This window comes from Halobacteriovorax sp. RT-1-1 (genome assembly GCF_047085455.1).
In the GTDB taxonomy this organism is placed as follows: domain Bacteria; phylum Bdellovibrionota; class Bacteriovoracia; order Bacteriovoracales; family Bacteriovoracaceae; genus Halobacteriovorax_A.
Genome location: NZ_JBKIXZ010000001.1, coordinates 1,382,713 through 1,440,383, shown reverse-complemented (window position 1 = coordinate 1,440,383; position 57,671 = coordinate 1,382,713). Strand labels below are relative to the sequence as shown.

At 37.4% G+C, this 57,671-nt stretch carries 51 protein-coding genes, 1 tRNA gene and 1 pseudogene (2 of these 53 only partly in view); 23 read left to right on the top strand and 30 right to left on the bottom strand.

Annotation, left to right across the window (positions count from 1 at the left end):
• Nucleotides 1-435: the 5' portion of an asparaginase domain-containing protein gene (locus ACMAWV_RS07090; RefSeq protein WP_392991584.1), read on the bottom strand. The gene continues 99 nt to the left of window position 1, outside the view; only the first 435 of its 534 coding nucleotides appear in the window; it begins with the start codon at nt 433-435; the stop codon falls past the left edge of the window.
• Between the two features lie 167 nt (nt 436-602).
• Here ACMAWV_RS07090 and htpG point away from each other — a divergent pair, with 167 nt between their 5' ends.
• The 3 genes from htpG (at nt 603) to ACMAWV_RS07075 (ending at nt 3,485) form a co-directional block, all read left to right on the top strand.
• On the top strand, nt 603-2,498 hold the full coding sequence (gene htpG, locus ACMAWV_RS07085; RefSeq protein WP_412469671.1) for a molecular chaperone HtpG: 1,896 nt from the start codon (nt 603-605) through the stop codon (nt 2,496-2,498).
• 152 nt (nt 2,499-2,650) lie between these two features.
• Nucleotides 2,651-3,079 carry a hypothetical protein gene (locus ACMAWV_RS07080; RefSeq protein WP_103217540.1) on the top strand — a complete coding sequence of 143 codons (429 nt, stop codon included), beginning with the start codon at nt 2,651-2,653 and terminating at the stop codon, nt 3,077-3,079.
• A gap of 13 nt (nt 3,080-3,092) precedes the next feature.
• Entirely contained in the window at nt 3,093-3,485 is a 393-nt protein-coding gene (locus ACMAWV_RS07075; protein WP_103217541.1) for a hypothetical protein, read from the top strand.
• Nucleotides 3,486-3,555: 70 nt separating this feature from the next.
• On the opposite strand, the gene ACMAWV_RS07070 is transcribed toward ACMAWV_RS07075, so the two are convergent.
• The 5 genes from ACMAWV_RS07070 to tatC form a co-directional block, all read right to left on the bottom strand.
• On the bottom strand, nt 3,556-4,059 hold the full coding sequence (locus ACMAWV_RS07070; protein ID WP_103217542.1) for a TraR/DksA family transcriptional regulator: 504 nt from the start codon (nt 4,057-4,059) through the stop codon (nt 3,556-3,558).
• A gap of 245 nt (nt 4,060-4,304) precedes the next feature.
• Nucleotides 4,305-4,733, bottom strand: a complete 429-nt coding sequence (locus tag ACMAWV_RS07065; protein ID WP_412462730.1) for a FliG C-terminal domain-containing protein — start codon at nt 4,731-4,733, stop codon at nt 4,305-4,307.
• On the bottom strand, nt 4,717-5,703 hold the full coding sequence (gene rfaD / locus ACMAWV_RS07060) for an ADP-glyceromanno-heptose 6-epimerase (RefSeq protein WP_103217544.1): 987 nt from the start codon (nt 5,701-5,703) through the stop codon (nt 4,717-4,719). Before rfaD ends, ACMAWV_RS07065 begins: the two co-directional genes overlap by 17 nt.
• On the bottom strand, nt 5,700-6,212 hold the full coding sequence (locus ACMAWV_RS07055) for a DUF4149 domain-containing protein (RefSeq protein WP_412469672.1): 513 nt from the start codon (nt 6,210-6,212) through the stop codon (nt 5,700-5,702). The genes rfaD and ACMAWV_RS07055 overlap by 4 nt, the downstream gene beginning before the upstream one ends.
• A gap of 16 nt (nt 6,213-6,228) precedes the next feature.
• Entirely contained in the window at nt 6,229-6,960 is a 732-nt protein-coding gene (gene tatC / locus ACMAWV_RS07050) for a twin-arginine translocase subunit TatC (protein ID WP_233189707.1), read from the bottom strand.
• 82 nt (nt 6,961-7,042) lie between these two features.
• On the opposite strand from tatC, the gene ACMAWV_RS07045 reads away from it, so the two are divergent.
• Nucleotides 7,043-7,642: a hypothetical protein gene (locus ACMAWV_RS07045; protein ID WP_412462731.1), complete on the top strand. Its 600-nt coding sequence runs from the start codon at nt 7,043-7,045 to the stop codon at nt 7,640-7,642.
• Here ACMAWV_RS07045 and ACMAWV_RS07040 read toward each other — a convergent pair.
• Entirely contained in the window at nt 7,635-8,333 is a 699-nt protein-coding gene (locus ACMAWV_RS07040) for a (2Fe-2S)-binding protein (RefSeq protein ID WP_103217548.1), read from the bottom strand. The genes ACMAWV_RS07045 and ACMAWV_RS07040 overlap by 8 nt on opposite strands.
• A gap of 2 nt (nt 8,334-8,335) precedes the next feature.
• Entirely contained in the window at nt 8,336-9,103 is a 768-nt protein-coding gene (gene map / locus ACMAWV_RS07035) for a type I methionyl aminopeptidase (protein ID WP_103217549.1), read from the bottom strand.
• A gap of 162 nt (nt 9,104-9,265) precedes the next feature.
• On the opposite strand from map, the gene ACMAWV_RS07030 reads away from it, so the two are divergent.
• The 4 genes from ACMAWV_RS07030 to aat are packed head-to-tail and all read left to right on the top strand — an operon-like array spanning nt 9,266 to nt 13,685.
• Nucleotides 9,266-10,894, top strand: coding sequence for a YiiX/YebB-like N1pC/P60 family cysteine hydrolase (locus ACMAWV_RS07030; RefSeq protein WP_412469673.1), 1,629 nt, complete (start codon nt 9,266-9,268; stop codon nt 10,892-10,894).
• Nucleotides 10,895-10,926: 32 nt separating this feature from the next.
• Complete coding sequence (locus tag ACMAWV_RS07025) at nt 10,927-11,880, top strand: NAD(P)-dependent oxidoreductase (RefSeq protein ID WP_412462732.1); 954 nt, start codon at nt 10,927-10,929, stop codon at nt 11,878-11,880.
• A gap of 16 nt (nt 11,881-11,896) precedes the next feature.
• Nucleotides 11,897-13,000, top strand: a complete 1,104-nt coding sequence (locus tag ACMAWV_RS07020) for an arginase family protein (RefSeq protein WP_392991567.1) — start codon at nt 11,897-11,899, stop codon at nt 12,998-13,000.
• The gene (gene aat / locus ACMAWV_RS07015; protein WP_412469674.1) at nt 12,987-13,685 is read left to right on the top strand and encodes a leucyl/phenylalanyl-tRNA--protein transferase; all 699 of its coding nucleotides are present in this window, start codon (nt 12,987-12,989) and stop codon (nt 13,683-13,685) included. The genes ACMAWV_RS07020 and aat overlap by 14 nt, the downstream gene beginning before the upstream one ends.
• 74 nt (nt 13,686-13,759) lie before the next feature.
• Here the strand turns inward: aat and ACMAWV_RS07010 are convergent, their stop codons facing one another.
• Together ACMAWV_RS07010 and ACMAWV_RS07005 are read right to left on the bottom strand one after the other, a co-directional pair.
• Nucleotides 13,760-15,292 carry a hypothetical protein gene (locus tag ACMAWV_RS07010; RefSeq protein ID WP_412469675.1) on the bottom strand — a complete coding sequence of 511 codons (1,533 nt, stop codon included), beginning with the start codon at nt 15,290-15,292 and terminating at the stop codon, nt 13,760-13,762.
• Nucleotides 15,293-15,308: 16 nt separating this feature from the next.
• Nucleotides 15,309-16,658 (bottom strand): hypothetical protein, encoded by a 1,350-nt coding sequence (locus ACMAWV_RS07005; RefSeq protein ID WP_103217555.1) that lies wholly within the window; start codon nt 16,656-16,658, stop codon nt 15,309-15,311.
• Nucleotides 16,659-16,690: 32 nt separating this feature from the next.
• On the opposite strand from ACMAWV_RS07005, the gene ACMAWV_RS07000 reads away from it, so the two are divergent.
• Nucleotides 16,691-16,777 (top strand) — tRNA-Leu (locus ACMAWV_RS07000).
• Nucleotides 16,778-16,871: 94 nt separating this feature from the next.
• Here the strand turns inward: ACMAWV_RS07000 and ACMAWV_RS06995 are convergent.
• Complete coding sequence (locus ACMAWV_RS06995; RefSeq protein WP_412469676.1) at nt 16,872-18,455, bottom strand: PilZ domain-containing protein; 1,584 nt, start codon at nt 18,453-18,455, stop codon at nt 16,872-16,874.
• Between the two features lie 166 nt (nt 18,456-18,621).
• Here ACMAWV_RS06995 and ACMAWV_RS06990 point away from each other — a divergent pair, with 166 nt between their 5' ends.
• Entirely contained in the window at nt 18,622-19,536 is a 915-nt protein-coding gene (locus ACMAWV_RS06990; protein WP_412469677.1) for a hypothetical protein, read from the top strand.
• 20 nt (nt 19,537-19,556) lie between these two features.
• Here ACMAWV_RS06990 and lpdA read toward each other — a convergent pair whose 3' ends face one another.
• From lpdA to ACMAWV_RS06975, 3 genes are read right to left on the bottom strand one after another with little or no spacing between them, the layout of a single operon-like run.
• Nucleotides 19,557-20,960 (bottom strand): dihydrolipoyl dehydrogenase, encoded by a 1,404-nt coding sequence (gene lpdA / locus ACMAWV_RS06985; protein WP_103216934.1) that lies wholly within the window; start codon nt 20,958-20,960, stop codon nt 19,557-19,559.
• A gap of 31 nt (nt 20,961-20,991) precedes the next feature.
• Complete coding sequence (gene odhB / locus ACMAWV_RS06980) at nt 20,992-22,224, bottom strand: 2-oxoglutarate dehydrogenase complex dihydrolipoyllysine-residue succinyltransferase (protein ID WP_103216933.1); 1,233 nt, start codon at nt 22,222-22,224, stop codon at nt 20,992-20,994.
• 14 nt (nt 22,225-22,238) lie between these two features.
• On the bottom strand, nt 22,239-24,983 hold the full coding sequence (locus ACMAWV_RS06975; RefSeq protein ID WP_233189685.1) for a 2-oxoglutarate dehydrogenase E1 component: 2,745 nt from the start codon (nt 24,981-24,983) through the stop codon (nt 22,239-22,241).
• 163 nt (nt 24,984-25,146) lie between these two features.
• On the opposite strand from ACMAWV_RS06975, the gene ACMAWV_RS06970 reads away from it, so the two are divergent.
• The 4 genes from ACMAWV_RS06970 (at nt 25,147) to ACMAWV_RS06955 (ending at nt 27,400) form a co-directional block, all read left to right on the top strand.
• Entirely contained in the window at nt 25,147-25,539 is a 393-nt protein-coding gene (locus ACMAWV_RS06970; protein ID WP_103216932.1) for a nucleoside triphosphate pyrophosphohydrolase family protein, read from the top strand.
• Nucleotides 25,539-26,558: an FAD:protein FMN transferase gene (locus ACMAWV_RS06965; RefSeq protein ID WP_412469678.1), complete on the top strand. Its 1,020-nt coding sequence runs from the start codon at nt 25,539-25,541 to the stop codon at nt 26,556-26,558. Before ACMAWV_RS06970 ends, ACMAWV_RS06965 begins: the two co-directional genes overlap by 1 nt.
• A gap of 32 nt (nt 26,559-26,590) precedes the next feature.
• A complete protein-coding gene (gene nqrM, locus ACMAWV_RS06960) occupies nt 26,591-26,803 on the top strand; it encodes a (Na+)-NQR maturation NqrM (protein WP_103216930.1) in 213 nt (70 codons plus the stop codon).
• 237 nt (nt 26,804-27,040) lie between these two features.
• Entirely contained in the window at nt 27,041-27,400 is a 360-nt protein-coding gene (locus ACMAWV_RS06955) for a hypothetical protein (protein ID WP_146037773.1), read from the top strand.
• A gap of 25 nt (nt 27,401-27,425) precedes the next feature.
• On the opposite strand, the gene ACMAWV_RS06950 is transcribed toward ACMAWV_RS06955, so the two are convergent.
• Nucleotides 27,426-28,049: a class I SAM-dependent methyltransferase gene (locus tag ACMAWV_RS06950; RefSeq protein WP_412469679.1), complete on the bottom strand. Its 624-nt coding sequence runs from the start codon at nt 28,047-28,049 to the stop codon at nt 27,426-27,428.
• A 3-nt stretch (nt 28,050-28,052) separates the two neighbouring features.
• Nucleotides 28,053-28,658, bottom strand: a complete 606-nt coding sequence (locus ACMAWV_RS06945) for a YiiX/YebB-like N1pC/P60 family cysteine hydrolase (RefSeq protein WP_158246788.1) — start codon at nt 28,656-28,658, stop codon at nt 28,053-28,055.
• Between the two features lie 130 nt (nt 28,659-28,788).
• On the opposite strand from ACMAWV_RS06945, the gene ACMAWV_RS06940 reads away from it, so the two are divergent.
• Nucleotides 28,789-30,732, top strand: coding sequence for a hypothetical protein (locus ACMAWV_RS06940; protein WP_412469680.1), 1,944 nt, complete (start codon nt 28,789-28,791; stop codon nt 30,730-30,732).
• 14 nt (nt 30,733-30,746) lie between these two features.
• Complete coding sequence (locus tag ACMAWV_RS06935) at nt 30,747-31,442, top strand: M15 family metallopeptidase (protein ID WP_412469681.1); 696 nt, start codon at nt 30,747-30,749, stop codon at nt 31,440-31,442.
• Here ACMAWV_RS06935 and ACMAWV_RS06930 read toward each other — a convergent pair.
• Nucleotides 31,426-31,878: an acyl-CoA thioesterase gene (locus tag ACMAWV_RS06930; protein ID WP_103216924.1), complete on the bottom strand. Its 453-nt coding sequence runs from the start codon at nt 31,876-31,878 to the stop codon at nt 31,426-31,428. The genes ACMAWV_RS06935 and ACMAWV_RS06930 overlap by 17 nt on opposite strands.
• Nucleotides 31,879-32,116: 238 nt before the next feature.
• On the opposite strand from ACMAWV_RS06930, the gene ACMAWV_RS06925 reads away from it, so the two are divergent.
• The 3 genes from ACMAWV_RS06925 to ACMAWV_RS06915 all read left to right on the top strand — a co-directional run bounded on the left by ACMAWV_RS06925 (nt 32,117) and on the right by ACMAWV_RS06915 (nt 36,437).
• Nucleotides 32,117-34,204, top strand: coding sequence for a hypothetical protein (locus ACMAWV_RS06925; RefSeq protein WP_103216923.1), 2,088 nt, complete (start codon nt 32,117-32,119; stop codon nt 34,202-34,204).
• Between the two features lie 241 nt (nt 34,205-34,445).
• Nucleotides 34,446-35,645, top strand: a complete 1,200-nt coding sequence (locus ACMAWV_RS06920; RefSeq protein WP_158246787.1) for a tetratricopeptide repeat protein — start codon at nt 34,446-34,448, stop codon at nt 35,643-35,645.
• 24 nt (nt 35,646-35,669) lie between these two features.
• On the top strand, nt 35,670-36,437 hold the full coding sequence (locus ACMAWV_RS06915; protein ID WP_412469682.1) for a Nif3-like dinuclear metal center hexameric protein: 768 nt from the start codon (nt 35,670-35,672) through the stop codon (nt 36,435-36,437).
• Nucleotides 36,438-36,558: 121 nt separating this feature from the next.
• Here ACMAWV_RS06915 and ACMAWV_RS06910 read toward each other — a convergent pair whose 3' ends face one another.
• Genes ACMAWV_RS06910 through ACMAWV_RS06900 form a run of 3 tightly spaced genes read right to left on the bottom strand, consistent with a single transcriptional unit; the run spans nt 36,559 to nt 41,962 of the window.
• Nucleotides 36,559-37,050 (bottom strand): PaaI family thioesterase, encoded by a 492-nt coding sequence (locus ACMAWV_RS06910; protein ID WP_103216920.1) that lies wholly within the window; start codon nt 37,048-37,050, stop codon nt 36,559-36,561.
• On the bottom strand, nt 37,050-37,856 hold the full coding sequence (locus ACMAWV_RS06905; protein WP_103216919.1) for a pyrroline-5-carboxylate reductase family protein: 807 nt from the start codon (nt 37,854-37,856) through the stop codon (nt 37,050-37,052). The genes ACMAWV_RS06910 and ACMAWV_RS06905 overlap by 1 nt, the downstream gene beginning before the upstream one ends.
• The gene (locus tag ACMAWV_RS06900; RefSeq protein WP_392991542.1) at nt 37,856-41,962 is read right to left on the bottom strand and encodes a proline dehydrogenase family protein; all 4,107 of its coding nucleotides are present in this window, start codon (nt 41,960-41,962) and stop codon (nt 37,856-37,858) included. Before ACMAWV_RS06900 ends, ACMAWV_RS06905 begins: the two co-directional genes overlap by 1 nt.
• A gap of 180 nt (nt 41,963-42,142) precedes the next feature.
• Here ACMAWV_RS06900 and ACMAWV_RS06895 point away from each other — a divergent pair, with 180 nt between their 5' ends.
• From ACMAWV_RS06895 to ACMAWV_RS06885, 3 genes are all read left to right on the top strand, one after another.
• Entirely contained in the window at nt 42,143-42,502 is a 360-nt protein-coding gene (locus tag ACMAWV_RS06895) for a response regulator (RefSeq protein WP_103216917.1), read from the top strand.
• The gene (locus ACMAWV_RS06890) at nt 42,503-43,630 is read left to right on the top strand and encodes a hypothetical protein (protein WP_103216916.1); all 1,128 of its coding nucleotides are present in this window, start codon (nt 42,503-42,505) and stop codon (nt 43,628-43,630) included.
• A 103-nt stretch (nt 43,631-43,733) separates the two neighbouring features.
• Nucleotides 43,734-44,315 carry a hypothetical protein gene (locus tag ACMAWV_RS06885; RefSeq protein WP_412469683.1) on the top strand — a complete coding sequence of 194 codons (582 nt, stop codon included), beginning with the start codon at nt 43,734-43,736 and terminating at the stop codon, nt 44,313-44,315.
• Between the two features lie 63 nt (nt 44,316-44,378).
• On the opposite strand, the gene ACMAWV_RS06880 is transcribed toward ACMAWV_RS06885, so the two are convergent.
• From ACMAWV_RS06880 to ACMAWV_RS06850, 6 genes and pseudogenes are all read right to left on the bottom strand, one after another.
• A complete protein-coding gene (locus tag ACMAWV_RS06880; protein ID WP_412462743.1) occupies nt 44,379-46,517 on the bottom strand; it encodes a hypothetical protein in 2,139 nt (712 codons plus the stop codon).
• Nucleotides 46,518-46,525: 8 nt separating this feature from the next.
• Complete coding sequence (locus ACMAWV_RS06875; RefSeq protein WP_103216912.1) at nt 46,526-47,239, bottom strand: hypothetical protein; 714 nt, start codon at nt 47,237-47,239, stop codon at nt 46,526-46,528.
• A gap of 249 nt (nt 47,240-47,488) precedes the next feature.
• On the bottom strand, nt 47,489-48,211 hold the full coding sequence (locus ACMAWV_RS06870; RefSeq protein WP_412469684.1) for a hypothetical protein: 723 nt from the start codon (nt 48,209-48,211) through the stop codon (nt 47,489-47,491).
• A gap of 99 nt (nt 48,212-48,310) precedes the next feature.
• Nucleotides 48,311-50,242 (bottom strand): acetoacetate--CoA ligase, encoded by a 1,932-nt coding sequence (locus ACMAWV_RS06865; RefSeq protein ID WP_412469685.1) that lies wholly within the window; start codon nt 50,240-50,242, stop codon nt 48,311-48,313.
• 31 nt (nt 50,243-50,273) lie between these two features.
• Nucleotides 50,274-51,703, bottom strand: a pseudogene (locus ACMAWV_RS15625) (FumA C-terminus/TtdB family hydratase beta subunit).
• Nucleotides 51,704-52,079: 376 nt separating this feature from the next.
• Nucleotides 52,080-53,102, bottom strand: coding sequence for a C1 family peptidase (locus ACMAWV_RS06850; RefSeq protein ID WP_392991533.1), 1,023 nt, complete (start codon nt 53,100-53,102; stop codon nt 52,080-52,082).
• A gap of 202 nt (nt 53,103-53,304) precedes the next feature.
• On the opposite strand from ACMAWV_RS06850, the gene ACMAWV_RS06845 reads away from it, so the two are divergent.
• A complete protein-coding gene (locus ACMAWV_RS06845) occupies nt 53,305-55,350 on the top strand; it encodes an ATP-dependent helicase (protein ID WP_103216909.1) in 2,046 nt (681 codons plus the stop codon).
• Here the strand turns inward: ACMAWV_RS06845 and ACMAWV_RS06840 are convergent.
• From ACMAWV_RS06840 to ACMAWV_RS06825, 4 genes are all read right to left on the bottom strand, one after another.
• Nucleotides 55,331-55,669, bottom strand: a complete 339-nt coding sequence (locus ACMAWV_RS06840) for a hypothetical protein (RefSeq protein ID WP_412462746.1) — start codon at nt 55,667-55,669, stop codon at nt 55,331-55,333. The genes ACMAWV_RS06845 and ACMAWV_RS06840 overlap by 20 nt on opposite strands.
• Nucleotides 55,656-55,937, bottom strand: a complete 282-nt coding sequence (locus ACMAWV_RS06835; RefSeq protein WP_146037772.1) for a hypothetical protein — start codon at nt 55,935-55,937, stop codon at nt 55,656-55,658. The genes ACMAWV_RS06840 and ACMAWV_RS06835 overlap by 14 nt, the downstream gene beginning before the upstream one ends.
• Nucleotides 55,938-56,022: 85 nt before the next feature.
• Nucleotides 56,023-56,838, bottom strand: a complete 816-nt coding sequence (locus ACMAWV_RS06830) for an enoyl-CoA hydratase-related protein (protein WP_103216906.1) — start codon at nt 56,836-56,838, stop codon at nt 56,023-56,025.
• Nucleotides 56,838-57,671, bottom strand: the 3' portion of a protein-coding gene (locus ACMAWV_RS06825; RefSeq protein WP_103216905.1) for a hydroxymethylglutaryl-CoA lyase. The gene runs 72 nt beyond the window's last position; only the last 834 of its 906 coding nucleotides appear in the window; the start codon falls outside the window, past its right edge — the gene reads right to left on this strand; the stop codon is at nt 56,838-56,840. The genes ACMAWV_RS06830 and ACMAWV_RS06825 overlap by 1 nt, the downstream gene beginning before the upstream one ends.

The following is a 57,671-nucleotide window of genomic DNA, read 5'->3' as shown; positions in this document are numbered from 1 at the left end:
TACTATTTTAGCAGCATATAGACTTTCTGTAACATTTTGAAAGGCATCACTATCAACAAAGCCCATAGGCTTCATCGCTCCAGTGAAAATGATTGGAACTTGCAAGTCTTTTGCGCCGTCAAGAGCGTCATAAACAAATTGTGCAGACTTTGCCATGGTATCAGTTCCATGCAACACGATTAGAGGAATATTTTTCTCCAACTGCGCCTTTATTGTCTTAAGCAAAACCTGACGATCATAATCAGTGAAATACAGCGAGTCTTTATTGATAATATTCATTATGTGAAGCTTCGTATAAGGAAGCCTTAGACGGTCAATGATAGTCTGGCGAATAAAAGAATCTCGATTCTTTAATGAACCATCGCTCTCGCTATAGGACTTCTCTATTGTTCCACCTGTTGAAATTAATTGAATATCTTGAACATGGTTTTCCATGTACTTCCCTCGCTATAAAAATGAATTCCTATCTTATACCTAATTTTTTCAATGATTTTAAGAATTTAAGTAATTTTTTTACTCTTAACCCTTGACGCTCATCATTTTGCTCCCATCTTTGGGTCGTAAGAACAATTATCTACTTGATTATATATGAAGGAGTATCAATGACTAATCGCACAGGACAAATCTCTGTTGCAACAAGCGACATTTTTCCAATTATTAAGAAATGGCTTTATTCAGAACACGATATCTTCATCCGCGAGCTGATTGCCAACGCAAGTGATGCCATCACAAAGCGCGCCACACTTGCACGTCAAACGGGAGATGAGCTTCCTACTGGAAGAATTTCTGTAAAAGTAAATAAAGACGCTAAAACAATCACGGTTACTGATAACGGGATTGGAATGAGCGAAGAAGAAGTTGAAAAATACATTGCTCAACTTGCTTTTTCTGGAGCTGAAGAGTTCGTAAAGAAAATGGAAGAAGTTGGCGGCGAATCAGATAATGATATTATCGGTAAATTCGGACTTGGTTTCTATTCAGCATTTATGGTTGCAAAAAAAGTTGAAGTTGACTCTCTTTCAATGACTAAAGGCTCAACAGCAACAAAATGGTCTTGCGAAGGTGATACAGAATACACTTTCTCTGACTCTGATAAAAAAGAAGTTGGTACAACGATTACACTTCACATTGCTGAAGACTCTGAAGAGTTTCTAAACAAGTGGAAACTAAATGAGACTCTATCTAACCACTGTGATTTTATGCCATATGAAATTGCATTATTAGATGAAGCAAATAAAGAAGATACTGAAACAATTATAAATGACACAAAACCTATCTGGAAGCGTGATCCTAAGGAATTAACTGATGAGGACTACAAAGGTCTCTATCGTAAATTATTTCCAATGGACGGAGAGCCCCTATTTTGGATTCACCTAAATGTTGATCACCCATTTACATTAAACGGGATTTTATTCTTCCCAAAATACAACCCAATGAAGCCAGTTGGTGATAAGAATATTCGTCTATACTGTCGCCAAGTATTCGTTTCTGATAACGTAAAAAATATTATTCCAGAGTTCTTAGGACTTCTTAAAGGTGCTATTGACTCTCATGACATCCCACTTAACGTATCAAGATCATCTCTACAAGGTGATCCAAATATTAGAAAGATTTCAAATTATATTGTTAAGAAAGTTGCAGAGGCCCTAAAACTTCTTAATAAGAAAGATAGAGCAAAGTATGAAAGCATCTGGAATGATATTGGGCTATTTGTAAAATACGGTTGTGTTTCTGATGAGAAATTTGATGATTTAATGCGTGAGCGAGTACTATTTAAAACTAATGAAGGACAATTTGTTACACTAAACGAATACCTTGAATCAGTACCTGCTGACTACGCTGAGAAAATGGCCGGAAAAATTCTCTACTTTGAAAAAGATGCGGCCAACCAATCTCTTCTAGCTCAACTTAAAGAAGCTGGAATTAAGGCCTTAGAGACAGATAATCATATCGATCCACACTTCATCCAACACTCGGAAATGAAGAAATTCAAAAAGAGTGAAGAAGAAGTTGAAATCAAATTTGTAAGTGTTGATTCTGAAATAGAAAACCTACTTGCAAGTGAAGCAACTTCTGAAAACGACATTAAAGTCAAAGAGATGTTTGCGAAATTCCTTGGTATTAAACTAGAAGAAAAAGAAGGTGAAGCACCGGCAAGTAAGGGACTTGAGATTGGCCGCATGGCAAATGCTCAAACTCCTGCATATTTTAAAGTTGATGAGTCGATGAAACGCTTTGCTCAAATGACTCAGTCAATGGGTGGCGATCACCAATTCCCTATTAAGAAAACACTTGTCGTTAATACGACAAATCCACTAGTTCAAAGTGCATTCAAGATCCACACAAGTGGTAAGAATGAAGACCTAGCAAAGAAACTTTGTCAGCATGTTGAAGACCTAGCGGGTATCTCAAGTGAAGGACTAAAACCAGAAGAGCGCGATCTATTCGTAAAGCGTTCTCAAGATCTTATTAGCGAATTATCAAATCACATAAACTAAAAGTACACGCCACCTTTTCGAGATATTAAGAAGTTAAGAGCTTAATATTTAGAAAAGGTGGCCTTTCGCTCTATATAATTTTCAAAACTTGCCCTATCCAGACTCTTTTCGTTTATAGTCGGCCAGACAAAATAATAAAAGAGGATGACGAAATGAAGAGATTACTTCTTACAACGATCACTTTTGCAACAATTGTAAATAGTGCACAAGCAATGCCAAGTCTAATGAATGAAGATATGCCATCAACATCTGTTGCGACAGCTTTCACAGTGGCGCCAATCGGACTAGCAATTCAAGCAGTAGGTTCAGTAACTCATGCTACATTTTTAGCATCACTTGCGGTTTTTAATCCGTCAGAAGCAGTACAAATGACTAAAGAATCTTTAGGAATTTATAACAGAGAAGAAATCGAGCGTGCTATTGAAAGAAATGACCTCGATATCATCGACTCTTTGAGAGAGATGGTAAGAGAGGACCTAAAAGCTGGTGGACAAATTGAAAGCCTTGATCAACTTTCAGATAGAGATGTTGATCAACTTATTAATGTAGCACTATATATACCAAACGAATCTGAAGAATAATTTGAGGAAAGCAATGAAGAAACTAACTTTATCAATTCTAATGGCATTAACAATCTCTAATCCGGCCAATGCCCTGGAAACAACAAGAGATTTTCTAGACACAAGCTCAATGGTAACAACTGGTTGGGTTTATGCAGCAGGTTTATATACTGAAATGACTGCAACATTAGGTTTTCAAACTTCTTTTGCAGCAAGTGTATCTTCTCTACAGGTTACAGCAAGAGCGATTAATAATCTTAATCGTGAAGAAGTTGAAAGAGCAATTGAAAGAGATGATCAAGATACGCTTGATTCAATTAGAGATCTAATTAGATATGAATTAGAAGAAGCTGGTGAAATCTCTTCTGGAGATGAACTAAGTAATGAAGAAGCAGACATTCTTCTTTATGTTGTTTTAACAAAATAAAATTTCAAATAAAAAAAGGCCAGTTCAAAACTGGCCTTTTTTCTATCTATCCTCTGCTTTAAGTTATCTTTTAAAATGCTGCATTCTTCTCATCAAAGCTTCTTGCAAAAGTTTCAATTGAAACAACATTTGTACTTTCATCCATACCGTCTGCATGTTTAAATGCTACGTTCTTATTATGTGCACTCATTGCATTTCCGTTTGTATGTGATCTCTTTTCATATGTACGAGAATTTTCTTCTCTTTCAAGCTCTTCTTTACAAGAGATACAACAAGTAGCGATTGGTCTAGCATGTAATCTTTTGATAGAGATTTCTTCTCCACACTCTTCACACTCTCCAAAAGTACCGCTTGCAATTTTTTCTAGAGCACGATTAACTTTGTTAAGTAGAAATTTATCTCTTCCCATAAGCTTTAGCTTTAGTTGAGCATCTCTCTCATTAGAAGTTTGGTCGATAATGTCACCGCTAGTCTCGTTAGTTAATACTTGCTCGACACTTCCTGTAGTACTGACCAGCTGATTTTTAAGATTAATGAATAAGTTTTTGAAGTGTTCTTTTTGTTCAATGTTCATAGTATCTCCATTCAATCTAAAAATAAGTAGTCCATTACGTCTTACCTAAAGTTTTCTTCCTGATAACTTTAGAGAGATTCCTTTCTCTGCTTATTATAAAGCAATGAGCGTGCCAATTTTGAAGGCCTTAATTCGGATAAATTTTATGGAATTCGTGGTGTAAAAATGAATTTTGGGGCCAGACTGACTTTTTAAGGCCAGTATTGGCATCGTCAGAACGCACCAGTCCTCAATTTTAGTTGAGTTTAAACGAGTTTATCGTCTCGAGAGATAATCAAGCGTTCATCATCGATCATCTTTGAATAGATTATCATGACTTCCTGGTGCGCCTCTAGGGCCTGAGACTTTGGAACTTTTTTTTGGATAAAGAAAAGAATATCTTCTCGAATGCTTTTAGGAAGTTTTGCAAGAATCCCCTGTCGGTCTTCTTCCCTTTCTAGCTTTAAGGCATTTCCTAAGCTTTCAACTTTTACTTCTCTTAAGAACTCGCTCATCATCTGTGGTGTGATAAATTGCAGATCTTTTAAACGATACATACTCGCACGTAATTTATCTGCTAATTCAAAGTCCATCTTTGTGATATTAGAAATAAGAGTTTCCTTCTCTTCTTTATTCATTAAAGAGATGGCCTCAAGAATTGCTTCAAAGCCCGACTCTTTAGAACCTTTCGACATATGGATTATCCTTCATTAAATGATTCTTTACATAGTCGGCTACACCATCATCTACGATACGAAATTCGAAGTTTGGAAGTATTCTTCTAAACTTATCCATATCTGCTTGAGTGTAGTATTGATATTGATTACGAAGATGCATAGGCATATCGATAAATTCAACGTTTGGCTCACGTCCCATTGCAATGAACGTTTGATTCACGAGATTAAGAAAGCTATCGGCTCGACCTGTTCCAATATTATAAATACCAGAGTGCTTCGCCATCTCCTTCTCAGATAGCTCAATCATGGCATTAACAACATCTTTAACATAAACAAAGTCACGAAGCTGCTTACCATCCTCATACCCTTCTTTGTGCGACTTAAAGAGCTTAACCTTTCCAACTTCATTTATCTGTTCGTATGCTTTATGGACAAGAGAGCGCATCTCTTCCTTATGATACTCGTTAGGGCCATAGACATTAAAAAATTTAAGGCCAAACCAATGTTTTGGACGATCAGTTTGATTTAGAACCCACTCATCAAATAATTGCTTAGAGTAACCATAAGGATTTAGAGGGCGAAGCTTTCCAAGCTCCTCCTCTTTGTCTTCATAGCCAAGCTCACCGTCACCATAAGTGGCCGCAGAAGATGCATAGATATATGGAATATTTAAATCACATGCCAGGTCAAAATAGAACTTTGAATGACCAACATTATTAGTCATCAGATAATCCATATCCATCTCAGTTGTGGATGAGCAAGCACCCATGTGATAGATACAAGAAATCTGCTTATGAACTTCTTCTAATTGAATGTCGATAAACTCATCAGCATGAAAATATTCAGCATATTTAACGCCTTTTAAATTCTTCCACTTCTGATCATGATCAAAGCGGTCGACAATAATGATATCATCACGTCCGAGCTCGTTAAGCTTTGCAACAAGAACACTTCCAATAAATCCAGCGCCACCTGTAACTAAGATCACGCCTCACCTTCTTTGCTCTCTAAACGCATTAGACTCGTTAGTGAAATTCCGCACATTGTAAGAAGAGCTAGAAGTTTATAACTATCAAGTCGTACATAGAGTTTATGATAACCTCTAAGCTTCTCTTCAAACACCTGATACTCTTCATCAGTGTGAGTGTAATTTGATTTTGCAATCTGAGAGTCGCGAATACCTGGTGATAGTTTAGTTGTATAAACGATGGCCAAGACAAGTGTTGTTAGGGCAATAAACTTCATCACCATTGAAGCCTTCCCTTTTTTCTTATAAAGAAAAGCTACGATGATCAAAAGAATAGCAAAAATCATTTCAATAATATTGAACGATGTGAAGATAATTCCACCAAGAGTTCCTGCTTCTTTTAGAGAGCTAACATTTCTAAAAATACTTGGAGCTGCAATGAAGTCGATAAAGACGGTTGCAAAAAACCATGAAAGGCAGACACCAAAAATTAAACTTAATAATACGTGTTTCTTTAGTAGTGATTTCATAAAGAAATCATACCGTCTATTTCATGTGATGACGAGAAAGATATGGGTGAACAATTAACGCAACAGCTAAAATACCCAGTTCAAAAAGTACGACTAACGGCAGCCAAAGTCCCATCATTGTAATGACATCAGGAGGAGTTAACATAGCAGAAACGACAGCGAAGCCAACATAAACATAACGTCTCATATTAGCTAGGGACTGCTTTGTTACTAGGCCCATAAAGCCTAAAATAAGAAGTACATTTGGTAGTTGAAAAATAAGGCCAAGGAAAACAAGGACCTTACTTGAAAGAACGAGGTAATCTTTTAGACCGATTGTTGCTTCAACATTTTGTACACCAAAGCCCATGAGGGTTTGAAATGTTAGTGGAAAAACGATGAAGTAACCAAAGCTTACGCCTATAGCAAACAGGAAGAGCCCAATAATAAGAAATGGCCTAACGGCCTTTTTTTCATGATCATAGAGACCTGGAGAGATAAATTTCCAAACCTGATAAAACCAAAGAGGACAAGAAAGAATAACACTTGAGTAAAATGCTACTTGAAATTGAGAAAGAACCTTATCAAGTAGTCCAAGATAGACAACCTTTCCCCCTCCAAAATCACCAAGAGCATCTCGCAGAGGCTTCAAAAGAACTTCCTGGATGAGGTCACCATAGGCGTAGCAGGCCACGAAAGATATCAAAATTATGATTAATATCTTTATAAGTGCAGAGCGTAACTCTTCTAAATGGTCAATTAAACCCATCTCTTTCAAAACTTACCCTAGTTTTCCATCCATACTTAAAGTAAAATAAATTAATACTAATAATTTAACACAGTTAGAACGAATGAAATACCCATTATTAATTTTTATTGTTAATTTTATGATAGCTCTTCCAACACAGGCAAAGACGATCTTGCTCTGTCTTGGACAAGAAGAAAGTTACTATGCCAAAAGGTTTGAGACAGGGCCCCGCTATCACTTAAATCAAATTATGATTAATGAGATTTCATCAGTTGGTAATCCGCAATTTTCTAAAGGTTACTACAATAAGTTTTGTTCTGATCCGAGTAAATCACCGACGCTTAAATTACTTAAGGCCATGACAACTGGCCAAAGAAATATTTTCGACTTCAAAGAAGAAGACGGTGGAATTGGTGTTAAGTATTCGATGTCGACTTATAATGAGTTTCGTCTAAAGTCGATTAAGATCCTAATGGATTATCTCGCAAAGATTCAAATCCAAGCAAGTAGTGCCGATTGCCTTGAGTCTAATATTCCTGGCCTAAAAGAGTTCTATGCTCGCTATCGCTATCTTGAAGGAGAAGTAAGCTTAGAGACTTTAAAAGGATCTAAAGAATCTCTTTTAAAGATTTATGATGCTTTAGAGAATGTCGATGCTATCTTAAAGAAATGCCAAAAACCTAAGCAAACTCAAACTAAATAAAGAATACACTAAGCTGAGAATCTAGCGAAGAGACTTTACTAATGAAATCTTGCGCCTCAGGAGTTTGTTCATCACCAATGACATAGAGGTGGTGACCAATTAGGCCTTCGACAGATATCTTTCCGAGTTTTTCAACCATTGGATAAATATCCTCTAAAAGAAATTGATATGGTCTTTTTCCAGCAATCTTATCTTTTTTGAAACCATTAAAGGTAACTGCAGGAATAACCTTTTCCTCACGATTTGATTTAAACATCGGAACAATATCGGCCAGGCACGAACCACAGCCACCAGCGGCCTTTGACAGGTTTGTAATCGTAAGAGGATCACTTGCTCCCCTTTCAATTAAAGCTGCGACTTCTTGGCGACTAACACCAAAACAGCGACAAAGTGTATTGGTCGTATCAATGGCCATAAGTTGATTAGGAGAGAAATAATTTAAAACTTCTTTGAAGAAGCTAAATAGCTCAAGAGAATGACTCGAATTTTCACTTAGAGCTTTTTCGATTTCAAGTATTAGTTGTGACTTTGTATTCTTCGTCTTTTCAAGAATCGTCATGATGACATCTTTTAGTGCACTATCATCACTTTCAACAAAGTACTCTCTTACTTCATTGAGCTTAGAAAACCTAAGCTCAACTCGACAAGGATCATTAATTTTTAAATCTGGTGCAATTAGGCTTGTATTCACAATTAAGGATGAACCTCGTAACTTCTAAGAGTAAGAATCTCAAAGCCACCTTCAGTAACTAAGATTGTGTGTTCAAATTGGGCAGACCATTTCTTATCTCTAGTCAGAACTGTCCAACCATCTTTAAGAACTTTACAATCCTTTGTTCCAAGGTTGATCATTGGCTCAATTGTAAAAGTCATACCAGGCTTCATTTCTGCGCCCTTACCTCTTTTTCCAACGTGAACAACTTGTGGATCTTCATGGAATTCTCGTCCAATACCGTGTCCACAATAATCTTCAACAATACCGTATCCATGATCGTGTGCGATCTCCATAATTGAAGCACCGATATCACCAATATGGCCACCTGGACGAACTTGCTTAATTCCTTCCATCATACATTGGTAAGTTACATCAACAAGTTTCTTCACTTCATCAGAAACATTACCAACTAAGAAAGTCTTATTAGTATCACCGTGGAATTTATTTAAGTATGTTGTCACGTCGATATTTAATATATCACCGTCTTTTAAAACATCTTTTGTACTTGGAATTCCGTGGCAAACGACTTCATTAAGTGAAGTACATACCGACTTTGGAAAACCGTGATAATTTAATGGCGAAGGATACGCACCATTTTTAATAATATACTCGTGACAAAGATTATTAAGCTCTTCAGTGCTTACACCTGGCTTTACGAATGGTTCAATATACTCAAGAGTAGAAGCCGCTAATTTCGACGTTGCTCTCATTAATTCAATTTCGCGTTTCGACTTGATCGATATCATGGTTTTTCCTTTCGCTTATTCTAAGTACTTAAATATACATTCCTTTTAACATAGTTTGACCCACTAAAGAATAGACAAAGTTAAAAATTTTACAATTTACAACACGCTAAGTACCTAAAATGGCATAATGACGCGAAAGAATTCAGAAATTAGGACTAATAAATGAAACAAATTATCGCCATTTTCCTCTTAACTGTGAACGTATTCTACGCTCATGCCCAGAGCAAAGAAGACAATAGGTTGTTCCATTCTACAATGACTCAAATCAATGAGATTCAAGAAAGAATAAACGATACTGACTATGACCCACAAAAGCTTGGGTACAATATTCGTGAACTAGAAAAATTAATCAATGCAAGTAGTGATCTCGTAAATGTGACTATCGATTATAGCAAACTCATTTATCGACAATCAATTGATCATAAGCCAATAAAAGGTTCTGATTTATCAATCATTGGTAATCTAATGAATACAGTCGCACTCATTATGGAGAAATCGAGTCTTTATACTGTAAAAGACCTTTCTAATAAACGCTCGTATTCTGAACTTGAGTATGCACAAATCAAGGTAACAAACCTACTTGCAAAACTAAACTACGTGAACCTCTACTTAGTAACTCACAATATTTTTTATGAAATCAAAACAATCAAAAAAGTTACGAAAGAGATTATTAAGATTCTCGACAATGAAAAACAAGTTGAGATTCTTAAGCAATTTACAAAAATTGCAAAGAGTGAGAAATTCCATGAGGAGTTACAAGAAGACCTTAGAAACTTTCTTGATTATCACTACTACTATCTAAAACTTTTAAATCCTGACCTAACAAGAGGTGTTGTTCTTGTAGAGAAGTTTGAGATCGAAAAACATTTACTTGGAAAGAGACTCCCTGCAATTGAATTTAGCAGTATTGGCGATTGGTTTATTGAAATCTTTAATCGTACGACAAACTTTATCTCAGGGCTATTTGGTAACCTTGTTGGAAAACTGCGTTTTCGCCATGGTCATATGTATGCTAACGAACGAGCACTTGATTACCTAGAGACGGTACTAAAGCCGCTAGATATTATTGCAGAAAAAACACCTTTTGCTGCAACAGACTTTTTTATTCCAGGACACTTTGGTCATATTGCCATTTATCTTGGTACAGAACAAAAGCTTAAACTAGCAGGACTATGGAATACACCATTTATTAAAAAGTATCATAATGATATTCGCAGAGGAAAAACAATTGTTGAGTCGATTCGACCAGGAAGTCGCCTTGTTTCCCTTGAAGACTTTTTAGAAATTGATGAAATCACAATTATTCGTGAAAAAGGAATTCTAGAAAATAAGTGGGCAAGAGAGATGGTGTCAAAGGTTGCACTAGAGCAACTTAATAAGAAGTATGATTTTAATTTCGATGTCACAACTCTTGATAAGGTCGTATGCTCAGAGGTTCCATACCATGCTTATGGACACAAGAGATGGCCAACAAGTTATATCTTAGGAAGAAATACTATTTCTCCAGATGAAATTATCGAAAATGCTTATCGTAAAGGATCGGGTATTGAATTTGTTGCCTCAATTAAGGCCAATAAGAAACATCAGCTATTTAGCATTACTAAAAAAGAAATGGGAGATAATCTTGGTTTTATCTACGATGAATCAAGAGATATGTTCAGAAAGAAGATAAAGTCATGTCAGTTAATTAAAGTTGTTGATCATGATCAGCGCTCAACGATAAATGGCCGTTATCGCACTTATAAGAAGTGTAAAACGATCAAGAAAGACTTAATTTACAGCGGATTCTAGCAAAGCAAAGAAAAAGTTGATAGATTAAGGGTATGAACTATTACTTTTATCGACCAGAAATTTCGAGCTATCAAGGTGAGGCCTTTCGCGTTAAAGAAAGGCAGTCACTAGGCCAACTTGGTATCAAGTGCGTGGACACACCTATTGAGATCCCAGAGGGCGAAAGCGTCATTGTTATCTCAACGAGCTATACGAATAATGAGAGTATTGTTAAATCACTAGAGCACGCCAATATTGTCCTCTGGATTCATCCAAACTCGGGCTATGATAACTTCTCACTTGAGTTTGTGAAAAGAGCAAAATTCCCAATTGTTTTAGGAAATGAGATTAGAGCAAATGCAGTTGCGCAATTCTACCTTCAAGCATTACTCAATCATCAAGGACAAATTCCTTACAGACGCCAATGGGATGAAGCACGAAGCTATAATCGAGAACTCTTGCACACAAAGAAAACTCTAATCATCGGACGTGGACCAATTGGTGCAAGACTTGGCAATGCTCTTGAAACATTGAATGTAAAAGTTAGCTATTACGATCCATACCAAAATAAGCAGCAAAATAACAAATACCTAAAAGAAGAACTGACAAAGTCAGATATCATCATCATGGCATGTTCATTGAATAAGACTTCTTACCATATTCTTAATGAAGAGATGTTTGCTTTATTAAAAAAAGACACTCTCATTATGAATGCGGCCAGAGGAAAATTAATTGAGCAACAGGCCTTAATAAACTTTCTAAGTAATAATAAAGATGCTCATGCAATTATCGACGTCTTTGAGAAAGAGCCAATAGACTTTAATCAATTTAAGCAACTTTCTAATATAACTCTAAGTTCCCATATTGCAGGAGTGTACAAGGGAATTAACGATGCTATTATAAAGTTTGAAAAGCGTGTGATTCGTGATTACCTACACGATCAAGACCTTGACCTTTACAAGACAGCACTACTAAGCTCTCGTGTTAAAGGCGATTTTTTAATTTAAATTTAAGGGAATATATATGAGTGACAAGAATGAAACATTATTAAATGACTACCTTTGCCCTCCAGGCTTTGGTGTATTCACAGTTAACACAGCAAAAGAGAGAAAAGATAAGCTAACTCAAGTGCTTTATAAAACGACTGAAGATGCCGCAATCAGATCGGCATGGAGTAATGAACTTAACAAACTTTCTAACGTAAAAGGTTGTGCAATTCTTGGTGTCGCATCCGACTGTGGAGGAGGAATCCAAAGAGGTGCAAACTGGGGACCTTTATTCTTAAGAAACACATTAATCGAAGACCATTTAGATACTTATAAGCAATGTTTTGACCTAGGTGATATTAGAGTTATTCCTCACCTTCTGCATGACAAGTACTTAAATGATGAAACAATAAAGAGTGCACAAAATGCATTGTACGGTGGAAAGAACTTAAGTGTCTCTCCACTAAGTATTGCCAAAGCAAGTGTTGATGAAGTCTTTAAACATAATAAGGATTTAAAAATCTTCAGTATCGGTGGAGATCACTCAGTAAGTTTTCCACTAGTAAAATCATGGATCAACAATAGAAGATCACTTGGAAAGAAAGTAGGCCTTATTCACTTTGATGCGCATACTGACCTGTTAAGAGAAAGACTTGGTATTGATTATTGTTTTGGTTCTTGGCTAACTCATGTTCTGGATGATCTTGAAACACCAAAGCATTGCTATCAATTTGGCATTCGTTCAACTGGAAAATCAAAAGAACACTGGGAAAGTGAATTTGGACTCAATCAGTATTGGGCAAAAGACGTTAAGGAAATAGGAGCAAAAGAATTAGCACTTAAAACAGTAGCAGAACTTAAGGCCCAAGGAATTGAAGAAATTTATATTAGCTTTGATATTGATGCCCTCGATGAAAGTGTTGCCAGCGCAACAGGCACACCTGAACCAGAGGGACTGATGCCACACGAATGTGCTATAATGATAAAAGAGTTTACTAATGCCTTTAACCTAACTGGTGCAGACATGGTTGAAATTGCTCCACTTGTAGGCTTAAGCGAAGAAGGCTCTCGAACAACACTTGAAGTAGGGGCCGCAATGAGTGCTCTTATGATGGAGGCCATGATTAGTGCCAATAATTGAATTCCCACCAGTCGAAGTCGCAGATGAGCAAGGGCTACTAGCTATTGGTGGAGATCTCCACCATGACTCCCTTTTATTGGCGTATCAAAATGGAATCTTTCCATGGCCAATATCTCAAGAGTATCCCCTAGCTTGGTTTTCCCCTCCACAAAGAGGAGTTATTCGCCTTGAAGACATTCAAATAAGTCGTTCTCTTATTAAGTTTATAAAAAAGTGTGACTGGACTGTTACCTTTAACAAAGACTTTCTATCTGTGATCAGAAACTGTCAGCAGATTCACTCAGACTCCATTGAAGGAACTTGGATTACTGATGAAATCGTCGAAGGCTACTTTAATCTTTTTCATCAAAACCTTGCTTATAGTGTCGAGGTATGGAATCAAGAAAAAGGCCTAATTGGAGGACTCTACGGCGTAAGCATGGGACACTTCTTAAGTGGTGAATCAATGTTCTACAAGGAATCAAATGCTTCAAAGATCGCATTATTAGCAATTCTTCATGTCGTCAAACAATACACTATTACATTCTTAGATACGCAAATGGTGACTCCAATTACAAAGTCCTTTGGTGCAATCGAACAAGACCGAAGTCTATTTATCAATCAAATAGCTCCGCTATTTGCACAAACACCACTTGTCTTTTCAGAAAATGAAATTTTAGTACGTGATCTACTGAAGTCTTTTTAACTTTATATACAGAGCAACTCTTTTGATAAAAATTGCAAGGCGCCATCTATTTCTATAAATATTTTTTGAAAGAATCATTTTATAATTTCCTCTTCACTAATTCCTAAAGCATTCCACTCACAAGCAATTTGTGAAAGTGCAAATTTCTTCAATCTTTTAGAGAAGTATTTTAAGTTTGCCATTGTTGGTGACATTAAGTGAAATCGATCTAACATACCATCTTCTTTAATATACGATAGGATTGAAACTTCACCAGATGAAACCTGAGTTGTAGCAAGAAAAATTCCAGATTTAGTTATATTTGTATCAGTATCACTTTCATTTCTAATAATAGGATACTCTTCACAAATTTTTATAATATTTGAATATGTATTTTTTAGTTCTTTTAATCGAATTAAAAGTAATTCGTAAGTTGTTCCCTTTAGGGCCAAGAATTCCGCTTTTGCCAGATCATTGTACTCATAAAAAGGCTCATACTTTTTGATATTGTATTGATAACCATAACTTTGTAGTGGCATAGACTTAAGAGAGAAGCCTAAAGCAGCAAGATTAGAATTAAAATAATTATCTAAATTGAGAAAGAATTTATTCCCCTCAACTGTCGCTAAAATATCAGTAACGACATCTTGATAGTCATGAATACGATCTCTAACATCATAAACCCATTTGCGATCTTCAGTATTAATAAGTTTTACAAGATCATCTTTCGTTTTAATATCAGTTATATTAATTAAGCCTGAAAGAGTTTCAACTTGATGATTTAGGATCTGATAAACTTCATTGAAAGAAGATCGATTAAATACTCTTTCTAAACATTTTAAGTTTTCAAGTGCACAAAAAATTTCATAAATAAACATGCGATGAATTTTCACAGCACTACTATTAACTTTGCTTGTAATGTACTCGCTGAGTTCGAGAACAAGAAGAGATGTAATATTCTTTAGAGGAAGATCAGAATCTAATAAAAGCGAAATAGCCTCATCAACTCCCTTACCTTCGATATTCTTTTCTATTGATTTTGATTTATTAAAATCAAAGTCAAACGCAACATCATCGATATGATCTTCATCTATATTAAAACGAATTTTAGAATCTGAAATTGACGAGTCAAATTTTCGAATAGGAACTTCAATTTCTTCCCCTGTAACACTTAAAGGCGCAAAGTAATCAGAGCAAAGTTCGACCTGAGATTCATCTAGAAGATGATTATCCTTCTCTAAATAGTACTTTGCTTTAGGAGAGACAATCTCATATTGTATGCGATCTGTTTTGCGATAAAAATGTACACCATAGTTACGACTAACTTCTGCTTCAAACCAAGTCATTGACTCAAATAAGTGTCCAAAAGATTGTGCCGTTTGCCCATAACTTAAAGCTAGTGCATAAAAAATTCGTTTATGATCATTTAGATTTTGAAATTGATAAATTAACAAGAAACGAGAATTTAAAAGATTATATTTATCCTTTAAGTCGTTAGCATTTAGAAGATCAATACAAGATAGGCCAGTAAAGACAATATGCTGATCATCAAAGTGTGCCAGCATTAACATTGAAAGCTCGGCCTTTGACTTAACTTGAACTATATCTGTTACTTCAAAAATATTCATCTATTTAGTTTTCCAATTACTCTAAAGTGAATCTTACATCATAAGGAAAAATCGGCGCTGAATTCTCTTCTTTAGGAGCACAGCTTTGTTTCTTTCCATTTGACCACACCCAATTATATATCTTTTGATTGAATGTGTCTGCCCCACTATCATATTCAATATAACGATAATATGGTGCTCCCGAATTGGATGCACTAGATAATAATGTTATCGCTGCAGGAAATGAAGCAGCAATTTCATTATCTCGACAACCTCCAATTAATTTTCTTTGATCCACAACGAATTTACCTTTACTATTTCTCACGTTGCGAACCCATGTCTTTAAGCGACAATCAAAATAGTAACCTGTATGAACAGCATTTTCAAAAGCAGTTAAGAACTCAAGTTTCCAATGCTTATCTTTCTCTTTTTGTATATTGAAAGGTCGAACATATTTACGACATAGACTGAATCGATCAAGGTGATTACGATAAAAGTCGATAAAGCGTTTCGAAAGCCCTTCTTCTTTTTGAAAAATATCAAGAGCATCATCATAAACTTTTCGGCAAGATGTTTTTAGTGTTTGAAGTTCATCATTAGAAAATAGATGACCAGAGTTTATAACATACTTCAGCGCGCGATTTGGAAGAATTGGAGACTCAAGACGATAAGCACCCTTTAATTTTCGGCCGACATCATTTCTTCCCATTGAGTTTTCAATAAATGCTTTGGCATATCCCCAATCCACATATTTTTTTAGAGTATTTAGGCCCTGTACTTCTTGAAGAGACTCATCAAGCATACTTTTTGCAACAAGAATAACTTCAGACTCCCAGTCATCATTTAGATCGCATAGTCCTGTTAAACAAGACTTTAAGATATACCCTCCGATTATTTGTACCTGAACAGTTTCTTCTCGTGGAAAACTTCCATCAACAAGGTATTTTAGATCACCAAAAACAGCTACACGTTGAGGTTTTCCATTACGCCCAAGAAGTCTTGGAATCACGGCCCAAGAAAAATTTGGAGTATGAACTTTAGAAGTATAATCATTCCAGATGTCTTTTTCTTTACATAATTTTCTTTCTTTAAAAATTCGTCCACTAACTAAATCGAGCTCAAAGTTAACTTCACTATCACGGGGCGTCGTAATAAAAACGTCTACGAGTTTAGTACGCATATCCATACGAGGTGCAAAGTCGAAGAATAAGTGAGGAACAACTCTACCTTCATAAGTTAGATAATTAAAATTCCCCTCTCCTGCAAACCAAGTAGGCTTAACTTGCGATGTGGGAAGGACAATTTTTTTTGTTGCACAACCTACAATAAAAATTGCAAGTAAAAGAAAAATGAATTTAGTAGTTTTTTTGAATTGACAAATATACACGTTATAGTCCAAAATCGTTAAACACAAATAGCGGTTCGGTGTTGGAATTGGTAGACAATCTGGATTTAAAATCCAGTGGGGGCAACCCCGTGCGGGTTCAAGTCCCGCCCGAACCACCATTTCCTTTTCTTAATTATCAACGGATACATTTATTTTTTCAAGAACTTAGACTGATCTAGTCTGTTTTTTTAATATGCATTGCGAAATAGTTGATTAAGCTGCTTTTTTTGCTTCTTCATTATCGTTGAGAATATCAATCATACACTCTCCGATAACTTCCATAATTGCGTCTGAAACAGACTCAAAACGAAGACCAAAGCCTCTTGGACGATTCTTAGATGCCCTCATGATTGTGAAGTCAATAGCGACAGCGCGGCCAAAAATCCCCTCTGAGATATAAATCGTTCCACGAGTATTTTTGTCAAATTCTTTCTCAAACTTAGTCACTTCAACAAAGCCACCACTTAGTGATAAGTTAGTAAGGTATCCCTTATACTCTTTTTGAACACCAACAAGCGAGAATGAAACTAGTTCTTGTAATTCGACACGATACTCAGTTCTTTCGATTTGATACTTATTATTTTCAGGATTTTCTTTATCTTCAAATATTAGTTGTGCTTGTGTATTAAGCTCAAGACAGTCTTTTGCTGCAACCCAAGGTGCACCTGCCTTCTTTTTAACAAGAGTGGAAGACGTAACAATCTTCTTTTCAAAATCAACAAGCATTTCATCAAAACGTAAAGGACCGACAACGCCAGCTCCTGTATCGTATTGCCATGTTTTCTTATTTGAAATTTCAAACGACTTACCGTTCTTAAGGCCTTCTATATTCAAGCGATCAAGTTCTTCATCATCAGCTTGTGCACGTGTTGCAATTTCAAGCCCTCCACTAGAGATATCAAACTCACCAGTGGCCTCTTCACTAAGATCAATTTCAACCGTACGATCTTCGTCTTCTAGTACAAGAGAGTCACGAGGAATGAGGTTAATCTTTGGAGTACTTGGAGTGTTATCTTCGCTAACAACTTCTTCAATTTCAACTGAATCATTTACGGCCGAAATTCCAATCTTGCTATCTGTGTATGATTTAAAATTTGCTAACTCTTGTTCAGCGACTTCTAACTTAGCATTTAAGGCCTTGGCCTTAGCAATAACCTTTGAAAGATTCTTTCTTGCTAATTTATTTTCAACTGCAAGATTTTTATATTTTATTTTAAGAGCATTAAACTTTGATTGATATTCTTGAGTATTAGTATTTCCATCCTCAAGTTCACGCGTTGTTGATAGAACTTTTGTAATCTTACGATTTACATCGCTAATTAAACTTGTTTCATCTAACACAGACTCTAATTTTGTAAGAATGGCCTCACTACGATCACCACTTGAAGAGCCAACAAGTTGCGTGATATCACCGATTCTCTCTTCTACAGAGGAAATTTTCTCACTAAACTCTTCTCGAAGTTGTACACCAATTGCAGAAACTTCTTCTTTTACAATTTTTGAAATTGCATCTAATAGATCATTATTATGATTATTCTTAATTTCTAATTCTTCCAATTTAATACTGTATCCATTTGGTGCCGAAGCTGGTTTTTCAAATGTCTCAGGAGCTTGCTTAAGAGCATCTGTAATTACACGAGGTAAACTCATCTTAGACAACTCAACCCATTGAGACTTTTTAACGTCAAAACCAAATTGGTTTGAAAAAACGATTCCAGAAAGCGCTTCAATATAGAGATCATTAAGATCGATCTCTCTAAAAGTTGTGAATGTGTCTGCAATGAAAAGTTTCTTCAATACTTCCTCTACTATTCTTTCTAGTATATCGGTAAGATTTAAACTAAAATTTAATAATATTAGCTATTTACTCTGTTTTTGTTTACAAACTTCTATTTGAAACCAAATAAGGTATTGATTTTTGGATAATTACAATAAAAACCACTTACAAAAAAAAGAAGAAAAATTGGCCGATTTAATAGGCTTTCAAACAGAAGTTATTGAAATCATCGAAGAACTTTTAAATAAGAATAATTTAAAATCTTCCGAAGAACTCTACCTATGTGGCCTAAAAGAAGAGGCCATTAATACCTCACTCTTAGACTTTTATGAAATTCTACAAAAGCTAAATGAATTAGAGAATTATAAAGAATTCACAGTATGTGATATTGGCGCATCCTATGCAAAGATGGCATTCGTGGCCAATCACTTCTTTCCAAATATTAAAGTCATTAGTATTGAACCAGTCAAAGAGCGCATCGAATATGGCCTCGACAAACTCAAAGACACAAAACATATTTTTATCAACGATGTCTTTAAAGAGGAATTAATTAAAAACCATAAAATTGATTACTTCTTTCTCTATTTTCCAGTTGGTAAAATTCTTGATGATATTATCACCCAACTTAATGCTCCTGTCGTTGCTATTGAGTCGCATGGCGAACTTCTAAACCGTTTAGGACATAGCTTTTCTCAAAAAGAAGTCCTAACAAAACTAAACTTTGCCCGTCACAATCCTCATAGCTATCTTTTTACAAGGCCATCAGAATCAAGCTTATATAAGGCATTTAAAGCGTTTCAAAAAAAAGAAGATGAAGTTATCATCATCAACGATCAAAGGCCATGGTTAGCAGACTCAGAAGGCCTAGCCCACTACTTTGATGAGAAAGATAAAATTACCCTTGAACTTAAGTGTCCACCTCGAACAATTTTCTTTAATGAAGATTTAGAGACGGCCAACTCTTGTAACTTCTCAAAACCGATACAACTTCTCATTCAAAAGCGTCGAGCAAATGAAAAAGTTGATGGTTATTTAATTCGAAAAATATTTTTGGATGGGAGTTTTGAGCTGTCTTCAGGTGAAATAAAAAAGGCACCCTAAGGTGCCTTTTAAATATTTGCTTAGATGTTAAGTGGTTTTTTATCAAAAGCATCAAGAGCAGCTTCTTTGAATGCTTCAGAGTAAGTTGGGTGCGCATGACAAATACGTCCAATATCCTCAGCAGCAGCTCTAAATTCCATTGCCACAACTGCTTCTGCAATTAAATCAGCAGCACGAGGACCGACAATGTGTACTCCTAAAATCTCATCTGTTTCTTTACAAGCAAGTACTTTTACAAAACCAGCTGATTCGTTTGAAGCACGAGCACGTCCACTTGCTTTAAATGGAAACTTCCCTGCTTTATATGGAGTCTTATTAGCTTTTAGCTCTTGTTCTGTTACACCAACTGAAGCAACCTCTGGCCAAGTATAAACAACACCTGGAATTAGATTGTAGTTAATATGTGGTTTTTGACCAGCAATGATTTCAGCACAAACAACACCTTCTTCCTCAGCTTTGTGAGCAAGCATAGCACCTGTTGTAACATCACCAATTGCATAGATATGAGAAACGTTAGTTCTTAAATGATCGTCAGTGATAACACGCCCACGCTCATCAAGATTTACACCAGCATTTTCAAGACCAAGATTGTCAGTATATGGACGACGCCCAACTGCCATTAGACAGTAGTCACCGTCTAATTTGATTTCTTCATCGTTCTTCTTATTCTTAGCTTTTACGATTACTTTTTCGCCCTTTCTAACAACTTCAGTTACACCGTGACCAGTATAGAATTCCATACCTTGTTTCTTAAGAACTTTAGTCATCTCTTTTGCACAGTCTTTATCCATTGTCGCAAGAATTGAATCTGCATACTCGACAACAGAAACTTTAGAACCAAGTCTTAAAAATACTGAACCAAGCTCTAGACCAATAACACCACCACCAATTACGATGAAGTGCTTTGGAAGTGTTTCAAGCTTTAGGGCCTCAGTTGAAGTGATAATTCTTTCTTTATCAATTTCAATCCCAGGAATTGTCGCTGGCTTTGAACCAGTTGCAATAATGAAGTGTTTGGCCTTAAGAGTTTCCTCTTTCTCACCTGAAACTTTAAGAGTGTGAGCATCAACGAAAGATCCAAACCCATGGAAAGTCTCAACTTTATTCTTACCCATTAAGTAAGTAATACCACCAGAAGTATCTGCAACAACACCAGCTACACGCTCTGCCATCTTCTTAATATCGGCCTTTACTTTACCTGTTGTGATTCCGTGTGCTTCAAATTCATGAGTTGCTTCATGAAATTTCTCACTTGAATCAAGCCATGCTTTCGATGGAATACATCCAACGTTTAAGCATGTTCCACCAAGTGTATTATATTTTTCTACGATTGCTGTCTTCATACCAAGTTGCGCGCAACGTACGGCACTGATATATCCACCAGGGCCTGAACCAATAACAACAACATCAAATTCTTTACTCATATATAATCCTTAATCTTCTTTAATATACTTATTAGATGTCCAGTAGCATTCTGGCCGGATCCTCAATCATCTCTTTAACCATCTTAAGGAATGTTACTGATTCCTTACCATCGATGATTCTGTGGTCATAAGAAAGTGCTAAGTACATTACAGGGTGAATAACAACCTGACCGTTTACAGCTACTGGTCTTTCAACAATATTGTGCATTCCTAGAATCGCTGATTGTGGAACGTTAATAATTGGAGTTGAAAGCATTGAACCGAAAACACCACCATTTGTGATAGTGAATGTACCACCAGTCATTTCATCTACTGTAAGCTTTCCATCACGCCCTTTAAGAGCAAGTCTTCTTACTTCTTTTTCAATTTGAGCAAGGCTTAAGCTTTCTGCGTTTCTAATTACTGGAACAACAAGACCTTTTGGAGTTGATACCGCGATACCAACATCTGCATAGTCGTGATAGATGATATTTTCACCATCAATTTGTGCATTAACACCTTTGATTTCCATAAGTGCTTTTGTACATGCTTTTGTGAAGAAAGACATGAAACCTAGTCCGATGTCGTGCTTGTCTTTGAAAGCATCTTTATATTTCTTACGAAGCTCCATTACATTGAACATATCAACTTCGTTGAAAGTCGTAAGCATTGCAGTCGTATTCTTTGCTTCCACAAGACGCTTAGCAATTGTCTTACGAATACGCTTCATTTTTACTTCTTCTTTTGCTCTACTTGCACCACCCATTGGAGCTTGAACAGCAATTTCCTGTGCAGGAGCAGGCTTTGCAGCGGCAGCAGGAGCAGCTTTTGGAGCAGCACTTGCGTTCATTGCATCAGCCTTAGTGATACGGCCATCTTTACCTGAACCAGCAACTGAACCAGCACTAACGCCTTTTTCTGCAAGAATTTTAGCAGCAGCTGGAGATGGATAATTCTTATCCCCACCCGAAACTGGAGCACTTGCCGGTGTATTTGGAGTTTCAACTGTTGTAGGAGCATCATCACTTGAAGCTTGTGTCGGAGCTGCAGATGTATCTAACTCAGCTACAACAGCACCAATTTCAAGTTCAGCACCTTCTTCTGCGATAATTCTAATGATACCACTTTCTTCCGCAGGAAGAGGAAGTGTTGCTTTATCTGATTCAACTTCAACTAGTTCATCACCTTCACTAACATAGTCACCGTCAGCTACTAGCCACTCACCTAGAGCAACTTCTGTAATTGATTCACCAATTGGTGGAATAGTAATTTTTACGATTGCCATTTTCTTTTCCTTATTTATTTAAATGCATTCTCTACAATTGTTTCTTGTTCTTTCATGTGTACTGAAGCGTATCCTGTCGCAGGAGATGCCGAAGCTTTTCTTGAGATACAATCAATATCTCTAAAAGTATCGCGCCAGCGATTTAAGTGCATCCATGCTCCCATATTTGAAGGCTCTTCTTGTACCCAACGATGTGTTGCGTTTGGATACTTATCAAGGATCGCCTTAATTTTTTCAGTTGGAAGAGGATATAATTGTTCAAGACGAACAACTGCAACATCTTTACGATCATTTTCTTGTTGGTACTTAAGTAGATCGTAGTAAATCTTACCTGTACAAAGAACGACCTTCTTAACGTCTTTTGGGTTCACCCAAGTATCATCAAATACTTCTTCAAACTTACCAGTTGTGAAGTCTTCAACTTTTGACTGACATAGAGGATGTCTTAAAAGTGACTTCGGAGTGAAAACAACAAGAGGCTTTCTAAACTCCCACTTAAGCTGACGTCTAAGAGCATGGAACATATTTGCTGGAGTTGTAATATTACAAACAACCATATTCTCTTCAGCACATTGCTGTAAGAACCTTTCTGGACGACAAGAAGAGTGTTCAGGTCCTGCTCCTTCATAACCGTGAGGCAGAAGCATTACTAAGTTACACATTCTTCTCCACTTACTTTCTGCTGCTGAAATGAACTGATCAATTACGATTTGAGCACCGTTAGTGAAGTCACCAAATTGTGCTTCCCAGATATTAAGAGCGTGAGGTGTTGCTTGCGAGTAACCATATTCAAATGCAAGTACCGCATACTCAGAAAGAAGTGAGTTATAGATATAGAAGTTTCCTTGACCTGTCGTTAGGTGCTCAAGGCCACAGTATGCTTTATTTGTTTTCTCATCAAAAACTTTTGCGTGACGGTGTGAGAATGTCCCACGAATAACGTCTTCACCAGAGAAGCGTACATCGTTACCTTCAGTTAGGATCGAGCCGTACGCAAATAACTCAGCAAGTGCCCAATCAATTTGACCATTTTCAAAAGAAGCCTTTCTTTGATCAAGAAGCTTTTGTGCTTTTCTTAGAGTTTTAAATCCTTCAGGAGTCTGCGTGATTGATGAAATAATATTCTCAAGTGTCTTCTTATCAACACTTGTATCAGGTGAATTAGTAAAATCCTCTAGAGTTGAAAAACGAACGTTCTTCCACTGCTGGTGAGGCCCTGGAACTTTCTTAGGAATTACATTTTGCTTAACATTGTTAAAACGATCCGAAAGAAGGTTTTTGTATTCTTCTTGCATTTCTTTTGCCACGGCCTTATCAACTGCACCGTGACTAGCAAGCTCTTCAATATACATTTCGCGAGGATTCTTATGCTTTGAAATCATCCCGTATAATTCTGGTTGAGTATACTTCGGCTCATCACCTTCGTTGTGTCCGTGCTTACGGTAACAAACCATATCAACGAAAACATCGCGCTTAAATTTTTGTCTGAACTTAACTGCAAGCTCACATGCGTAAACAACGTCTTCTGGACAATCACCATTTACGTGAATAACTGGAATATTTAGCATCTTAGCAACAGATGTTGAGTAGTGTGATGAACGGGCATCTGTAAAGTCAGTAGTAAAACCAATTTGGTTATTAATAACAAAGTGAAGAGATCCACCAGTGCGGTAACCTGGAAGCTCAGACATTTGAAGTGTTTCGTAAACAATCCCTTGTCCCGCAACGGCCGCATCACCGTGAATAACAATTGGGATAATCTTGCTCTCATCTCCATCGTAAGCAATATCAATCTGAGCACGAGCATAACCAGTTGCTACTGGTGAAACTGTTTCTAAGTGTGATGGGTTTGGAAGAAGCTTTAAGTAAACTTCGTTATTATCTTCAGTCTTAGTTACTGAAGTGAAGCCCATGTGATACTTAACATCACCATCACCTTGACCAGCAAGTTGCTCAAGAGAGTTTCCTTCAAATTCAGAAAAGATATACTCATAAGTTTTCCCTAGAGTATTAGCTAGAACGTTTAGACGTCCACGGTGTGCCATACCAATAATAAATTCTTTAGCACCTAGTCTTGCACCTTCGTTAATAAATGCATCAAGCCCTGGGATTGTCGACTCTCCACCTTCAAGTGAAAATCTTTTTTGTCCCGTATATTTTGTTTGAAGAAAGTTTTCAAAAACATTTGCTTCATTCAATTTGTGTAGGATTCTTTTTTTCTTATCAACATCGAAATTTTTGTTCAGGTAAGTTGTTTCAAACTCTTCTCTAAACCAACGTCTCATCTCAGTATCAGTTGAGTGCATATACTCAACACCGATCTTTCCACAGTAAAGCTTCATCATGTGGTCCATGATATTTTTTAGAGTCGTAGCACCAAGGCCAACAAACTCACCACAAGTGAATACTTCGTTTAAATCAGCATCTGTTAGATCATAGTCTTGAAGAGAGATACGTGCATGACGATCTAGTCTTGGACGAATTGGATTTGTATCCGAAAGAAGATGTCCTCTTGATCTAAAAGATTGAATTAGTCTGAATACGTTGAATTCTTTACGTAACTTCTCATCACTTACTTCACCACCGGCACTTGTGCTACCTTTACCGGCACCGAATTCAAAACCTAGAAAAAAGTTGCGCCAACTTTCTTCTACTTCCATCGGGTTTGATTCGTATTGTTCGTAGAGAGAGTCAATGTAAGAAATGTCTGAACTTGATAGTGTTGAAAAGTCGAATTTATCCATTTGATTTAAATCCATTTTACCGCTTTGCGGCTATTACAAAATTAATAATTTAGGCACGTTAATATACCTTATATCTTAACAGTTCGTGAAGTTTTCTTTTTGCACAGGCAAGCTTTGACTAGATAAAAATCAAAGTGATAAAGTTCGATCAACTACCCAACTTTTCACAGGAGAAATTATGGACTCACAAAAATATATGAGTGATGCAATTAGAACAGAATCAAGAGATTTTGATGCGATGAACACACGTCTAAATGACGATGGAATTAAGAGACTTCTTCACGCTGGAATTGGTCTTTCGACGGAAGCTGGAGAATTCCTCGATGCTCTAAAGAAGCATATATTCTATGGTAAGGAGCTTGACCGAGTAAATCTAGCAGAAGAGCTTGGTGATCTTTTCTGGTACATGGCCATCGTTGGTGATGAACTTGGGATTAAATTTGAAGATGTAATGGAGCGCAATATCACAAAGCTTAAGGCGCGCTACGGCGAAAAATTTAGTGAAGAAAAGGCCGACAATAGAGACCTAGATAGCGAAAGAAAAATTCTTGAGGAACAGGCGTTTAATTAATGAGAATTAACAAAATCTTTATATTTGGAATGGGCCTTTTATTAGGCCTGTTAACTTCATGTCAAAGTGAAAAACTGCAAATTTATAGTGCCACTGGCCCGACCATGGGTACGACATACCATATCAAGTATCTTGCACCTAATGGATTCGACGAGGATTCGGTAAAAAAAGATATTGAGATAAGATTAGATGAAGTCAACAAGGCCATGAGTACTTACATCAATGACTCAGAAATTTCACTCTTTAATAAAATGGCCAAGAGTGAAAAATTCTATCCAGGCCCAGACTTTAGCAGAACTCTAAAGCACGCCCTAGACGTTGCAAAGAAGACTGATGGTACATTTGATCCAACAATCGGAACGCTTGTAAACCTTTGGGGATTTGGTCCAACTGGAAAACGCAAGATTCCTTCAAAAGAAGATATTGAAGAGGCCAAGAAGAAAGTTGGTTACGAAAAGATAATCTTTAATGATGGCGTCTTAACAAAAAGTATTGATGGTGTGTATCTTGATTTATCTGCTTCGGCCAAGGGTTACGGTGTTGATGCACTTGTTGAACTTCTACAGGCCAAAGGAATTAAGAATGCTCTTGTCGAAGTTGGCGGTGAAGTTAGAACAATGGGCGAATCTCTAACACGCCCGTGGCGTATTGGTGTTGAGTCCCCTAGTAATAAAGATGGTAATCCAGTTGTGAAGGTTGTGAAAATCAAGAATGTTGCCTTAGCAACATCTGGCGACTATCGAAATTTTTTCAAAGAAGGTGGCAAGCGCTACCAGCATACAATAAATTTCAAATCAGGTTCACCTGTTGAATCTCAACTTGCTTCGGTTAGTGTTATCTCTGAGACTTGTATGGATGCGGATGCTTGGGCAACGGCCCTTATGGCCATGGGTGCAAAGAAAGCAATTGCTTACGCTAAAGAAAATAACTTGAAGGCGTTCTTCATCTATCGTTCTGACGATGGTTCAGCAAAGTATTTAGAGACATCAACGCCAGGATTTGATAAGGTGACAGAGTAATCTAATCGGATATTTTTCTATTGGAGAATTTTATGGATGCTAACATTAAACTATTCCTAATTACTTTCGCTGTTCTTGCTCTATCAATTACAGGAATGGCCGTTGGTGTAATTATTTCTAACCGTAAGCTACAAGGCTCATGTGGTGGACTTGGAAAGCTGATTGGTGAAGATTGCCAATTCTGCGACAAGAAGGATGAGTGTACAGAAAATCCAGAGCAAGCCGAAGACTGTCTAAAAGCTTAATCTAAAATACAAATCAAATATGCATAAAGGCCCCATTTTGGGGCCTTTGTTGTTCATAGATAGGGCCAAAAAGCGCCCCTTTCCCATTCGACACCACCCATAAATCTCTAAGTAGCTGATTGTACGTGTTCAATTTTTGGCACAGTTCATGCTTTTACTATAGCAACAAAGCTCTTAAACAGGATGTTTAAAGCTGAAGGCTTCAGGAAGAACGAACTTAGCGGAAAAGAGGCCATTATGAAAAGTACATTAAGGAGAGCACTTTACATCACTTTAGGATTAGTTATGTTATCGATAACAATCCAAGAGAAAGTTCACGCAAGAACTATGAAGAGAATCACGCCAGAGCAGATCCAAAAACTAGATCGCGCTATGGCAATTGAGACCTTCAATGGTGAATTCCTCGACATCACAAGTGTTGCAAAAATTAAAAAGACTTTTGGGAATCTTGAAGGATTTAAAGATGGTGCACAAATCCAATTAGCAAATGGAGATGTACTAACTGCAAGAGATATTCGTTTTCTATATGTAGAAAGACTCAAGCAACAAAAGGAGAAAAGATTAGAAGTGGGGCGTACTCCACACGACGAAGAATAGTCGGAAATATTTTGGGAATCTGTAACTAATTTGCTACGTCTTCCTTAGTAGCAATGACCAGTAAGACATCCGGGTCGCTCGAAAGAGCGGCCCTTCTTTTTTTATCTGCAATAATTTTACGCCCATTTGGCAGCATCAAATAGATAATGCGAAACCCTGCTTCAGTCACGATCTTCTCATATTCAAGGTAGTCGAGAACTGTAACTGATAGGTTAGTAAGAAGCATCTCTTTGCTCTTAACCATCGCTTCAAAACAAAAAACTCCCCCACTATTCAAACGCTTAAAGACATTTCTTATATACTGAGAAATTTCATCTTTAGATTGTAAGTAATGAATTTGGTGAGCATCTAAAATAAGATCAAATGAGCGCTCGATCTGATCTAACTTGAGACTAGATAAACACTGAAATTCGAAATTGTTAAAATTTTGGCGGGCCTTATAAATGGCCTCTTCAGAAATATCGATGCCTAATAATTGAGAGAAATTGAAATTAGCCAAATTTAGACCTTGCCCACATCCAACTTCAAGGACTTCAATTTTATCGCTCTCAAACTTTACAAGAGTGAGGGCCTTTTGAACTAAGTCAATAAGAGTCTGAGATTTGAGAAAGTGATCGCTTTCTTTATGGGCCTGATTAAATTGATTCACAATTTAATATAGCGGCCCCATGTCTTTAAAGTCACCATCAAAACCAGTTGAGAAAAAGAAATCATTAGGAGAAAGCCCTAACTTTCCACTAGGAGGAAGTTTTCCACCGAAATAGATTTGCCATCCCTTAGGATTCTTATCATAGGTCATTGGAGCTGGTTTAAACTTCTCAATAGCATAAACGCTTTTAAGAAGCTTGTAGATGAACTCCGAACAATAAAGCTTGTCATCATCCCAAAGATAATCGTGATCAAAGTCCATTCCAAGAAAGATTGACTTGTAATTTTCAATTAATTTTCTTTTCTTTGAGAAATTAATATGCTTTGGACGAATAACGTGTGGGACCTTATTCGAGTATGCTAGAAATGATTTTAGTGGCAGGTGGTGAACGCTTCCAAGAGATTGAGCAACATAAACTTGAGAACCTAGTTTTAGAACAATTCCAGAGTGAGAAAATGGGCCACCAGTTTCATTTTCGATCAGCTCACAACTGAAACAGTCCATATCTAACAAGATCACATCACCTGTTTGCAGATCACTTAATGGCAGTGCCACAGTTTTAAGGCTTACAAAAATAGAAATTAACACCAACAAACGTCTAAAATTCACAACCAAACCCCTGTAATAACAGAAACTTAAACGATAAAACAGCAATTGCCCTACTATTAAAAACTTAGGCTTTGCTGTTATACTAAGTAAGTAACTAGATTGATAGCCTAAAAAAGCAGGAAAAGTAAAAATGAAAGGCATTATTTTAACACTCATATTTTTAAGTTTTGCACTTGGACACTTCGAAGTCTTTGCGACGACAAACTGCCCAACAGGACAGGTTTTCAACGCTAGTTTGAATCGTTGTATGTATACAGAGGGTTCAATAAAGAATCGAGATGAGTATCAGGATTGTGACTCTAAATCGAGTGAGAGTGAACGCAATGCTTGTATGAAAGCAGCGGCCGATGCCAGACAACAAAAAACAATTAATGAGCTAAATGCTGGACGAGTTTCCGATAGTGATGTTGAAAGTAAAGGTAAGGGTAATTTAATAACTGGCTTTGCAGAAGCTTGGGGGATCGTTACAGGAGTTACGGCCCTAGTAGTTCCTAAGTTCTTTAACGGAGAAGATGCTGCCAAATCAACAACAAATGAGTCGGCTCCAGTAGACCCAAAGGTAGAGCCGAAAGTAGATGCAAAGGTAGAACAATCAAGTGGCGCTGATACAAATTCATCAGAAGTATCAAAAGATGAAAACCGTTCAAGCTGTAAGTCTTGTATGCTGGTTGGTGCGATCTCGGCCTATAGCTTCTATCAAACAAAAATCAACAAAGAAGACGTAAAGAAGAAAACAAAAGAGTTTAAAGAAGAATACGAAGAAATCTCAAAAGACCCTGAAACAATGAAGAATGCTCAAATTGCGGCATTTGATATGCTAGAAAAAGAACAAGAATATTTAGCAGATGTTTCTTCAAAACAGGCAAAACAATATAAAACACTGGCCCTAGGATATACAGCGGCAGCAGCTGTTGCAGTTTATGAGACATTTTCATCATTTGGGACAAGCTGTATGAACCAATCCCCAGGTGAAGCTGGTGGCGCTTCGAAGTGGAATTTCAGCGATATGGCAAATGGCTTTCGCTCGATCACTAATAATCCATGTACAGTTATTGTGGCCTCAGCAGTAACAGTCCCTGCGGCACTTACTGTTTCAAATCAAGCAAAGAAGAATAATAAAGATGCCAAATCGAATGTTGAGCAGATTAAGATTTTAAAAGAGAAGTATGTAAAGAGTGTTGCTTCATTTTGTCCAGATGGAAGAGATAGCTTAAGCAACCCTGCTTGTTACTGTTATACAGCACAAGGAAATAAGAATCCTAACCGCGAGAAATCTAAGACATGTCAGGACTACTGGAATAAGTATTCTGGATCATATGTAGCATCAGCTGACTCATCACGAGCAGCTCAAAGTACGAATCCACAAGGCTGTTTCTATGTTGATGGAAAGTTTGATCGCGAGTGTAATTGTCGTAAGCTAAAAAATAATAAGGGAGAAAATGCTTGTAAGAAGATTACGGTATCCCCTACTGCTTTAAGTTCACTTGGTGGACTTGATGTTACGGAAGCAATCAAAGCGGCCAATGCAACAACTCAGGGTAATGGTGGAACTTACAATGCTTCAACGACTGATGCACAAGCTGCCATGGCGGCCAAGGCGATGGATGCAATCAAAAAGAAGCTAGAAAATCCATTTAAGAAAAGTACAGGACTTGGACTTAGTAAGATTAGTGATGAGCTTGCAAAACAAGCGGGCCGCTATGGTGATAACAACAATGTATCAATCTTTAATGGTAACGGTGCAAGTGAAGCATTCGCTCGCTTAAGACCAACAGAGCCTTCATTTCAAGACGCAGTTGAAAATGTCTCGGCCAAGCTTCCTGCCAAGGGACTTGCAGCACCAGCAAAGAAAACTGTTAGAAAAACAACAAATAATAATACTAATCGATGGAAGTTCGATGACAACTCTAGCTCACAAGTTTTAAGTTTTGGTGCGGGAGCTGGTAACGGAGAATCGAACAAAAAATATGACTATGGTGATAACGATATTATCAAAGATAAGTCTGTTTCAATCTTTAAAGTTATCTCACATCGCTATGTTCAGTCAGGACTAAAGAAATTATTCTCTGAATAATAATTGGAAAATATATGAGCAAGGTAGACAAGGAAGTCTTATTCGGAATGACAAAAGAACATCTCATTTATGATGAGAGCATCAATCGCTACTTCCACAAAGATTCATTTGAAGACTTTAAACGTTTCAAAGAAGATGCGCTAAAAGATGGTGTCGATTTCTATGTCACAAGCTCTTTTCGATCTTTCGATGACCAACTCAGAATCTGGAATGAAAAGTGCGCCGGCAAACGCCCAATCTATGATCGCACGGGAAATGAACTAGATCACACAAAACTCTCCCCTTCAGAAATTGTAAACGCTATTATCAACTGGTCGGCACTTCCAGGAACTTCTCGTCATCACTGGGGAACAGAGCTTGATGTTGTGGATGGCAATAGCTGGCCAGAAGGTTATCACATTCAATTAATTCCAGAAGAGTTTACACAGGGTGGACCATTTGCTGATTTTAGTAAGTGGCTAAATACAAAAATTGAAAATAACGAGAGTTATTCTTATTATAGGCCATATGTAGAAGATCTTGGTGGAGTTGCTCCAGAGGCATGGCATATAAGCTACAGTAAGGTTTCATCCGAGTATCATCAAGAATACACTTACGAGCTATTTTGCGAATTATTAGAGCATGAAAAAATGAAAGAGCTTACTTTCTTAGATGAAGTAAAAGCAAGCTCTGAAAAAATTTATCATCATTTCTTTAAGCTTTTAAACTAAGCCCTACCGCTTTTAACCAATCAGGATCATGGCCCATAAGTTTTCTTTCTTTTAGATCAAACAGTCCTGCGGTCATTTTAAATTTTGTATACACCTTACCTGTATCATCAAACATCTCTTGCTCGAAAGTTAGAACCTTACTATTAACAAAGCTTGTGGCCTTTGAGCGAATCTTTACATTTTGTCTTAGACGAAGTTCAGACTTAAAAGTGATGTTGATATCTAAAACGACAGGACCTCTTTTTTCACGCATAATGCGATCCATACCCCATCCATTCTTTGTAATCATGTCCCAACGGGCCTGCTCAAAGATAGTCAAATAGGTTGCATTATTCATATGACCAAAAGTATCGAGATGCGTCTCTTGTACTTGAAATTCGTAAATTCCCTCTTCGATATTAAAGTCTTCGATTGTATGTGCTCGTTGTGAAGTCATTTATTACACCCCTTATATACTGCTAAGTTGTTAATTTCTTTTTAATGGCCACAATCATGGGCGATCGTAAAATATGATTTTACATGGCCGGCCCCTAAAAATGAACATATTTTTAAGCACTTATCTTGTGCAACACCCCTCAAATCCCTAAATCATGCTTAAATACTCAACTTTTCGAAGAATTTAACCGATTAGAACTTATAATTTAAGTAAGGCAAACCTAACTTTCGAGTCACTTATGAGCAAGAAAACAACTATTTTAAATACTTTTACCTTAACTCTTCTAGCGGCTGCGCCACTTAATATGAGCTACGCAGGCACTGTGAATGTTGATTGTCCTGATCCAAGCACTGGTCAAATGGTGCCATTTGATATGCCATCGGATGGGCGACAAGAGATACCACAGGAAGAGATTGATAACTTTTGTGGCCAAAAGCTAGCAGAGTTTCAAAAAGATAAAGAACTTGCAAATGGTTTGGCCAATGACGGTTCTGAACCAAATCAGCCAACTTCTCCTCCACAAGATGAAGGTGACGTAGCAAGTGATAGCGCAAAACATAAAGACTGGAATGGCTGTTTACAAGAAATGATGGCCAAAGAAAATAAATCTAAGATCGAGGCTTTCAAAGCTTGTTCTAAATCTGTAACAACTCTTGATTTTAAAAATGTTGAACCTGACTTTATTGGTAGTAGTGGTGCAATTAAGTGTCAAAGGGCCTTTAAGGTTTCAGGAACAAATGGAAATGCGAATTGGCAAGATGTTGCTCAAGAGGTTTACCGAAGTGGTAAAGCAAATTCAATTGACTATACAAAGGCCGTAGCTGTTTTCATCTATGCTAATAATTCATCTGAGGTTGATGGCAATGTTATTTCTGCCGCAGTTAAAAATGTTACAGCATGTAACCAAATTGCCGCTGCATTTGGAGAGAACCTTGAAGAGGATCGTCAATCAGAAGATCAATACTCAAATCCGGAGAAACTTACTTCAATTGATGGACGTATCACTTGTCGCCTATCAGGACTTGAAACCATTGACTATGACGAGTGTTCTAACTTAGTTCTTGCTCATAATGCTGCACAACTTGGAAAGACTGCAAATGCAACTTTCCAACAATTTCAAGCGCAAGACTTTAGTACAAAACAGCAAAATAAACTAATGAATATGGATGCGTCGGAAAACGTGACAACAACTGCCCTTAAGTCACAAAAAGATGGTCTGGCCAAGCAACAAACAATGGCCGAAACACGTCGTACAATTGAAGTTGCAAGACTAGGAACGATCTTAACGATGACTTCTAGTATTCCGACTAGTGAAACATATTTTGAAACAAATGAACTTTGTAAGAGACCAGTTGAACAGGCACTTTCAGGAATTGCAGAATATATAATTAATGACGGTGGTGCAGGATCAATGGGCTCACCAGAACAGATTTGTAAGCTAAACTTTGGTAGTAAGAAGTTTTCAATTCTAAGAAACGGTGAAGCGAAAAGAGCTGGTAACCAAATCGCAGCTGAAGCTGGGGTTGATGTGGCGAAAGAACAAATGGCCGTAAGTCAGCTTGGTAAACAACAAAAAATGATTTCAAGTGCTATTGGTAAAATTGAAGGAATGGAGACAATGGAGCTTCCAGAGGACTTCTTTGAAAACCAAGATGTCTATATGGAGTTTTGTCAGGCCAACCCTGCACATGCACAATGTCAGTCAGGTTGGGCAAATACAGTTAATGTCCCATCATTTGGTGACTACTCGGTAGGTGGATTTGGTACAAATCAGGCATACCAACACACAGAACAAGATCAAGCGGTAGCTGCAACTGCCGCAAGTACAGATGACCCAACATCAGCAGGTGTGGATACATCAACTGTTGTGAATAAAGCGAAAACAGGCGGAGGACTAAAAGGTAATTTTGGGCCTGTTGCAACCGTATCAGAAGGTGGTCAAATCGCTCAAGGTGCCGGTGGTGGAGGTAGTTCACCAGGCGGTGGAGGCGGTGGCGGAGGTTCATCTGCTGGAGGTGCTGCGCAACCAGAAGCTCTATCTGGAGCTGGCGGAAGCGGGCTTAAAGGTATCAGCTATGTTGGAGGTCGTGGACCAAGCTTTGTTGGTGGAAGAGGAACGGCTTCAGTTAAGAAAAAGAATAATGGTAATCCATTTAGTAATATGTTTAAGAAGAACCAAGACCGTAATCTAAGTTCACTAAACTTTAAAGGTAAGTCGGCAATTGGTGCAAAGACAGATGATATCTTCCAGAGAATTTCGACGGCATACGACAAGGCCAACGATGCTGGAAATCTTCTGAAGTATGAAACAAAAACTCTTGAATAAAGAACACTTAGAAAACTCATAAAGTTACATATTCTAGACACTGGGGCCAATTTTTTGGCCCCATCTTATTTTCCTCTATTAGATTTCAGTCATTTAGAAACAATAAATTTGGCACGAAATGTGTATATGTATAAAGTAACCGGTCGACGAGATGTTGATGCGTCACAACGTAGACAAGATGAATTATAGAGTGCATATTTCAGGGACGAGATATGATTATTCAAGGGAAGAAACCACTAAAATGAATACAATTCAAGAAATTCTATTAAGCGAACTTACTCAATCAAGAAGCTACTTAGAAAGGATTCTACATGCTGTATGTGAATTGAGTGAAACACACCTCGATGCTAAGGCACGCCTTATTATTGAAGAGTTTAGTACTGAATACGATAAATTAGTAAGCGAATTACTGATTCCATCTCACTTTGGAGACCTTAGTCTTCTCCACCAGAATAATTTTCGCCAAGGTCGAGAAAACCTAAGGCTTATGAATAATTTGATCGAAAGCTTCATTGCTCTCGCTCCAAAAAATGACGATGAAGTTGTTGGTGTGATCACTCGCCTAATCAATCTTTCATATAAATACACTAGAGAACTACACCTTATCTTAATTGAGCGCTCGTCACTTGATGTCGCCACACCTCGTATGGGGCTTTTAAAAGCAATTGATATAAAAGAGAAGAAAGAAATCATTGTTGCAAAAGAGATTATTAAAAAAGGTCCTTTCACACTTATTGAAGGTGGAAGAATCGATGAAGATGATGATGAAATGGAGCTTGAAGAAGACTTCACTCCACCACTATACTTTCTAGAATCACTTGAGATTCTAAATCTTGCCCACTCTAAAACTGCACCAATTCTTGGAATGAATGCTAAAAGAGAAGAGAAATACGAACAGTATATTACTGAAGCACATGTCTTAGTTTCTAAAAAAGATCTCGCTGGTGCTCTTGAGTTATTCGATAAGGCCCGTGGTCACAAAGAAACTGCGGAAGTACTGACTCTTATGGGTTGGGTAACATCTCAAATGGGAAATATTGAAGATGCGAAATCACTTTGTCTAAAAGCAATTGAAATCGATCCAGAATATGGTGCTCCTTATAACGATCTAGGAACACTTCTATTAAATGAAGGTCATATCAATGAATCAATCAAATGGTATGAACTTGCAAAAAAAGCACCAAAGTACACTAATCGCGAATATCCATATATCAATGCAGGGCGCGCTTACATGCAGCTAAATAACTTTGATAAGGCAATGGAAGAATTTGAGGTTGCTCTAAAGCTAGTTCCAGAAAATCAGGAACTGCGTCATACAGTAAGCAAAATTCGCTCTAGTGTAACGAAACAAGAAAATGTCGAAAAGAGTCACGGTTTTGAAAAGTTCAAAGTTGATTTCTCTGGCCGCCAAGGGGATAATGATAACCAACCAACACAATAATTTTTAACGGTATGGATATCACTTATGGCAACAGTTTCAGCAAAAGAGCTTGGAAAATTCTTAGAAAAACACCTTAATACTTATGAGTATAACGACTATGGCCCAAATGGCCTACAAATCGAAGGTCGCTCAGAGATTTCCAAAATAGCATTTGCTGTTTCGGCCCAAAGAGATTCAATTGCAAAGGCCTGTGAATTTGGTGCAGATGCAATGATTGTTCACCATGGATTATTTTGGAAATTTCATGGCGTCAGAACTATTACAGGAAGTTTCGCAAAAAGAGTAAAGCCTCTTATTCAAAACGATATCAATCTATTTGGCTACCACTTACCTCTTGATGCTCATCTCGAAGATGGAAATGCAGCAGGTATCGCCAAAGCAATCGGACTTAAAGAATTAGGTCCATACGGTGACTACAAAGGCATGCCTACAGGTGTTCAAGGTAAATTCGAAAAACCATTAAAACCAAACGAACTAAAAGAACTATTAAAGAAAGTTCTTAATCACGATATCATTCACAGTGAGCCTAATGATGATGAGATTTCATCAATGGGAATAATTACAGGTGGAGCAAACTCTGACTGGCGCTACTGCGTGCGCGAAGGGCTTGATGCTTATCTTACAGGAGAGATGAGCGAGCACGACTGGCACGAGTCGCGTGAAGAAGGAATTCACTTCTTCGCTGGAGGCCATAATGCGACAGAAAGATTTGGTGTAATTGCTCTTAAGAAATTAATTGAAGAAACATATGGGCTAGAGTGTATCTTTATTGACTCCCCTAACCCTGCTTAAGCATCCGCGAAATTGTTTGCCCAAAGGCAAACTATAGTTCGCGGTGCTAGCTCCCCACTCTTTAGCTGAAAAACTAATCGAGAGCGAGGGTCCACGCCCGAGCGGTTCGCCTCAGGAGCAATTATTTTCTTTTTAAAGAAAGAGTAATCGTAAACTTTGCAACTGGCTCATCACCTGAAACATCAGGACAAGTTGCAATAATATCTAGTGGTAGATTGTGACGCTCTTCACTTGCTAATACTTTTTCAACAAAAGCATCAATTTCTTTTCCCTGAGAACAAGTAAAGACCGTATCCCCTTCTGCTCTTTTTAAGAACTCTGCATGGAACTCTTTGAAAGCAAGTGACACTCTCTTTCCCTTATCCATCGTCTTCTTCATTGCTGCAAAACCGCCAGCAAGGTCTGCCCCACAAGCAAGGGCACCAAAGTACATACTATTTAAATGATTCTTAGAGCGACGAGAAAGAGGAATCTTGATTGCTGTAACTTCATCACTAAGCTCAAGTACTGTTGGTCTTAGCCAAAAAATCATTGGTACTTTTGTTAAACCAAAGAGTCTAACAAATGCAGTATTTCTTAAACCTTCAGGTAATTTATCTAAAACCTTTTTCATTACTTATTTCCTTTTAATTCAAGTGTTCTCTGGTAAGCACGCTCTATTGCACGATTAAACATCTCCTCCATTCCCGATTCTTTAAAAGATTCAAGGGCCTCATAAGTCACACCATTTTTTGATGTGACATTATTGCGAAGAGTTTGCGCATCATTGTTTTGTGAAAGCATTCGACCAGCACCTTCTATTGTACCCGCAATCATTCTATGTGCAAGCTCGCCGTCAATTCCACGTGCCTTCATATCCTCAATTAAGATACGTGCAATTTCAAAGAAGTATGCAGGGCCAGAGCCAGAAAAAGGAGTAATCGTATCGATATCGTCTTCATTGTCGAAAACGGTGTTAATCCCACTAGAGTTAAAGGCCTGCCAGAAAGCATTCCACTTATCTTGATGAACACTCTTTGACTTATAAAGAGCATTTACCCCAAGACCCACTTGGGCAGGAGTATTTGGCATAATTCGAATAATTTGATCAGATAACAAATTTTCAGTAAGGGCCTGAGAATCACTTCCCGCTAGGAGTGAGACAATCGTTAGATACGGATGTGTTAAGAAGTCAATTTCAAGGGCCACTTGCTTAAGTTGTTGAGGCTTAAAACAGGCCCAAAGATAATCAATATGAGTATTTCGTAACTCCTCTAGGTCTTTTATCCAAGTAGCACCAAAATCCAGTGCAAAGCTCTTTGCCTTATCACCACTTGGTGTAAAAACAAGGAATTCACAATCATCAGAATTCTCGATGAAACCAGGGATTAGAGCGCGGGCCATATTACCCGCTCCTAAAATTAAGTGACGATACTTCATTACGAGTCTAACTCCATCGGTGCTCCATGCCTCATGATATTTACAGCGTAGCTTCTTTCACATGAGAATAGATGGAAAAGATCAAAATATGATCCATTAACATAATCCTCAAGTGGTGAAATAAAAGATGTCATAACAAATTGACCATTTTTTTCACCAACAGCAGAGTTAAACTCTTTAATTGATTCAAGATCACCGTCACAAATAACAACATCAAAATTTTCATTTAGAAGAGTGTGCATCTTTTCTTTGCTAACGTGATAACAATCAATATTCTTTTTAGAGAAACGATTCTTCTTAAGAATATCTATTAGATAATTCCACCAACGATAAGCTTCAGCATTTGAACAAAGAATTGTTACACCTGTACCAGTTGTTAAAGACATAAGAACAGCAAAGAATGTTTGCATATTAATTTCTTCATTTAAACTCAAATAAAGTGCACGGTCTTTATTACAATCAAATACAGAGTAATTGATTTGTCCTGGAATATAACGGTTATCGCGTCCCTTATTTAAGAAATCAAGATAGTCAACTTCAAGCCATTTCTTAAGATCTTTAAGAGCATGTCTCTGTTCTCCAAACGTCCCAGGAAATAATGGACCAAAATTACTAATGATTTCGTCTAGTGCTGAAAGCATTTTTTCACGTCTAACAAAGTGGTCAGAAGAAGAGCTACGAGATACAACTGGTTCGTAATCACTTCCGTTATCAAAAGTAGAAGTCTTAAGTTCTTCAGAGTTACTTCTTACAAAAAGACTTCTTAGGTAATCAACACCACCGGCCTTTGGCCCTGTCCCCGACATCTTGAAACCACCAAAAGGCTCAATAGCAACGCGAGCACCTGTAATAGGTCTATTAATATAATTATTTCCGATAAGCATTCGCTTTGTTAGGAAATCAATGTCATCTTGCGATTGAGAGAAAACACCACCTGTTAGGCCATACTCAACACTATTAAAGATATTTAACGCGTCTTCGTAATCATCGTATGCAACGACATGGATAACTGGAGCAAATAATTCACGAGAAGCAAAACTATCTTTTTCTAAAGCACGTGACTTTGGAAGTTCGATAATTGTTGGGCCTACACAGTAACCTGGAAGATTTTCTTCTGAGCGGTTAACGTGGACAACTCCACCGTATTTATTTGCCTCTTCACTTGCTTCTTTGACTTGAGCAATGAGACGATCTTTTTCTTCTTGGCTCACTAGTGGATTAATGAAACTTGCAAAGTCCGTTGCTGGCCCAACGTAAATATCGTTAGCAGCTTGCTTAAGTCGAGCAACTAATTTGTCTTTTACTTCTTTATGAACAAGAACACGTGAAGCTGCAGAACATTTCTGACCAGCGTGTGCAAAGGCAGAATAAAGAATACCTGATACTGTCTCATCGAGTTCAGCATTATTTGTTACAATAACAGCGTTCTTACCACCCATTTCAGTGATAACACGAACTGGATAGCTCTTGCCTGTGTTGCGATTCTCATAAAGTCTTTTTGCACAAGTCTTTGCAATATGAACACCGACAGGTTTTGAACCAGTAAAGATAACACCTGCAATACGCTTATCCTCAATTAGTTTCTGACCAACAGTCTCACCAACTCCAGGAAGATGAATTAGGGCATCTTTAGGAACACCCGCTTCATGAAATAGCGCCACAAGCTCACAAGTGATAAGAGGAGTTTGCTCTGCTGGTTTTAGGATAACAGTTGATCCAGTAAGCAAGGCCGAAGCTGTCATCCCACACGGAATTGCTAGAGGGAAGTTCCATGGAGCAATAATGGCAAATGGGCCACGGGCCTTAAACTCTTCATTATCTCCTACTTCAGCTAGCCTTCTAATATAGAAGTTTAAGAAGTCGATTGCTTCATCGACGTCAGCTAATGCTTCACCGATGGCCTTACCTGATTCATGCATAATTAGTGCAGAATAGTAATTGCGACGCAGATACATCATCTCTGCAGCTCTTGCCATGACGGCCGCTCTTTCTTGCCAAGAGGCCTTTGACCACTCACCTTCGTAGAAAGAATTATCAATTGTATCGATTGCTCTTTCAGTATCGTCTAAATTGGCAAAAGTAATTTTACCAACGACACTCTTTCCATCAGATGGAGAAAGAACAGATTCAGACTCTCCACTTAGAGCAAAGTCTGTTGCATAGTCTTTACCTAGTTCAAACTTTTCAAATTCACTTCTAAAATACTTCAGTTCTTTTTCAAGGTAAGTTTTTAGAGGTGGACAGTTACTAAATTGCCCATGAACCTGAGTTAGAGTTGAGTCTAAGTTTAGAAGACCTTCATTCTGGTGCTTTTTAAAGATATCATTTGGCGCCATAAGCTTTGCATTCTTCTTATGACTTCTCATGATTGTTAAAACTCCTACTTGTGAAGAGTTTTCCATAATACGACGAACAAGGTAGGCCATCCCTACGATAAGTGAACCAATTGGAACATAATTTCTTACGGCCCATCCCATCTTTGCCATAGCTGTCGAAAGTGCTTCATAAGTCATGTGAAGACATTGGTGCTCAATTTCATCAATTTCTTTAAACTTAATTTCTCTTAAAGCTTCAGCGTATGAGTGATCCGCAAAGTTGTGAGAAGCAATACAAAGCTTGATATGTGGGAAAGCTTTGTAAATCTCATAAATCATCTGTCTAAAATTAATATCTGTTTCTTCTTTGTTTAAGAACTCTGGAGCATTATGTCCATGGGCCTCGGCCTCTACAGTTTCAGCATCCCAGTATGCACCCTTAACAAGGCGGATTGGCATAATCATGCCACGCTCTTTTGCAAGCTCAACAACGTCTTGAAGATGGTCATAACAATCACGAAGATACGCTTGAACAACAATTCCTGTATCTGCATAATCTTTAAGCTCTTCTGTCTCTAGGAGAGCTTTCTTATAAATTTCAAAAACGATATCACGATAGTGATAATGTTCAGCATCGATATTAATAAATACCTGTTGCTCTTTAGCCGTCTTTAAAATTTTAATAAGCCTTGGGGCAACTAAGTTATAAGTGTAATCAAAAGCTTCAGGTTTGAAGTCTGAGCAAAGGGCAGAAACCTTAATTGAAACGTGTGCTCTTAAGATACCTGCTTTATTGCGACTACCTGGAGTAATATGCATGCTAAAACCATTAACAAGATTTAAAACCTCATTCATATAGTTATCAGCTTCTGATTCAGAAACAACTAACTCTCCGAGTTGGTCTAGAGTTACATCTCTTCCCGTATTAAAGATTGCTGCAAAATTCTTTTGTGCGCTTTCAATTGTCTCACCAGCAATAAATCTCTTTGCCATAAAGCGAACTTTGAAACGTACAATATTGGCCAGCGCCTTGGCCGGAAAAATGCGAACGGCCAGAAGAACAAAATAAAATAGAACCACTAACTGTGGAGGAAGAGGTTGGCGATCCCCCTTCAAGTCTAATCTTTTTGCTTTCTTAGAATCAAGAATAAGTCTTCTCAGAGACTCTCTTAGAATTCGCTTTACCTCTTTTCCTTCTTTATCATGATCTAGAGAAGGAAGAATTGCTAAGAACTTAAGCAGGTGAATTCTAAGAAGTGCATAATTTGCAGTAAGACCAAGAGCGAAGTCAGAGATCTTTTCAAAGAAAACGGGTTTGTAATCATTAAGAAAAGAAAGAAGCTTCTTAGTGATCGTATCTGACATTTCAGAAACAGGCTTATCTTCAATCTCACTTAGTTTAGTTAGTCCATAACGGTGAGTTATAATATTACTTACACCTGGAAAATCAGCAATTTTAACACTCATCACTTTTGTAACGTGTGCTTTAAACTTTTTATACTCCTCACTCTCTTCACCAACAAAGTTATCGAGTAAAAATATCTCATTTGCTAATTTAATATTACATAGACGAAGTACTTTTTCGTCCTTATCAATTCCCAATAAGAATTGAACTCCTTCAAGACCAATTTGAAACTTGAATGAAGAATCAAACTCTGTCCAAAATAGTAAATCTTTCTTAATCGATTCTTTGATTTGTTGGCCATCCAGTATAAGAGGCCCAAAATGATCATAATAGTCTAAGCGAAATGTATCATTTAATTGTGTGCTTTTAACCACAGGTAGCTTCACATTAACTCCAAATTAAAGTGTGTTTCTTAACGAAAAGTTGATTTCTTTTGTCATTTAATTATCAGCGGGTATAATAAACTAAAGTAAAGGTTTAAAAAACAAAATTCACACATTTAACCCATAGCAATAAATTACTAAAAATTACTTTTGAAATGACCTTAAATTTGGGAAAATAAATATATGAATGAAGAGATCTTATTTATCGATGACGATGAGAATATTGCTGAGCTCTTTGCTCTTACCCTAAGCCAAGGTGGCCATGAAACTTTAGCACTAAGCGGCGAAGTTGACGTAGAGCACTACTTTGAAAATATTAGCGACAATCTTAAAATCGTCATTGCAGACAAGAATATGCCAGTAATTAATGGTGCAGAAGTTGTGCGTCGTTTTGAAAGCAGTCCGAAGGCCGGTACTTTAAAGTATATTATCATCTCTGGTGATGAAGAACTGGATAATGACGAGCTTCAAGGTAAGGTTCACTTCATTAAAAAGCCCTTTAAAAAAGAAACTCTATTCTCAGTAATCGAGGACATTATTTAAATGCGCAATTTGATTTGTTTATTAATCACACTTCTTTCTGTAAAGGTATCTGCCGTCACTTATACGATGGATGACCTACGTGTGCTTTATAAAGACAAGTCTCACCGTGAATACATGAAGCACTTCTTAGACGTAAGGCCGTCTCAAAGAGATTTTGAGTGGAAGAAGATGACACGTGAAATGGCAACTTCTTACGTTGAAGACTTAATAACAAAGAATGAAGTTAATAGTACTCAGTTCAAAATTATTACTAAATATATCGAGAATAAAAACTTAAAGGCCTATGCCTTTTTCACTCTGGCCTATTCAAAGTATGCCAGACTTTATTTTCAAAAGTGTAATGACTGCCAAAAGGATTTAGATACATATATATCTCACTCTGCACGTTATCCTGATATTGATTTTGATATCTATAAAACACTCTCAAACTCTTTACAGAGTAAATACGATAACCTCGTTAAGGCACCCTTAAAAAGTAACGATTCAATTTATTACTGTCGAGAGGAGCAAGGTCAAAAGGCATTCTTACAAATTATTGTTAAAGAGATTTCACGAACAGATACAAAGGCTTCAATTATTGAGAAGGCAAAGGATATCTTTAATCCGGACTGCTTGAATGGATTCGCAAAGAGTGATTTAGAATCTCTACTTAAACCTAGTGACTACAATAGTGAAATCATATTTCTTACATTCAATGCATTCGACAAAATTGATGAGCAGCTAAAATCTGTTTTTCTAACAAACTATCTTCTAACAAATCCAATTCCTGGCCCGGTGATGAATATGGCCTGGAACAAAATGGAAGAGCTATCGGCCAATTACGACAGCAGAAAGAAGGTTTTAACAGATCTTCTAAAATACCACCCCCTAAGAGGTGAAATTTTTCATCGCAGAAATGGGAAGGCCAGCACCAAAACGAAAGTTATCATCAAGAGATTCGCAAAGAATTTTCCAGAGTACATTGAAAACTATGCTCAGATCTGCCTCAGTTTTTACGACGGTAAAAAGAAATTTCCTCGTGGAAATCCTGCTAGATACTGTGATGACTTCATGAATGAGGACGTTGCAGGCCAGTGGCTAAGCGATGAAGTCCGACTTCAATACTCTGGTGCGAAGAAAATCAAGTAGTTATATCCAGTACATTCTACAACTCGCCGCACAAAGGCTTGCCTGATAGGGCCAATTATGGGAGGATGCCCATATCAACAAATAATATTAGGGAATTAGGGAAATGAAAAAAACAATACTAGCACTACTACTTGCATTGCCGATATTTGCAAATACTGGTGAGCAAGACCAACAACCTGCTCCTCAGCCATGCCTTGAGTTAACTCAAGAAAAGCTTATTGGGCTAGAGAGTAAGCCAGGAAATGAACTAGTGTTTATCTCTAATAAATGTTCATATGCAGACTTCTCAAAAGAGCTAAAAGAGAAGCTACAAAGTGCTATTGTTGGTGATAGTGAAACTAGACTTCAACTTCTTTTAAAAGACGAAAAAATCAATATCATCATGGACACACTTGCCACAGATCATGTTGGTTCAACTCGTTTCTCATATGAAGACACAAAGAAGATCGAAGATTTCTATTCTTCGACAAAAGCTGACTCATTAAAGCAGTCTGGAAATCTAGAATCTTTTAGAGAAGAACAATCTGACGACTTTTACTTAGTGTTATTTTTTAATGCCGAAAAAGATCGCCTAATTGTTATCTACAAGAGACTTACAGAGGCATCAGTTAAGCCAGGGCCGACAGAGCCTTCTGAACCAAATGATGGTTCATCAGACGATCTTCCTTCTGAAGAAGTTCAATAAATCAAAAGGCCCTTGAAGTCATTTTCAAGGGCGCAAAATTTCATAATATAAATTTAAATAGAATTATAGAATTAAAAATTTCTTGGCATAGAGACTTGCGGCCAAGTCTGCATTATTACGATTTCGATTTTCAACTCGGTAGCCGATAAAGACACGCTTTCCAGCTTGAAAGCGATAAGCTGGAGTAAGCCTTACAAACTTATCCATATCACCTTTGTAGACAATAAATTCTTCACCAGGCTTTAGGTCCTTGGCATTGATAAGAAGTGATCCGAGATCGATACTCTCAGCACCCCAAGAAACCTTGATCTTTTTAACCTCACCTTTTTCACTTGCAATACTTCTACCCTTTTCATCTTTCTCATAGGCAAGGCCATTGAACATTTTTGAAATCTCAGATGCATCTGGGTGATTTGTAATCGAAGCCGGCAGAGTTGCTCCAGAACTTTGAAGATTATTTAAATCAATATTAGGCGCTGAACGTCCAGTGATATCAACAACTGTTGCTTTTGCTTCAGGTTGTGTAAAAGTAGAACTACCTGTTGAAGAAGTTCCTGCGCCACCTGTGGCAAAGTTTGATCCACCACCAGATCCGGCACTTGCAACATTTGCGATCGGATAATTAGCTGCTCCGTTTGTACCTCTTCCTCTTCTATTTCTTTCAATTGGCTCTAGAGTTTCAGCATCATAACGTTGGTACTTATCTTGATTTTCACGCGCTATCTTTTCTCTCTCTCTTTTTAGTCTTTTCTTTTGTGCTTCTAGAGCACTTGCAAGAGAGCTCCCCGCTTCTCTTAACGCCTTAACTGAAGCAACGATATCTTTTGTTGCCTTTGAAGCATTATTAGACTTTCCACGACGTCCAAAAGTTAGAGCACGATTTTGACTCGGCCCTATGGGCTGAGTTGAGCTATTCATGGCCGCCTGTTGTTCAGGTACGGCATCCATCATTTGTTGTTGAATTTGCTGCACTGACTGCTCTTGTGGAGCAGCTGTAGGTTGAGCAGGAGCTGGTTTTGACTTGTCATTAGAGGCAAGACTTGTTGACACAGCTTCGGATTTTTCCGTTGCAAAGAATTGAGAAACTAGTGAGTCTTGTTGATTCACAGATGCCTGATTTCTTCCCGTTTTTACAATTTGAACGATATTATTGTAATCATCGTCATCAAGATTTTTCTTAAAATACGCTAGATCATCGTCATTGATTTTACCTTCAATAACATCATTGGAAACTTGGTTTCCAATAATTTCTTTTAAAAAAGTTATTTCCTCATTATTAACATTTTCACTAGCGATCAATCTTTTAAGGGCCACAATCGCTTTTTGAGTATCAACTTGGCAGCCTCTAACAGAGTATGGTGCTTCATCAATACAGACTTCTTTACATAAAGGAGACACTTCTTCGTCTTTCTTCTCATATGCTAAGAATAGATTTGATAATGTATTATTATCGGTATTGATATCTTTTATTGGACGATCTTTTATTTTACAAAAGTAATTAAAAGAATCGACATTTTCTAATGTTGGTAAATCGAAATCAAAATTATCATATTCAACACCAGTTAATGATTCATTTTGACATAGGCCAATAACTTGGCTCGTAAACTGTTCACACGATTTATCTAGTTCGGCCTGAACACTTGCTGTATTACCTTCAATTGAGCTCTTTCGAACAAAAGTGGACGAACATGAATTTGAGCGGAAGTGATCAATTGTTTTCTTTCCACCACCTGAGTTTGTATTAAAGATTTCTAAATAATCCGCAAACATTTCTTGTGAAAAATTTGTTCCCTCATATTCAGGAAACATTTCACTAATCATTTGCGCATCACAATTATTGACTAAGGTGTCATGAAGTTTACAATTAAGAGTAAGATCTGGATTATCATTTACCGCGATAGTTTCAGCAAGATCAAAAATAATACTTTTTAAAGCTTTCCCATTTTTTTGGCGAAACATCTTACGACTAACATCAAAGTCAGTGTCTTGATTTTTTGAAATACATTCACAATACGAATCAGAGTTTAATTCTAATCCAATTGAGCTCTTACAAGACTCACCTACCTTTGCCTTCACTCCGCCAATGCTTTGTGAAATTTCCTCAATAGTGCTTGATTTAAAAATTGCGACAATTCCACTTCTACACTCACTGTGAGCATTAAGAGTAAATAAGAATATTAAAAGAATTCTAAATATTTTCAATGTCTAAATCACCTTATTGATATCGGCATATTTGGTTCTTCTTTCTTTATCTGATTAAGTGATTTAACTGGATATAATTGATAGCGAGAAGACTTTAGTCTTTTCATTGCAGCTATATATTCATTCGAAGACTCAGATTTATTTTTATAATTCTTCTCTAAATATTCATAAACATGATACATTGGCCCCTCAAAAACTCGACCTTCTCTTTCAATTCGAATAAATGCATTTGGATCAAGCCCACCATATGGAGACTTCATAATATTTCCCATCGCATGACCAACATTTCCACCTTTAATCATATAGGCGAAGAAGTTCTCACGAAATGGCCAACAGTTCATAGATAAAACGTATCTAAAAAAGAAATCTTTATGATCACCATCTTTATAAGTCTTATCAATATGTTTCATAACTGAACGATACGATGGATCGATTTCGTTCGGAACTGCATAGGCATCGCAAACCGTTCGTTTATCAGGCTTTAAAATTTCATCGATATTATCAGGGAATATAGGATAATTAGGATTTGCTCCATGACTTCTTACATTTTGTAATTCGACAATTTGTTCAATATTATTCGTATTTTTAGAATCAAGAGTATTTGGAATAGCATTCTCTAAACAATCAGGTGTTGCCTCACTTGCAGAGTCCTTTCCACTTGCAGCAAATATACTTAACTGCGTTGAAAGTGCTAAAATAGAAAATAAAATCAACTTCCTCATAAACTAATCCTTTGTGAACTAATCGGAAGCAAAATATTTGACTTTAGGGTTTAGTTCACAAAATCTTGCATAATTTCAATAACTTACTTGAGTGAACCTATTCACTAAGTAATTGAAAACACGTCATTACTAGAGATAACGCCTCAGCTATTATTATAAATGAACTAGAAATTAAGAACAAAGAGAGGGCCTAAGCACTTGATTGCTCATAAATTGGGCCCCAATAAAATTTGGCAACTCGATTAGCTTCTACGGCATTGGTAATGTTATTGGCATATCAGGTTCTTCCTTTTTAATTTGCTCTAGAGATTTTTTCGGAAACTTTGCAATATACCTAGGATGTTTAAGTCGTTTCACAATTGGCAGATATTCAATTTTAAAGCGCTCAGATTTTGAATAATTTTTTAGAAGATGATCATAGACAATATACATTGGCCCTTCAAACATCTTCCCCTCACGCCAGATACGTATAAAAGTATTTGGATCAGCTCCACCAAATAATGGATGCATCATATCACCAAACAAGAGTCCGATACCTGCCCTAGTATTAGCTTCATTACCAGACGTAAAGTAATCAAACATATTTTTAGAATAGTGCCAGCAAGGTAGAACTAAAAGATACTTAAAGAAGAAATCAGTATCATCACCATCTTTATATTTCTTTGTAATATTGTCACGAATGTCTTGAAAAAATGGATCCGTAGGATTGGCCTTAGCATAGAAATCGCAAACAGTTCTTAAGTTAGGACTTAAAATCTCTTTTATATTTTTAGGTAGCTTTGGATAGTTATAATCATAATTGATAATAGGCCCAATCGATTGAGAATTTGATGAGGCAAGCTTTCGTACATTCTTAACATTTAGAGCATCAAGTGTTTCGAGACTTCCACCTAAGCATTCAATTGAATTTGGACTTTCAGCTTGAATGATTGCGCAATTAAGCGCAAGAAATAGATAGATAAAATTTCGCATGATATGTCCCCTCTTTGTACTATCTATGCTCATCGGGTGTTACGCCAATGGCCAAAGAGGAAATTCACAAAATCAAATAAAATCAATTGCCTAGAAAGCTTAGAGATTTGTGAAAAAATCCAAAGTCTCAGGATTTGCCACGGCCTGAACATTATCAAGAGCACGGCCATTGATAAGACGACTTACGGCCATCTCCATCTTCTTTCCAGAGCGAGTATATGGAATTCCCTTTACTTGGATTACACGTCTTGGCATATGCCTCGGTGTTGTATTTTCTCGTATGCGAGTTTTAATAAATTTACAATCTTCCTTAGTAAGTTCATGTCCATCTTTCGTTACGACAAAGAGCCATACCTCAACATCACCGTCGACATTCTTTCCAACACAAACTGAGTCTTCAATAAAGTCAATCGTCTCCGTTTGACGGTAAATCTCAGCAGTACCAATACGGACACCACCTGGATTAAGAGTCGCATCAGAGCGGCCAAGAACCATCGCACCACCCCCCTCAGTGATCTTAATAAAGTCACCGTGATGCCACACTCCCTTAAACTCCGAGAAGTATGCTTTGTTGATACGCTGACCATCATCATCGTTTAGGAAGTAGATTGGGCGTGAAGGAAAACTTTGTAGACAAACTAACTCACCTTCTTCACCAGCAGGGACTTCCTTTCCGCGACTATCAAAACAAGTAACATCCATTCCTAGACCAGCACATTGTAGCTCCCCTCTAAAGACAGGAAGGATTGGGTTTCCTATGAAGAAACAACCTATAATATCTGTACCACCAGAAATACTTGAAAGTTGAATGCCTTTTTTAAACTTCGTATAAACATAATCGAATTGTTCAGGAAGAAGAGGTGCACCTGTAGAAAGAATCGTTTCAAGAGATGACATATCATATTGTGAAAGATCAATTCCAGTATCTTCTAGGGCCTTTAAGAATTTTGGGCTTGTTCCAAAAATATTTAGCTGCTCTTTTTCAATAATTGAAATAAAATCACCAAAAGTTGGATATCCCGGCGAGCCTTCATAAAGAACAACAGTAGATCCAAAGTAAAGAGAAGAAACAAGCCAGTTCCACATCATCCAACCACAAGTGGTGAAGAAGAAAATTGATTTGTCTTCCTTAAGATCCGAGTGAAGGCCAAGCTCCTTAATATGATTAACGAGAGTTCCACCGACACTATGAACGATACACTTAGGCTTACCTGTAGTCCCAGAAGAGTACATAATATAGAGAGGGTCGGAAAAGTCACACTCAGTATACTCTATATCTTCTTCAATTGGTCTAACCACATCAGACCAGCTAACGCCTTTGTGTATTGAACTTGCATCAAGGCCTTTCCCCTTGAAGTCAACAACGATTACTTTTTCAATTGAGTCGACAGCTTTAACAACAGCATTAATCTTATCTGTTAAGTCAAAATACTTTCCACCATATTCGTAACCATTAACAGTAACAAGAACTTTTGGTTTTGATTGTCCGAAGCGGTCAATCACACCTTCAACACCAAAGTCACATGAAGTCGATGTAAAAACACCACCCAGTGAAGTCGTCGCAAGCATTGAAACAACAGTTTCGGCAATATTTGGCATATAGCAGGCCAAGACATCACCTTTTGCAATATGTGGTTTAATCACATCTTGCAAACCCGCCACTGTATTTTTTAAATCTTTATAAGAAGTTTTTTGAGTTTGGCCGCTTTCTCTCACACTACTTAAAGCAATTGAAATATCACGGCCATTTTTTAAAAGATTTTTAGCGAAGTTAAGTTTAACTTTTGGAAACCAACCGTAACTTTCGAAACTCAAATCAGTACATACTGGTTCGAGATCTCCCGTATAGTCGATATCAAAAAACTTAACGAGTTCTTTCCAAAAACTCTTTGGGTTTTCGACAGAATATTTGTGAAGTGAGTAATAAGACTTACAGTCCAAGCCTTGGGACTTATTAATTTGTCTAATAAACTCCATCATATTTGATGATTGGATACGTTCACTACTTGGCGTATATAAAATCTTATTCACTTCTTAAAACCTCAAAAAGTTTTTAAATAAACTAAACTAGTCCCTTAAGGATTTCAGCACTATCTGCTTCAACTTTTGCGTGTAGAGAATTACCGTGAGCATCCATTGTTACAACAACAGGAAACTCTTCTACTGTTAATTCCCAAATCGCTTCAGGAGAACCAAGGTCACGCCAGTAAACATTGTCTACTGATTTGATTTTTTCAGCTAAAACCTGTGCTGCTCCACCAATACCATGGAAGTATACACATCCGTACTCGCGACAACCGTCAAGAGTCTTCTGCCCCATTCCACCTTTACCAATAACACCAAGAATTCCGTGGTCACGCATTACTTCCCACTGGTATGGTTCCTCACGGATTGAAGTCGTTGGTCCTGCGGCCTTAACTTCATATGTACCATCTTTGTTTTCTAGTACAACTGGACCACAGTGATAGATAATTTGGTTATTTAAATCTACTGGTGGCTTTGTTCCTTCGTGAAGACGTTTGTGAACAGCATCGCGTCCAGTAAACATCTTTCCTGAGATTAAAACCATATCTCCTACTTTAAGTTCTCTAATTTGTTCTTTTGTAAATGGATAGTCTAAACGTTTCATGTTCTAACCTCTTCCTAGTATAACCATTTATTGATTGTATTATTTGCTTTAAGCGAAACGCCCTGTCTTCTAAATGCCCAGCACATATAAGAAACTGAAACAAAGAATGAAGCAGGAAGACGGTTAAGGTCTGTTACTTTACATCCTAGAAGAGTTGTTTTTCCACCAAATCCCATTGGCCCAATACCAAGTTTATTTGCTGTTTCAACGATGTCTGCTTCAAGTGCAGCAAGCTCAGGCTTAGAGTTTTTATCATCTAGCTTTCTTAGGAATTGATCCTTAGCGGCCACATGTCCAGTTCCTCTATCTCCACCGATACATACACCTAGAACACCTGGTCCACATCCCTTACCTTGTGCTTTTTGAACACAATCAAGGATTGCTTTTCTTACACCATCAAGGTCACGGCCTGCATTTAATTCAGTATTTGGAAGTGAGTATTGTGCACCAACGTTCTCACAACCCCCACCTTTAAGCATAAGCTTAACGTCAAGATTCTTTGACTTGTGTTGCTCAAACTTAATTACTGGGTGTCCACCACCAACATTCATACAATCGTTCTTACCAGTTAGTGAATCAACAGAGTTTTGTCTTAGGTATCCAATCTTAGTTGCTTCAAGAACGGCTTTTTCACATACCTTTCTGAATGCATCCTGATCAAAGTCTCTTGGATGATAAACCTTGAATACAATTGTTCCAGTATCTTGGCATAGTGGCTGAGATTTTTGCTCTGCCATTTTAATATTTGCTTGAATGATATTCATTGCATATTCGGCCGTAGTATTCTTTTCTTCTCTATGAAGAGCATCAAGAACAACACGTTGAATGTCGTCAGGAAGAACAGTTGAAGTAACTCTAATCAGTTCAAGTAGTGAATTAAAAAGGTCCTTAGTTGGGTTTGCTTTTTTTGCTACTTTCTTAGTCGCTTTCTTTGCTACTTTCTTAGTCGCTTTCTTTGCTACTTTCTTAGTCGCTTTCTTTGCTACTTTCTTAGTCGCTTTTTTTGCTACTTTCTTAGTTGCTTTTTTCTTTGCGACTTTCTTAGTTGCTTTCTTTGCTACTTTCTTAGTTGCTTTCTTTGCTACTTTCTTAGTTGCTTTCTTTGCTACTTTCTTAGTTGCTTTTTTCTTTGCTACTTTCTTAGTTGCTTTCTTTGCTACTTTCTTAGTTGCTTTTTTAGCAACTTTCTTCTTTGCTACTTTCTTCTTTGCTACTTTCTTCTTGGCCATGGCCATCTCCTTAATCTATATAGAAAAAATTTCCAAAATCATGTGCATATTTTTGAGTAATCATTCCATAACCTGGATAGTTTACTTCATCTAACTTAAACTTCTTCCCAAAGCCTTTAACTCCCCAAGAATTCTTAAAGTAATAAACACCCTTATATTCGAATTCCTGCCAAGAGCCATCTTCCATCTGCATTCTAGTCTTCACAACAACATCATCATCATAACCAACAAGAATCATCGAATGGCCCCCGCCTTTTTCTCCCGAAATTCGACGATCACGTGTTCCAACTTCAGGATAGCCAACAATGCCTGCATACCATTTGCTCTTATCACGTTCTTGAATCTCAAGAGTCTGAGTCTTTTTTGCATTCCAAGATCCATAGTACAACTTAGTTCCTAGAATAACTGACTTTCCTTGACTTAACCATTTCTTAATTTTGGATAAGTCTTTCGACATGTAAGACTTCTTTCTTGAATAAAGATCATCCACTAAAGTGTCTCTTAAATAAATTGCCTCTTTTCTAATTGGAATAAAATCAGGATCAATTTGAGCAATATCATAATCAGTCATTTCAAATAAACGAGGATCACGCTGCCCAAGTAAACAAGACTGTAGATACTTTGGAAGCTCTACTAAATGGCCACAAGTTTGTTTGGCCATAGTGATTTCAGGATAGTCATCTTCAAGAGATGGCCATTTCTTGCGAGAGTAAGGCCAAGTTTTTTCGTAAACAACTCCCCAATCAAGAATTGCACGCATATTTTTAGATGTTGTTGAACCTTCCCAACTTTTATCCTTCATTATGAGATATTCCATCCACTGCTCAGACAAATCGAGCTCAACCGGTAGAACCCCATGCTTACGAATTAGTAAGTGCTCAACAATTCCAATTGCACTAAACATAGTGCATGTACCACGGGAGCCTTGAGACTTAACGGAAGTCTGTTGGCCAATTAATGCATGGATATCACTTCGCGATGGAAGCTCAGATGCTTGGGTGTATAGTGCACCAAGTAGAATTATTAAATTCAATAAAATCGATCTAAGGTGTGTTGTGTTCATGTATGAAATTCTGACTCTTTAGCTCGGCTTTATCAAGATGCAATGCAAGGTTCCTGGATACTTTTCGGGATGCGTGGCATGAAGTAATTATGCTAAGCATCCCGAAAAGTATCCAGGAACCCATACCAACAAACAGATTGCCTAATCGCCTTTCTAAAGGCACATTATACGCATGATTTCATTGGCAGGATTAAACGACAAACAACGCGCGGCGGCTGAGACCATCGAAGGTCCAGTACTAATTTTAGCAGGTGCTGGAAGTGGTAAAACACGTACAATCACCTACCGAATTGCGCATATGGTTGATAACCTGCATATTCCTGGAAAACAGATTCTGGCCGTTTCATTTACAAATAAGGCCGCAAAGGAAATGAAAGAAAGAGTTCACGGCCTGCTTGGAAAGAATAAATCTAAAGGAATGACTTTAGCGACTTTTCACTCACTAGGTCTGAAAATTCTTAAGAAAGAAATTACTCATTTGGGTTACCATAAGAACTTCTCGATCTACGACCAAACAGATCAAATGAGTATCATACGTGAAGGTCTTAGACTTTATCACGATAACAAGGGCTCATTTAAGAAAGAAGTTATTCAGTCTAAGATTGGAAAGCTTAAAAACGAAGGGATTAAGCCTGAGGACTTTGCTGATTCGCCATTCTTTGATGGAGAAGATCCTTATGATCACGCAGTTAATTTTCTCTACGAATTTTATCAAGAGAAGCTTAAATTTTATAATGCCATCGACTTTGATGATATTCTTCTTCTAACAGTTAGGCTCTTTGATGAGAATCCCGAAATCGCTTTAGAATATTCAAATGGATTTAAGTACATCATGGTAGATGAGTACCAAGATACAAATCCACTTCAATTTAGACTTATTCGCCACTTAACTTGTGCCCACGATAATCTGTGTGTTGTTGGTGACGATGATCAAGCAATCTATTCGTTTCGAGGTGCCGATATTTCAAATATCATTGGCTTCGAAAGAGATTACTCTCGTGCAAAAGTTATCAAGCTAGAGCAGAATTACCGCTCAATCTCACCGATCCTAAAACTTGCTAACGCTGTTATTCAAGAAAATACAGATCGTCGAGACAAGACACTGTGGTCAGATAAACCAAGTGATCACAGGCCTATCCTTTGGGAGCTTGAAGATACTGAACATGAGGCGGAAATCATTGTTGAAGATATTATCTCTCACCAATCTAAAGGTGGGCATTTAGGTGACATCGCAATTCTTTACCGTTCAAATACACAAGCAGCACCAATTGAAGAGCAGCTAAGACTTTCTCAGGTTCCCTATACAATTATCGGTGGCCAAAAATTTTACGAGAAAAAAGAAGTTAAAGATATCATGGCCTATCTTTCGGTCATTAAAAATCCTGCCGATCAAATGGCGCTTCGAAGAATTCTAAATGTTCCAAATCGTGGAATCGGAATGAAGACTTTAGAGAAATTTCTAGAAGAAAGTGAGGCCCATCAGATCGATCTGTTTAGTGCAATGAAAAATGCACCTGAACTTGCGGGTACACGAGCGGATAAGATTACAACATTTATTAATTTTATTGAAAGTGCAAAAGAGTATTTTGGAAGACTACCTCTTAGTCAGGCAATCACAAGTCTTACGGATGATCTAAAGTATTTTGAATATATCGACAAATGCTATGACCAAGTTAAGCAGGCTTCACGTAAAAAAGACGATATTCACTTCTTCATAGAATCAGCGGCGCGTTTTACAGAGAATTTTAAGGAACAAGCTACCCTAGATAAATTCATGGAAAAGCTTATGCTTCAAGATTCTCAGGATACAAAAGATGAAGACGAAGATGATGATGTAAGAAAGAATGAAGTTACGATGATGACTCTTCACTCATCAAAGGGGCTTGAGTTTAAACAAGTTTATATGGTTGGAGTCGAAGAAGAAATCCTTCCGCACAAGAAAACAATTGTTAATGGCGAAGGAGACGCAGAAGAGCGTAGACTTTGTTATGTAGGGATTACTCGCGCTCAAGAAAAGCTTATCATGACAGTGTGTAAGCAAAGAAAAATATACGGCAATATGCTAACACGCCATCACTCACGCTTTCTATGCACTGATGATGCAAAAAAATACTTTGTTAAACAAGACCGTCAAAACTTCGGTCACCTTGAAACTCAAGAAGAAGTCGACGCCTATAAGAAAGATTTCTTTTCAGGACTTATGAATCTTCTAGATTAAAATCAATGATAACAGTATTGGAAGAGTAACCTGGGATAAGGCTAAGTAGTGTTTCAAAAAATCCCTGTTTAATCGTCACACGCATCTTACTTACCTTGCGACAATCATAACTTCTTTGCTTAAAAATATCTCTAATTCTACGCTCTTCAATACCAAAGCCAGAAATATTTTTTGAAACACGATAATCAAGCTTATCGTCTGCTTTTGCCCAAATACCATTTGGAGAAGCACAAAATTGACTATTGAGCTTAACTCCACTTGATGCACAAGAAGTAATGAACAGTATAAAAGGGAGAATGACAAATCTAGTAAACTTCATACTCATTCTCTCCAATATCAGTGGCCGCCTTAACTTCAATTTGCTTTTTGGAAAAAAGGCCAAAACTTAAAAATTTTATAAATTGATCAAGTGGAGATTCAATCTCTTGAATTTCAACACGTGAAACATACTCACTTCGACGACGAAAGAAATCATTACCTAGTTTTATATGATGCTGTTTCGGAAGTGATCCATAAAACATATTTTGAATTTCGTGATTTGCTTTTAACGTAATGGCCTCTCGATTTGCATGTTTTGAAATATGCAAAAGCCTCTCACCATCTCCACTATAGAGGGTGCTAGAGCAAGACGAAAGAAAGAAGGCAAAAAGGCCCATTACGATTATATTAATATTAATTTCCCTTGAAGTCTGGGTTTCTCTTCTCTTTTAGAGCTGAAAGTCCCTCAAAGTGATCATTCGTTCTTTGCGCAATTCCTTGGTATGCACTCATTAAATTGAGATGAGACTCAAGATCATCGTGCGCAGCACGCTTCATTGCTGTCTTTGTCAATTGTACTGCAACTGGAGCATTAGCAGCTATTTCATTTGCAAAAGCAGATACAGCAAGCTCAAGGTCCTCACCTGTTACGATATTATTAACAAGGCCCATTTGCATGGCCTCTTTAGCAGTATAAATACGGCCCGTTAAGTACATCTCCATTGCTTTTGTGTAACCAACTTTTCGAGTTAAAAAGAATGGCCCACCATCTCCAGGAACGAGAGAGAGCTTACAGAAAGTCTCACCAAATTTCGCATCATCGCTTGCGACGGCAAGATCACACATCGCTACAAGATCACATCCAGCTCCAATTGCACCACCGTGAACCATTGCTATAATTGGTTTTTGAAGTCTTTCAATAACTCGAGGAATATTTTGAATTCCACGTGAGTAACGATTTCTGAGCTCAAAAGACTCACCTGCAAACATTCCTTTGCGAGCAATCATTGCTTTAATATCACCACCGGCACAGAAGTTGTCGCCTTCGCCTCTAAGAACGATCACGCGAATATCTGGATCACCATCAGCGAATGTTAAAACTTCAGTAAGAGAAGCAATCATTTTATTAGTGATAGCATTTGCCATCTTAGTATTATCAAGACTTACCCAAAGGGTTGCGTCTTTCTTTTCAATTTTTAAGTGTTCAAATTCGTAGCCGTAAATAGACATTACTTCCTTCCTTTATAAGCTTGAAAAAACTTAGACGGTGCAGTGTGACCGATTTTAGAAATAATAAAAGAGCTAGCATCATGGAGTTTATCCATATCCACGCCTGTATCAAAACCAAGTTTATGTAAGAGATTAACAACGTCATCTGTTGCCACATTCCCACTTGCACCTTTTGCATATGGACAACCGCCAAGACCTGCTGCAGATGAATCAAAAACCTCAATCCCCTCTTCTAAAGAAGCGTAGATATTAGCGAGGGCCATCCCCTCTGTATCGTGAAAGTGCATTGCCATCTGTTTTAAACCAAAGTGATCTTTAATTAGTTTTGTAATTCTTCGCACTTGGTTAGGGTTAGCGACACCAATAGTATCCCCTAATGATATTTCGTAACACCCTAGATCTAATAATCTTTGGATTCCATCAACGATTGATTTATCTTTTATTTCTTTTTCATAAGGGCAACCAAAAACTGTTGAAAGATAGCCTCTAACTTTCATTCCTTCATCAAGAGCGGCCTTTGCCACTTCAATCTGTCTTGCATGGGCCTCTTCAATAGTTGCATTGATATTCTTCTGGTTGAAAGTATTCGATGTTGCAGTAAACATACTAATCTCTTTCACCCCAAGACTCTTTGCAAGCTCTAGTCCCTTTAAGTTGGGTACTAAACAAGGAGTTGCAATCCCCTTATCTTCAGTGATTTTTAATACCTGAGGATACAGCTCTGCTGCATCCTGCATTTGAGGAATCTTATCAGGACGAACAAAGCTTGTTACTTCAATTGTTGAAAGTCCTGTCTCACTTAAAAGCTTGATAAACTCGAGCTTATCTTCTGT

Coding starts and splice junctions, on each gene's coding strand:
- htpG (WP_412469671.1), top strand. CDS start 603: ATGACTAATCGCACAGGACAAATCTCTGTTGCAACAAGCGACATTTTT.
- ACMAWV_RS07080 (WP_103217540.1), top strand. CDS start 2,651: ATGAAGAGATTACTTCTTACAACGATCACTTTTGCAACAATTGTAAAT.
- ACMAWV_RS07075 (WP_103217541.1), top strand. CDS start 3,093: ATGAAGAAACTAACTTTATCAATTCTAATGGCATTAACAATCTCTAAT.
- ACMAWV_RS07070 (WP_103217542.1), bottom strand. CDS start 4,059: ATGAACATTGAACAAAAAGAACACTTCAAAAACTTATTCATTAATCTT.
- ACMAWV_RS07065 (WP_412462730.1), bottom strand. CDS start 4,733: ATGTCGAAAGGTTCTAAAGAGTCGGGCTTTGAAGCAATTCTTGAGGCC.
- ACMAWV_RS07055 (WP_412469672.1), bottom strand. CDS start 6,212: ATGAAATCACTACTAAAGAAACACGTATTATTAAGTTTAATTTTTGGT.
- tatC (WP_233189707.1), bottom strand. CDS start 6,960: ATGGGTTTAATTGACCATTTAGAAGAGTTACGCTCTGCACTTATAAAG.
- ACMAWV_RS07045 (WP_412462731.1), top strand. CDS start 7,043: ATGAAATACCCATTATTAATTTTTATTGTTAATTTTATGATAGCTCTT.
- map (WP_103217549.1), bottom strand. CDS start 9,103: ATGATATCGATCAAGTCGAAACGCGAAATTGAATTAATGAGAGCAACG.
- ACMAWV_RS07030 (WP_412469673.1), top strand. CDS start 9,266: ATGAAACAAATTATCGCCATTTTCCTCTTAACTGTGAACGTATTCTAC.
- ACMAWV_RS07025 (WP_412462732.1), top strand. CDS start 10,927: ATGAACTATTACTTTTATCGACCAGAAATTTCGAGCTATCAAGGTGAG.
- ACMAWV_RS07020 (WP_392991567.1), top strand. CDS start 11,897: ATGAGTGACAAGAATGAAACATTATTAAATGACTACCTTTGCCCTCCA.
- ACMAWV_RS07010 (WP_412469675.1), bottom strand. CDS start 15,292: ATGAATATTTTTGAAGTAACAGATATAGTTCAAGTTAAGTCAAAGGCC.
- lpdA (WP_103216934.1), bottom strand. CDS start 20,960: ATGAGTAAAGAATTTGATGTTGTTGTTATTGGTTCAGGCCCTGGTGGA.
- odhB (WP_103216933.1), bottom strand. CDS start 22,224: ATGGCAATCGTAAAAATTACTATTCCACCAATTGGTGAATCAATTACA.
- ACMAWV_RS06975 (WP_233189685.1), bottom strand. CDS start 24,983: ATGGATTTAAATCAAATGGATAAATTCGACTTTTCAACACTATCAAGT.
- ACMAWV_RS06970 (WP_103216932.1), top strand. CDS start 25,147: ATGGACTCACAAAAATATATGAGTGATGCAATTAGAACAGAATCAAGA.
- ACMAWV_RS06965 (WP_412469678.1), top strand. CDS start 25,539: ATGAGAATTAACAAAATCTTTATATTTGGAATGGGCCTTTTATTAGGC.
- nqrM (WP_103216930.1), top strand. CDS start 26,591: ATGGATGCTAACATTAAACTATTCCTAATTACTTTCGCTGTTCTTGCT.
- ACMAWV_RS06955 (WP_146037773.1), top strand. CDS start 27,041: ATGAAAAGTACATTAAGGAGAGCACTTTACATCACTTTAGGATTAGTT.
- ACMAWV_RS06940 (WP_412469680.1), top strand. CDS start 28,789: ATGAAAGGCATTATTTTAACACTCATATTTTTAAGTTTTGCACTTGGA.
- ACMAWV_RS06935 (WP_412469681.1), top strand. CDS start 30,747: ATGAGCAAGGTAGACAAGGAAGTCTTATTCGGAATGACAAAAGAACAT.
- ACMAWV_RS06930 (WP_103216924.1), bottom strand. CDS start 31,878: ATGACTTCACAACGAGCACATACAATCGAAGACTTTAATATCGAAGAG.
- ACMAWV_RS06925 (WP_103216923.1), top strand. CDS start 32,117: ATGAGCAAGAAAACAACTATTTTAAATACTTTTACCTTAACTCTTCTA.
- ACMAWV_RS06920 (WP_158246787.1), top strand. CDS start 34,446: ATGAATACAATTCAAGAAATTCTATTAAGCGAACTTACTCAATCAAGA.
- ACMAWV_RS06915 (WP_412469682.1), top strand. CDS start 35,670: ATGGCAACAGTTTCAGCAAAAGAGCTTGGAAAATTCTTAGAAAAACAC.
- ACMAWV_RS06910 (WP_103216920.1), bottom strand. CDS start 37,050: ATGAAAAAGGTTTTAGATAAATTACCTGAAGGTTTAAGAAATACTGCA.
- ACMAWV_RS06905 (WP_103216919.1), bottom strand. CDS start 37,856: ATGAAGTATCGTCACTTAATTTTAGGAGCGGGTAATATGGCCCGCGCT.
- ACMAWV_RS06895 (WP_103216917.1), top strand. CDS start 42,143: ATGAATGAAGAGATCTTATTTATCGATGACGATGAGAATATTGCTGAG.
- ACMAWV_RS06890 (WP_103216916.1), top strand. CDS start 42,503: ATGCGCAATTTGATTTGTTTATTAATCACACTTCTTTCTGTAAAGGTA.
- ACMAWV_RS06885 (WP_412469683.1), top strand. CDS start 43,734: ATGAAAAAAACAATACTAGCACTACTACTTGCATTGCCGATATTTGCA.
- ACMAWV_RS06875 (WP_103216912.1), bottom strand. CDS start 47,239: ATGAGGAAGTTGATTTTATTTTCTATTTTAGCACTTTCAACGCAGTTA.
- ACMAWV_RS06870 (WP_412469684.1), bottom strand. CDS start 48,211: ATGCGAAATTTTATCTATCTATTTCTTGCGCTTAATTGCGCAATCATT.
- ACMAWV_RS06845 (WP_103216909.1), top strand. CDS start 53,305: ATGATTTCATTGGCAGGATTAAACGACAAACAACGCGCGGCGGCTGAG.
- ACMAWV_RS06840 (WP_412462746.1), bottom strand. CDS start 55,669: ATGAAGTTTACTAGATTTGTCATTCTCCCTTTTATACTGTTCATTACT.
- ACMAWV_RS06830 (WP_103216906.1), bottom strand. CDS start 56,838: ATGTCTATTTACGGCTACGAATTTGAACACTTAAAAATTGAAAAGAAA.